This is a genomic window from Enterobacter cloacae complex sp. IR5441 (genome assembly GCF_049238215.1).
GTDB classification, from domain to species: domain Bacteria; phylum Pseudomonadota; class Gammaproteobacteria; order Enterobacterales; family Enterobacteriaceae; genus Enterobacter; species Enterobacter hormaechei_C.
Map to the genome: position 1 here is coordinate 115344 of NZ_JBMKIA010000003.1, position 56151 is coordinate 171494.

General features: G+C 53.1%; 60 protein-coding genes (2 of these 60 running past the window's edge). 25 read left to right on the forward strand and 35 right to left on the reverse strand.

Features of this window, described 5'->3' with window-relative positions; translation table 11 throughout:
• The 15 genes from ACOTX5_RS05075 to pspA form a co-directional block, all read right to left on the reverse strand.
• Positions 1-82, reverse strand: partial view of an OmpG family monomeric porin gene (locus tag ACOTX5_RS05075; protein ID WP_023303821.1) — the 5' portion only. The gene continues 833 nt to the left of window position 1, outside the view; 82 of the gene's 915 nt are visible here — the first part of the coding sequence; the start codon lies at positions 80-82; its stop codon lies off the left edge, out of view.
• A 65-nt stretch (positions 83-147) separates the two neighbouring features.
• Entirely contained in the window at positions 148-1230 is a 1083-nt protein-coding gene (locus ACOTX5_RS05080; protein WP_045911807.1) for an ABC transporter ATP-binding protein, read from the reverse strand.
• A gap of 13 nt (positions 1231-1243) precedes the next feature.
• Complete coding sequence (pgmB, locus tag ACOTX5_RS05085; RefSeq protein ID WP_022648295.1) at positions 1244-1909, reverse strand: beta-phosphoglucomutase; 666 nt, start codon at positions 1907-1909, stop codon at positions 1244-1246.
• Positions 1899-4178, reverse strand: a complete 2280-nt coding sequence (locus ACOTX5_RS05090; protein WP_045911808.1) for a glycoside hydrolase family 65 protein — start codon at positions 4176-4178, stop codon at positions 1899-1901. Before ACOTX5_RS05090 ends, pgmB begins: the two co-directional genes overlap by 11 nt.
• A complete protein-coding gene (locus ACOTX5_RS05095) occupies positions 4172-5230 on the reverse strand; it encodes a Gfo/Idh/MocA family protein (RefSeq protein ID WP_087924357.1) in 1059 nt (352 codons plus the stop codon). The genes ACOTX5_RS05090 and ACOTX5_RS05095 overlap by 7 nt, the downstream gene beginning before the upstream one ends.
• Before the next feature lie 11 nt (positions 5231-5241).
• Positions 5242-6030 carry a sugar phosphate isomerase/epimerase family protein gene (locus ACOTX5_RS05100; protein ID WP_047727496.1) on the reverse strand — a complete coding sequence of 263 codons (789 nt, stop codon included), beginning with the start codon at positions 6028-6030 and terminating at the stop codon, positions 5242-5244.
• 17 nt (positions 6031-6047) lie between these two features.
• A complete protein-coding gene (locus tag ACOTX5_RS05105; protein ID WP_023314244.1) occupies positions 6048-7100 on the reverse strand; it encodes a zinc-dependent alcohol dehydrogenase in 1053 nt (350 codons plus the stop codon).
• A 28-nt stretch (positions 7101-7128) separates the two neighbouring features.
• Entirely contained in the window at positions 7129-7971 is an 843-nt protein-coding gene (locus ACOTX5_RS05110; protein ID WP_015570402.1) for a carbohydrate ABC transporter permease, read from the reverse strand.
• Positions 7958-8839, reverse strand: coding sequence for a carbohydrate ABC transporter permease (locus ACOTX5_RS05115; RefSeq protein WP_003856862.1), 882 nt, complete (start codon positions 8837-8839; stop codon positions 7958-7960). The genes ACOTX5_RS05110 and ACOTX5_RS05115 overlap by 14 nt, the downstream gene beginning before the upstream one ends.
• Positions 8840-8860: 21 nt before the next feature.
• Positions 8861-10153, reverse strand: a complete 1293-nt coding sequence (locus ACOTX5_RS05120) for an ABC transporter substrate-binding protein (protein WP_045911810.1) — start codon at positions 10151-10153, stop codon at positions 8861-8863.
• A gap of 13 nt (positions 10154-10166) precedes the next feature.
• Positions 10167-11864, reverse strand: a complete 1698-nt coding sequence (locus ACOTX5_RS05125; protein ID WP_234101216.1) for a sugar phosphorylase — start codon at positions 11862-11864, stop codon at positions 10167-10169.
• 211 nt (positions 11865-12075) lie between these two features.
• A complete protein-coding gene (gene pspD / locus ACOTX5_RS05130) occupies positions 12076-12300 on the reverse strand; it encodes a phage shock protein PspD (protein ID WP_033486864.1) in 225 nt (74 codons plus the stop codon).
• A gap of 12 nt (positions 12301-12312) precedes the next feature.
• On the reverse strand, positions 12313-12672 hold the full coding sequence (pspC, locus tag ACOTX5_RS05135) for an envelope stress response membrane protein PspC (protein ID WP_006810819.1): 360 nt from the start codon (positions 12670-12672) through the stop codon (positions 12313-12315).
• Complete coding sequence (gene pspB / locus ACOTX5_RS05140) at positions 12672-12896, reverse strand: envelope stress response membrane protein PspB (RefSeq protein ID WP_003856853.1); 225 nt, start codon at positions 12894-12896, stop codon at positions 12672-12674. Before pspB ends, pspC begins: the two co-directional genes overlap by 1 nt.
• Positions 12897-12945: 49 nt before the next feature.
• Entirely contained in the window at positions 12946-13614 is a 669-nt protein-coding gene (pspA, locus tag ACOTX5_RS05145) for a phage shock protein PspA (protein WP_033486862.1), read from the reverse strand.
• A gap of 151 nt (positions 13615-13765) precedes the next feature.
• On the opposite strand from pspA, the gene pspF reads away from it, so the two are divergent.
• The 6 genes from pspF (at position 13766) to sapF (ending at position 20126) form a co-directional block, all read left to right on the forward strand.
• On the forward strand, positions 13766-14758 hold the full coding sequence (pspF, locus tag ACOTX5_RS05150; protein WP_164714432.1) for a phage shock protein operon transcriptional activator: 993 nt from the start codon (positions 13766-13768) through the stop codon (positions 14756-14758).
• Positions 14759-14846: 88 nt separating this feature from the next.
• A complete protein-coding gene (gene sapA, locus ACOTX5_RS05155; protein WP_017383082.1) occupies positions 14847-16487 on the forward strand; it encodes an ABC transporter substrate-binding protein SapA in 1641 nt (546 codons plus the stop codon).
• A complete protein-coding gene (gene sapB, locus ACOTX5_RS05160; protein ID WP_017383081.1) occupies positions 16484-17449 on the forward strand; it encodes a putrescine export ABC transporter permease SapB in 966 nt (321 codons plus the stop codon). The genes sapA and sapB overlap by 4 nt, the downstream gene beginning before the upstream one ends.
• Entirely contained in the window at positions 17436-18326 is an 891-nt protein-coding gene (gene sapC, locus ACOTX5_RS05165; RefSeq protein WP_003856843.1) for a putrescine export ABC transporter permease SapC, read from the forward strand. Before sapB ends, sapC begins: the two co-directional genes overlap by 14 nt.
• Complete coding sequence (sapD, locus tag ACOTX5_RS05170; RefSeq protein WP_003856840.1) at positions 18326-19318, forward strand: putrescine export ABC transporter ATP-binding protein SapD; 993 nt, start codon at positions 18326-18328, stop codon at positions 19316-19318. The genes sapC and sapD overlap by 1 nt, the downstream gene beginning before the upstream one ends.
• 1 nt (position 19319) lies before the next feature.
• Positions 19320-20126 carry a putrescine export ABC transporter ATP-binding protein SapF gene (gene sapF / locus ACOTX5_RS05175; protein ID WP_003856838.1) on the forward strand — a complete coding sequence of 269 codons (807 nt, stop codon included), beginning with the start codon at positions 19320-19322 and terminating at the stop codon, positions 20124-20126.
• Here sapF and ACOTX5_RS05180 read toward each other — a convergent pair.
• On the reverse strand, positions 20123-20713 hold the full coding sequence (locus tag ACOTX5_RS05180) for a TetR/AcrR family transcriptional regulator (RefSeq protein ID WP_023296707.1): 591 nt from the start codon (positions 20711-20713) through the stop codon (positions 20123-20125). The two genes, sapF and ACOTX5_RS05180, sit on opposite strands and share 4 nt — an antisense overlap.
• Before the next feature lie 132 nt (positions 20714-20845).
• Between ACOTX5_RS05180 and ACOTX5_RS05185 the strand changes: the two genes are divergently transcribed.
• The 5 genes from ACOTX5_RS05185 to pdeR all read left to right on the forward strand — a co-directional run bounded on the left by ACOTX5_RS05185 (position 20846) and on the right by pdeR (position 27669).
• The gene (locus tag ACOTX5_RS05185) at positions 20846-21247 is read left to right on the forward strand and encodes a RidA family protein (RefSeq protein ID WP_045911814.1); all 402 of its coding nucleotides are present in this window, start codon (positions 20846-20848) and stop codon (positions 21245-21247) included.
• A gap of 280 nt (positions 21248-21527) precedes the next feature.
• Positions 21528-22316 (forward strand): enoyl-ACP reductase FabI, encoded by a 789-nt coding sequence (gene fabI / locus ACOTX5_RS05190; RefSeq protein ID WP_003856831.1) that lies wholly within the window; start codon positions 21528-21530, stop codon positions 22314-22316.
• A gap of 147 nt (positions 22317-22463) precedes the next feature.
• Entirely contained in the window at positions 22464-23450 is a 987-nt protein-coding gene (locus ACOTX5_RS05195) for a CMD domain-containing protein (protein WP_045911815.1), read from the forward strand.
• 88 nt (positions 23451-23538) lie between these two features.
• A complete protein-coding gene (locus tag ACOTX5_RS05200; RefSeq protein ID WP_045911816.1) occupies positions 23539-25473 on the forward strand; it encodes an exoribonuclease II in 1935 nt (644 codons plus the stop codon).
• Between the two features lie 204 nt (positions 25474-25677).
• The gene (pdeR, locus tag ACOTX5_RS05205) at positions 25678-27669 is read left to right on the forward strand and encodes a cyclic di-GMP phosphodiesterase (RefSeq protein WP_045911836.1); all 1992 of its coding nucleotides are present in this window, start codon (positions 25678-25680) and stop codon (positions 27667-27669) included.
• Here pdeR and ACOTX5_RS05210 read toward each other — a convergent pair.
• Positions 27666-28535 carry a crotonase/enoyl-CoA hydratase family protein gene (locus ACOTX5_RS05210; RefSeq protein ID WP_017384209.1) on the reverse strand — a complete coding sequence of 290 codons (870 nt, stop codon included), beginning with the start codon at positions 28533-28535 and terminating at the stop codon, positions 27666-27668. The two genes, pdeR and ACOTX5_RS05210, sit on opposite strands and share 4 nt — an antisense overlap.
• Before the next feature lie 191 nt (positions 28536-28726).
• Here ACOTX5_RS05210 and ACOTX5_RS05215 point away from each other — a divergent pair, with 191 nt between their 5' ends.
• The 3 genes from ACOTX5_RS05215 (at position 28727) to osmB (ending at position 30180) form a co-directional block, all read left to right on the forward strand.
• Positions 28727-28909 (forward strand): hypothetical protein, encoded by a 183-nt coding sequence (locus ACOTX5_RS05215; protein ID WP_023303834.1) that lies wholly within the window; start codon positions 28727-28729, stop codon positions 28907-28909.
• Between the two features lie 37 nt (positions 28910-28946).
• Positions 28947-29699 (forward strand): DNA-binding transcriptional regulator YciT, encoded by a 753-nt coding sequence (locus ACOTX5_RS05220; protein ID WP_063945147.1) that lies wholly within the window; start codon positions 28947-28949, stop codon positions 29697-29699.
• A 262-nt stretch (positions 29700-29961) separates the two neighbouring features.
• Positions 29962-30180 (forward strand): osmotically-inducible lipoprotein OsmB, encoded by a 219-nt coding sequence (gene osmB / locus ACOTX5_RS05225; RefSeq protein ID WP_017384212.1) that lies wholly within the window; start codon positions 29962-29964, stop codon positions 30178-30180.
• Between the two features lie 104 nt (positions 30181-30284).
• On the opposite strand, the gene yciH is transcribed toward osmB, so the two are convergent.
• From yciH to pgpB, 5 genes are all read right to left on the reverse strand, one after another.
• Positions 30285-30611 (reverse strand): stress response translation initiation inhibitor YciH, encoded by a 327-nt coding sequence (gene yciH, locus ACOTX5_RS05230; protein ID WP_003856822.1) that lies wholly within the window; start codon positions 30609-30611, stop codon positions 30285-30287.
• Positions 30611-31348 carry an orotidine-5'-phosphate decarboxylase gene (gene pyrF, locus ACOTX5_RS05235; RefSeq protein WP_063945148.1) on the reverse strand — a complete coding sequence of 246 codons (738 nt, stop codon included), beginning with the start codon at positions 31346-31348 and terminating at the stop codon, positions 30611-30613. Before pyrF ends, yciH begins: the two co-directional genes overlap by 1 nt.
• A gap of 184 nt (positions 31349-31532) precedes the next feature.
• Complete coding sequence (gene lapB, locus ACOTX5_RS05240; RefSeq protein WP_003856819.1) at positions 31533-32702, reverse strand: lipopolysaccharide assembly protein LapB; 1170 nt, start codon at positions 32700-32702, stop codon at positions 31533-31535.
• Positions 32703-32708: 6 nt separating this feature from the next.
• Positions 32709-33017: a LapA family protein gene (locus tag ACOTX5_RS05245; protein ID WP_003856817.1), complete on the reverse strand. Its 309-nt coding sequence runs from the start codon at positions 33015-33017 to the stop codon at positions 32709-32711.
• A 148-nt stretch (positions 33018-33165) separates the two neighbouring features.
• Positions 33166-33933 carry a phosphatidylglycerophosphatase B gene (gene pgpB, locus ACOTX5_RS05250; protein ID WP_003856815.1) on the reverse strand — a complete coding sequence of 256 codons (768 nt, stop codon included), beginning with the start codon at positions 33931-33933 and terminating at the stop codon, positions 33166-33168.
• A gap of 197 nt (positions 33934-34130) precedes the next feature.
• Here pgpB and ribA point away from each other — a divergent pair, with 197 nt between their 5' ends.
• Positions 34131-34721, forward strand: coding sequence for a GTP cyclohydrolase II (gene ribA, locus ACOTX5_RS05255; RefSeq protein WP_003856813.1), 591 nt, complete (start codon positions 34131-34133; stop codon positions 34719-34721).
• A 37-nt stretch (positions 34722-34758) separates the two neighbouring features.
• Here ribA and acnA read toward each other — a convergent pair whose 3' ends face one another.
• The 6 genes from acnA to topA all read right to left on the reverse strand — a co-directional run bounded on the left by acnA (position 34759) and on the right by topA (position 42243).
• Positions 34759-37434 carry an aconitate hydratase AcnA gene (gene acnA, locus ACOTX5_RS05260; RefSeq protein ID WP_045911818.1) on the reverse strand — a complete coding sequence of 892 codons (2676 nt, stop codon included), beginning with the start codon at positions 37432-37434 and terminating at the stop codon, positions 34759-34761.
• Positions 37435-37598: 164 nt separating this feature from the next.
• The gene (gene ymiC, locus ACOTX5_RS05265; protein ID WP_032103392.1) at positions 37599-37697 is read right to left on the reverse strand and encodes a small membrane protein YmiC; all 99 of its coding nucleotides are present in this window, start codon (positions 37695-37697) and stop codon (positions 37599-37601) included.
• A gap of 137 nt (positions 37698-37834) precedes the next feature.
• Positions 37835-37999 carry a hypothetical protein gene (locus ACOTX5_RS05270; RefSeq protein WP_162184032.1) on the reverse strand — a complete coding sequence of 55 codons (165 nt, stop codon included), beginning with the start codon at positions 37997-37999 and terminating at the stop codon, positions 37835-37837.
• A gap of 8 nt (positions 38000-38007) precedes the next feature.
• On the reverse strand, positions 38008-38148 hold the full coding sequence (locus tag ACOTX5_RS05275) for a YmiA family putative membrane protein (RefSeq protein WP_213083754.1): 141 nt from the start codon (positions 38146-38148) through the stop codon (positions 38008-38010).
• A gap of 336 nt (positions 38149-38484) precedes the next feature.
• The gene (gene cysB, locus ACOTX5_RS05280; RefSeq protein ID WP_006810844.1) at positions 38485-39459 is read right to left on the reverse strand and encodes an HTH-type transcriptional regulator CysB; all 975 of its coding nucleotides are present in this window, start codon (positions 39457-39459) and stop codon (positions 38485-38487) included.
• A 186-nt stretch (positions 39460-39645) separates the two neighbouring features.
• Positions 39646-42243 (reverse strand): type I DNA topoisomerase, encoded by a 2598-nt coding sequence (topA, locus tag ACOTX5_RS05285; protein WP_003856806.1) that lies wholly within the window; start codon positions 42241-42243, stop codon positions 39646-39648.
• 398 nt (positions 42244-42641) lie between these two features.
• Here topA and ACOTX5_RS05290 point away from each other — a divergent pair, with 398 nt between their 5' ends.
• Entirely contained in the window at positions 42642-42893 is a 252-nt protein-coding gene (locus tag ACOTX5_RS05290; protein ID WP_040117736.1) for a YciN family protein, read from the forward strand.
• Between the two features lie 35 nt (positions 42894-42928).
• Here the strand turns inward: ACOTX5_RS05290 and sohB are convergent, their stop codons facing one another.
• Positions 42929-43975: a protease SohB gene (gene sohB / locus ACOTX5_RS05295; protein WP_023296716.1), complete on the reverse strand. Its 1047-nt coding sequence runs from the start codon at positions 43973-43975 to the stop codon at positions 42929-42931.
• Between the two features lie 252 nt (positions 43976-44227).
• Between sohB and ACOTX5_RS05300 the strand changes: the two genes are divergently transcribed.
• Entirely contained in the window at positions 44228-44989 is a 762-nt protein-coding gene (locus tag ACOTX5_RS05300) for a YciK family oxidoreductase (RefSeq protein ID WP_045911819.1), read from the forward strand.
• Complete coding sequence (cobO, locus tag ACOTX5_RS05305; protein ID WP_045911820.1) at positions 44986-45576, forward strand: cob(I)yrinic acid a,c-diamide adenosyltransferase; 591 nt, start codon at positions 44986-44988, stop codon at positions 45574-45576. Before ACOTX5_RS05300 ends, cobO begins: the two co-directional genes overlap by 4 nt.
• Before the next feature lie 36 nt (positions 45577-45612).
• Here cobO and rluB read toward each other — a convergent pair whose 3' ends face one another.
• On the reverse strand, positions 45613-46488 hold the full coding sequence (gene rluB, locus ACOTX5_RS05310) for a 23S rRNA pseudouridine(2605) synthase RluB (protein ID WP_003856794.1): 876 nt from the start codon (positions 46486-46488) through the stop codon (positions 45613-45615).
• Positions 46489-47047: 559 nt separating this feature from the next.
• Positions 47048-47173: a hypothetical protein gene (locus ACOTX5_RS05315; RefSeq protein ID WP_006810850.1), complete on the reverse strand. Its 126-nt coding sequence runs from the start codon at positions 47171-47173 to the stop codon at positions 47048-47050.
• A 1060-nt stretch (positions 47174-48233) separates the two neighbouring features.
• On the opposite strand from ACOTX5_RS05315, the gene ACOTX5_RS05320 reads away from it, so the two are divergent.
• The 6 genes from ACOTX5_RS05320 (at position 48234) to ACOTX5_RS05345 (ending at position 52133) form a co-directional block, all read left to right on the forward strand.
• Positions 48234-48701, forward strand: a complete 468-nt coding sequence (locus ACOTX5_RS05320) for a hypothetical protein (protein WP_047353326.1) — start codon at positions 48234-48236, stop codon at positions 48699-48701.
• Positions 48694-49128, forward strand: a complete 435-nt coding sequence (locus ACOTX5_RS05325; RefSeq protein WP_006810853.1) for a hypothetical protein — start codon at positions 48694-48696, stop codon at positions 49126-49128. The genes ACOTX5_RS05320 and ACOTX5_RS05325 overlap by 8 nt, the downstream gene beginning before the upstream one ends.
• A 181-nt stretch (positions 49129-49309) precedes the next feature.
• Positions 49310-49465 (forward strand): hypothetical protein, encoded by a 156-nt coding sequence (locus tag ACOTX5_RS05330; protein ID WP_154591465.1) that lies wholly within the window; start codon positions 49310-49312, stop codon positions 49463-49465.
• Complete coding sequence (locus ACOTX5_RS05335) at positions 49431-50660, forward strand: primase-helicase family protein (protein ID WP_006810855.1); 1230 nt, start codon at positions 49431-49433, stop codon at positions 50658-50660. The genes ACOTX5_RS05330 and ACOTX5_RS05335 overlap by 35 nt, the downstream gene beginning before the upstream one ends.
• 362 nt (positions 50661-51022) lie before the next feature.
• Entirely contained in the window at positions 51023-51439 is a 417-nt protein-coding gene (locus ACOTX5_RS05340) for a hypothetical protein (protein ID WP_006810857.1), read from the forward strand.
• 136 nt (positions 51440-51575) lie between these two features.
• The gene (locus tag ACOTX5_RS05345) at positions 51576-52133 is read left to right on the forward strand and encodes a recombinase family protein (RefSeq protein ID WP_001273865.1); all 558 of its coding nucleotides are present in this window, start codon (positions 51576-51578) and stop codon (positions 52131-52133) included.
• Between the two features lie 167 nt (positions 52134-52300).
• On the opposite strand, the gene arsC is transcribed toward ACOTX5_RS05345, so the two are convergent.
• The 3 genes from arsC to ACOTX5_RS05360 are packed head-to-tail and all read right to left on the reverse strand — an operon-like array spanning position 52301 to position 54398.
• Positions 52301-52726: a glutaredoxin-dependent arsenate reductase gene (arsC, locus tag ACOTX5_RS05350; protein ID WP_006810858.1), complete on the reverse strand. Its 426-nt coding sequence runs from the start codon at positions 52724-52726 to the stop codon at positions 52301-52303.
• Positions 52727-52741: 15 nt separating this feature from the next.
• Complete coding sequence (locus ACOTX5_RS05355) at positions 52742-54031, reverse strand: arsenic transporter (RefSeq protein ID WP_006810859.1); 1290 nt, start codon at positions 54029-54031, stop codon at positions 52742-52744.
• Between the two features lie 46 nt (positions 54032-54077).
• Positions 54078-54398, reverse strand: coding sequence for a metalloregulator ArsR/SmtB family transcription factor (locus tag ACOTX5_RS05360; protein ID WP_006810860.1), 321 nt, complete (start codon positions 54396-54398; stop codon positions 54078-54080).
• A gap of 89 nt (positions 54399-54487) precedes the next feature.
• Here ACOTX5_RS05360 and arsH point away from each other — a divergent pair, with 89 nt between their 5' ends.
• Positions 54488-55189 (forward strand): arsenical resistance protein ArsH, encoded by a 702-nt coding sequence (arsH, locus tag ACOTX5_RS05365; protein WP_000847113.1) that lies wholly within the window; start codon positions 54488-54490, stop codon positions 55187-55189.
• A 56-nt stretch (positions 55190-55245) separates the two neighbouring features.
• Here the strand turns inward: arsH and ACOTX5_RS05370 are convergent, their stop codons facing one another.
• Positions 55246-56151 carry the 3' portion of a tyrosine-type recombinase/integrase gene (locus tag ACOTX5_RS05370; RefSeq protein WP_223832631.1) on the reverse strand. Its footprint extends 735 nt past the window's final position, so only the last 906 of its 1641 coding nucleotides appear in the window; its start codon lies beyond the right edge, outside the window — the gene reads right to left on this strand; it ends in the stop codon at positions 55246-55248.

Here is a 56151-nt window from a genome sequence, read left to right on the forward strand (position 1 = left end):
ACTGTTTGGCTGATTCTGTTGCTTGCGCGCAGCTCACCCCTGCGCACAGAACGAGCGCAGCACTTCTTAGTAGAGTACTCATTAAAATATTCCTTTATAATTAACACACAAAAAACCGGAAACTTTCATTTCCGGCGAACACCTTTCTTATCTAATAGCTGTTTCAGTATCAGCATCGAAGAAATGGCACTTATTCATATCGAACTGGATGCCGATATTATCTCCGGCGACGTAATCATCCGCCGCTCCCGCACGGACGACCAGTTCATGCCCACCCACGGTGGCATAAAGCATAAATTCAGCCCCGGTCAGCTCAGCAACGCTGATCTTCGCCGTGATGTTTTCACCGCTTCGCTGTGCGGTGAGAATGTCTTCCGGACGGATCCCAAAGACAACCGCTTTACGCTGGTAACCTTGCGCATTCAGTACGGCCAGCTTGTCCTCCGGGATCTCCAGGCGCAGCGTTTCCGTCACAAAGTAGCGATCGTCGATCGCGCCACGAATGAAGTTCATCGCAGGCGAACCAATAAACCCTGCAACGAACATATTCGCTGGCTCGTTGTAGACCTGCTTCGGCGCACCCACCTGCTGAATGATGCCGTCCTTTAAAATCACGATGCGGGTCGCCATCGTCATGGCTTCCGTCTGATCGTGCGTCACGTAAATCATGGTGGTGTTAAGCTTCTGGTGCAGCTTGCTGATTTCAGCGCGCATCTGCACACGAAGTTTGGCATCGAGGTTGGATAAAGGCTCATCCATCAGGAAGACCCCCGCTTCGCGCACTATCGCCCTGCCTAACGCCACGCGCTGGCGCTGACCGCCGGACAACGCGCCAGGTTTACGCTGGAGATAATCGCGCAAGCCCAGGATCTGTGCCGCCCAGCTAACGCGTTCTTCAACGACGGAGGGCGCAATTTTTTGCATTTTCAGGCCAAACGCCATGTTGTCGTAGACCGTCATATGCGGATAGAGCGCATAGTTCTGGAAGACCATCGCGATATCACGGGACTTGGCGGGAACATCATTCATGCAAACCCCGTCAATAATCAGTTCACCCGCGCTGATCTCCTCAAGGCCGGCAATCATTCGCAGCGTCGTGGATTTCCCACAGCCCGATGGACCGACGAAGACAATAAATTCTTTGTCTTCGATTTCGAGGTTGAAATCCTTCACCACGTGGACCTGGTTATCATAGATTTTCTGAATGTGTTTCAGAGACAGTTGAGCCATTATTAATTCCTTATCAATACGCCCGGGATGCCCAGAACGCCGTGAGGCGTTCCCAGGTCAGTTCCTGCGTTGAATGAAGTTGTAATCCCGCATGGTTCAGGCCAGGCCCAATCCCGACCGACAGCATGCCTGCGGCGTTGATCGCATCTACCCCTGCGGCGGCATCTTCGATACCAATGGCCTCTTCAGGACGCACGTTCAGTCCTTTACAGGCCGCAAGGAAGATTTCCGGGTCCGGCTTTGAGCGGCAAATGCGCGACGCATCGGCGCAAAAATCGAAAGCCTGATGAATACCCAACGCGTGCAAAATTCCAGGGGCATTAAGCGATACGGATGCCAGGCCAATTTTGACCTTCGCGGCGCGAATATCCGCCAGCACGTCGCGAATACCCGGGAGCAGCGAGTCCTGCGTCAGTGATGCCAGCGACTGGACGTAAAGCGCGTTTTTTTTCGTCGCCAGCGCCAGGCGCTGCTCGTCACTGAACATCCCCTCTTTCCCGCCATGTTTCAGAATGCGCTGGAGGGAGTCCATACGGCTTATTCCCTTCAGCTGTTCGTTAAATACTTCGTCGAAGGTGATACCAATCTCCTCCGCCACGGCGCGCCAGGCCAGAAAGTGAAGATGCGCGGTATCGGTGATCACTCCGTCCAGATCGAATACAACAGCGTTAAGCGTCATGGCGCCCCTCCGTGGTAGCGGTCCCATTAACAGATGCAAGAAAGTCCTTACGCGCACAGACCTTTCGCCCTGATACGTGCAGCGTTTTACCCCACAGCGTCAACGTGACAGGTGCGGTGGTTTCAATGGTTAACTGGTCATCTTCACAGGTAATGTGCATCGTTGCGTCCCGCCACCGCAGTGGAAAGGCGAGTTTCTGCCAGTGAGCAGGCAGCTTCGGCGCAAGATGCAGCTCCCCTTCGCTAATGTGCAGGCCAGCAAAACCCTGAATGGCGCCCAACCAGATCGCACCGGTGGCGGCGGCATGAATACCGTCATCACTGCTGTGCGGGTCGTCCCCCAGGTCGATGGCAATCCCATCACGCCAGAAGGCATACGCCCCGTCGGTGTCACCGCAGCGTGCGAGCACAATGCCGTGAATGGCTTTACTCAGGGATGAATCATGGATCGTGCGTGGCTCGTAGAACGCCAGATTGGCGGCACATTGCTGCGGCGTAAACCGTTCCGGCAGCAGGTAGTTAAGCATCACCACGTCGGCCTGCTTCAGGATCTGCATCTCGTTCACTTCCGCGCGAGAGTAATCAAGCAGAATGGTTTGCTTACCCGCTTTGGCTTTATAGCGGCTCAGATCGATGGCAGGTTTTGCCATGAAGGTATCATCCTGCGGGATCACACCCTCTGCGTCGGCCTCTGGCAGCCACAGGCGCGCCAGAAACGTCCCGGCATTCTCCGTAAAACGCGCATCTTCACGCCCAAACATCGCCATAAACTGACGCGCGCAGGCAACGTTGTGCCAGGCCAGATAGTTGGTGTAGGCATTGTTGTTGACATGCTCGGTGTATTCATCCGGTCCGATCACGTCATGGATCTCAAGACGACCATTAATTTCCGTCGCGCGTCCCATCCAGAACGAAGCGGTTTCCAACAGCAGCGTCAGGCCCTCATTGCGCATAAAGGCATCGTCGTGTGTTGCCTGCCAGTAAGCGACTACGGCCCTGGCAATATCTGCCACGATGTGATGTTCAGCGAGTGCGGAAGCAACCTTCTGGCGAACCCCGGTGCGGATGTTAATGGCCGCGAATTCTGGCGTCTCTTCCTGTCCGCTGGCGGCGCTTTCCCACGGGAACAACGCGCCCGGCCAACCGTTACGCCGTGCTTTTTCGCGCGCACCCGAAAGATTCAACCAGCGATAGCGCAGCAGGCTGCGGGCAATCTGTGGACGGGTAAACAGATGGAACGGCAGCAGGAAAATTTCGGTATCCCAGAAGACGTGCCCCTTGTACCCTTCCCCCGTCAGCCCTTTCGCGGCGATGCTGCTTCTTTCGCTATGGGCTGGCGTCATTGTCGTCAGGTGCCAGACGGCATAATCCAGCGCCAGCTGATCCTGCTGTTCTGCACACGTCACTTCCACCCGAACGTCACGCCATACCGCTTTCCAGGCGTACGCTGAGCTTTCAAGCAACGCATCGTAGCCTCTTGCGGCGCAGACTTTGAGATCGGCCAGCGCGTTGCGGGCGAAAGACTCCTGCGAGAGCGCTTTATCGCTGCGATGCGTCAGCCAGACAATCTTCTCAAGTGTGACAGTGTCACCTTGCGTAATGGTCAGAGAATGATGAACGCTAAGGCGACGATTTTTGGCGGTGAAACAGCTGTCGCTCTTAGCGGAGAGCTGACAAAACGCCGAAACAACAACTTCAGACGCCCGGTCCTGCGTTTCATACACACTCTGCATGTAGTGCTGGTCAAAGACCCTGACCGAGATTTCATCCAGATGCTGCCTGCCGCTGTTCGTTTGTGTCGCATCTATGCCGGTTTTCAGCACGGCCTGAGCGGCGCCGTCAAGCGGTGTGATCGAGAGTTGCATTGCCACTAAGGGCAACTGGTCCAGCGAAACAAAACGACGGCTCTCGAGGCGATAGCGTTTTCCGTCCGGCGAACGCCAGACAACGTTACGATGCAGTTCGCCGTTAGCAAAGGCCAGCTCGCGTTGCCACTCAAGAATTTCGCCTGAAAGGAGCGTGAAATTGACGCCGTCCAGCTCAACTTCAACCCCGGTGACATCCGGCAGATTGATCAGCTCAGTGGTTTCATTGCGTCCCGCGCGATGATACAGCCCGGCGAGATACATGCCTCTGCTCTGCTGGGTGTAATCTTCTTCATGCGTGGCGCGAATGCCCATGTAGCCATTGCCGCAGGCCATAATGGACGCGTACTTATTCAGGCTATGCGGGCAAAAGCCCGGATCGGTTAATACAGACTGGTTCAGCATAACGTCACGCTTTCCCCTGTTTCCGCGGCTTCATATAACGCCGCGACTAATTGCTGGATCACCAGCCCCTGCTCCGCATCGGCAATCATGACCGGCTCGCCCAATACGTGGCGAACAAACGCGTCCATACTGCGCAGATGTCTCCGATCGTCAGCCTCTTCACGCTGGGACAGCGTCTGTAAAACACCGGCTTCGTCGTTATAAATATGTGCCGGGAACAGCGTTGCACCCGCCTTCTCACCGCAGAAAGAGACGTTCATGATCGACTGCTCGCGGATATTAAGCGCAAAAGAGGTGTCCAGACGCAGAATGCCACCGTTGCAGAACTCAATCGTGCCAAACAGGGCATCCTCCACGGTAAACTGCGCAGGATCCCATTCGCCAAACTGGCCGGTGTGTTTCCGGTTCCCCAGTCTCTGGAAGCTGTGCGCGGTTACCCGTTTCACGGTCGGGAAGCCGAGCACATACATCGCGGCATCCAGCATGTGAATGCCGATATCAATCAGCGGCCCGCCGCCCTGGAGCGATTTATTGGTGAACACGCCCCACCCCGGCACACCGCAGCGACGCAGCGCCTGCGCGGAGGTGAAGTAAATTTCACCGAGCGTTCCGTTCATTACCGCATCGCGCAGGAGCTGGGTATCCAGCGCAAAGCGATGGTGAAAATCGTACGCGAGGACTTTTCCGGCCTTGCGCGCCGCGAGACGCATCTCATCTGCCTGGTGCGGCGTCATCGCCGGCGGCTTTTCACACATCACATGACAGCCTGCTTCGAGAGCCGCCATCACATGTTCAAAATGGAACCGGTTAGGCGAACAGACGCTCACCACATCCGGTTTTACTTCCTGCAACATCTCGTGAGCGTCCTGCCATGCCGATGGAATAGCATAACGTTCCGCGAACGCCTGTGCCTGCTCAAGGCGGCTGTCCATGACAGCCACCATTTGAACATCACTGCGCGTGGCGTAATACGAGGCATGCACTTTGTCTGCAACCTGCCCGGCGCCAATGATGGCGACGCGCAGAGGCAAAGGTGTAGAAGCACTCATCACGCTCGTCATCCTTAGCATTCACGCAAGTAAGTGAGAGAGTCCTTATAGGCCTGAGCCGGATCGTCGGCACGCACCCGGCACTCGTACACGACGTAACCCTGATAGTTATCGGCACGCAGCTGATCGAACAGGCTGGCGAAATCGAGGCTGCCGCTGCCCGGCTGATAGCGGTGGTTATCAGCAATGTGCACATGACCCAGCAGGTCGCGGTTGTGATGCAGCGCTTCCGTCAGGGAGTCTTCTTCAATATTCATGTGGTAGAAATCACCGATGATCTGCACGTGCTTCAGGCCGTTCTCTTCGATATAACGACGCGCGTCGGCCAGGGTGTTGATCATATGATCCTGATAGCGGTTCAGCGGCTCCAGGTAGACGGTAGTACCGGTGCGCGCTGCCACCTCATCCAGCCAGCGCAGGGAAGCGCTGACCGCTTTGCGATCGCCGTCCAGGCTACGTGGCGAAGTCATTGGCGGCAGACGGAAGGTAAACATCCCCCACGCAGCCGGAACGATAATCCCCTTGCCGCCCACTTCTGCCAGCGCTTCAAGAATGCGTTCAATCTGCTGTAGACCGTTCAGGCGGCGTTCTTCGATAAAATCCCCGATCCAGCCATCGTATCCGCCACAGGCCGTCGTGACCGGCAGGCCGGTGGCTTTGATAGCCGCTTTTACTTCGTCGAGGTTTTCCACCAGCAGCCGGCCATCAATTTCGTAGCCAACAAATCCCATCGCTTTGATGTATTCGAATTTTTCCATGATAGCGGTCGGGAAAAAGGCCTGGTTTTGTGTTGCGATTTTCATGATTTGCTGTCCTTAGCTTAAAAAGTGACGCCCATTTTGATACTGAGTTCCGGGTGCTGATCGACATACTTCATATAGCTTTCCGGGCTGGTGGTGAAGGTGACGACCGGGTCGATCAGATCTTCACAATTGAGATAACCGTTCATCAGCAATTCCCAGCAGGTCTCTTCAATACGCTTGCGGCTCCAGCGCGGATAATCCGGGTTGGGTTCACTGCATGCGCGGGAGAAGACAATTTTGGCGTTGTTGAAGTGTGCTTCGCGACCAAGGTTGAAGCCCGCCGCGAACGGCTTGGCGAAGGCCACGTAGGAGATCGTTCCGCCGTAGGCGAGACCGCGCAGCGCAGATTGCAGCGCATCTGCAAATCCGCTGGTTTCGATGATCACATCCGCGCCCTGCTTGCCGGTCAGTTTCTTAATTTCCAGACCAACATCGGTACCGATTGGGTTCAGGCAGTGGTCTGCACCGTGACGGCGGGCGATCTCACAGCGATGTTCGATAGGATCGACACCTATAACCACTGACGCGCCGGCTTTTTTCGCCAGCTGAACCGCAATCTGGCCAATCGCGCCCAGCCCCACAACCACGACGAAATCCCCTACGCGGACGTTAGCATCACGCACGCCGCTCATGGCGAACTGCGCCGGATCGTAGCAAACGGCGTTTTTCCAGGATGCGCCCTGCGGCATTTTGCGCAGCTTATAGTTGTTCACCGCGTTAACGATGACCGTTTCCTGCAACGGGCCGTAGCAGCAGACGCTGTCGCCGATCTGGTATTCGGTCACGTCCGCACCACATTCGATGATGTCGCCGACGATCATGTTCCCCAGCTGGAATTTACCAAATTCGATGCCGCGCGCTGCACCTTCTTCACGCGGGGTAAACATCTGCCACTCCGCGTTGAACTCTTCATCGATGAACGGGCTTGCCGCGCGGAAATCCACGACTTCGGTGCCGTGTTTCGGGGCGCCATAACGGGCACGAATCTTCACCTCATGTGCTGCAACAGGACGATCTTCGTATTCCACCAGCGCCGCTACACGAGGCGCTGTCGCAACTAATTTTTTCATGACTGACTCCTTGTTAAAATCGGCCGCCTCAGCCCTTCACGCCGCCGGCGGTCAAACCACTTTTAATGAAACGTTCAGACAGGGCATACATAATGACGACCGGAAGTGCCGTTACCAGCGATGCAGCCATCATGCGACCCCAGATGTAATCTGGCGTACTGAAGAGCGTGTTCAGCCCGACCGGCAACGTGAAGTTGCTGGCGCTGGACAGGAAAATGGAGGCGAACAGATAGTCATTCCACGCCACCATGAAGCAGTAGACAAAGACCGACACCAGACCCGAGATCGCCAGCGGCACGGTGATGCGGAAGATGATTTGCAGGCGGTTCAGGCCGTCCATCATCGCGGCTTCTTCGATTTCGTCCGGGATGGTGTCGAAATAGCTGCGCAGCATAAAGACCGCGGTAGGCAACGTCTGCGTCACCATGGTGATGATCAGCGCCAGTTCGGTGTCATAAATGCCGAGCGCGGTGATGATTTTGAACAGCGGCACCACCAGCAGGATCCCGGAGAACATATAGACGGTGTAGAAGCTCGCATTGATCGTAGTGCGCCCTTTAAAGCGCAGTTTGGATAACGCATACGCGCCCAGCGTGCCGAGAAACACCGCAATGACCGAGGAGGTCAGCGACACCACCATGCTGTTACGGAAGTAATCCACAAACGGGAAAATCAGCGGGTTAAAGATGTCGATGTAGTGCTGTAGCGTCCACTCCTGCGGCAGAATGGTCGGGTGCAGCGAGATCGCCTCTTTCGCGCTTTTGAACGACGTCATCAACATCACAAAAAACGGAAACAGCGTGATAATCAGAAATAGCGCCAGTCCCAGATAAAAACCGATACGGCCCAGAACGCGTTTATTTGTTGCCATTGAGGTTTACCCTTTTTCTGGTCAGCAGAATGACCGCGAAGATGATCACAAACAGCACAACGGAAATGGCGGCTGCTTTACCCAGGTCATTGAACGCAAAGGCGGTTTTGTAGAGATATACGCCCAGAATGTCGACCTTGGTGGTGAGCAGATACACATCCGCAAACATGTAGAACATCCAGATGGTTCGCAGCGTGACCACCGTGGCCAGCACCGGCATGATGGCGGGCAACGTCACGATACGAAAACGCTGCCAGGCATTTGCTCCGTCCATCTCTGCCGCTTCGTACAATGATTTATCAATGGTCTGCAAAATCGCGAGGAACGAGATAAAGGCGTACGGGAAGTAACGCCAGATGGCGAACAGCACAACCAGGACAAAACTGCTGCCAGGATTATCGAACCACAGCGGCGCCTGATCGTAGAGATGCAGCAGATCAACGCCCAGGTAGTTCACAATCCCGTAGCCGTTGTTGAACATATATTTCCAGGCAAATACCAGTGAAATAGACGGCGTCACGTAGGACAGAATCACCAGTGAACGTGCCGTTTTCCGCATGCGGAATTCACGGTTAAAGAAGATCGCTACGGCCAGCCCCAGCCCGGTGCTGCCGAGCACGACCAGCGCCGTGTACCAGAACGTCATCCACAGGGAGTGCCAGAACGCAGCATCGCCCAGAATGCGAATGTAGTTATCCAGGCCGACAAACACCGCATCAATACGCGGGTTCAGCGGTAAACGTAAAAAACTGATTTCAATGTTGGAAATCATTGGCCAGGCCACCAGGCCCCCCAGCAAAATCAGGCTGGGGGCCAACAGCAGCATGGCGAAAGGCATATCTGAACGACCAGAAAACAACGTCTTCATAATTCCCTTCGCAAAGCGCTCCTATCGTTGTGATATCAGGTCAGTCAGTTTCTTCTGGCTGTTGCTTAACGTCGCACTGAGATCTTTTTGTCCCACCGTCACGTTATGCACCATGGAACTGATAATGCCGGAGCCGGTAACGTCTCCCATGCGGGTAAAGTTTTTGTCGCCCACGGCGCCAAATACCTGGACGTTCGGGAACTGCGCAATCAGCTCGTAAGGCAGCTGACCAAAGGCTTTGATCACGTCGTTGTTTTTCCAGCTCTCAGTGCCCACCACGTGTTTGTTCACCGGCAGCGCCGCGCCAGGGGACATCATCACCCAGTCAGACGCGTTTTGAGCCTGCTCCATCCAGGTCACAAATTTTTCTGCCGCCTGCGTTTCCTCTTCGGTCTGGCCGGTCGTGATCGTCAACGAGGTGATCATGCCGTACACGGCTGATGATTTTTCCGTCGGGACCACGAACCCCAGGTTGGCCGGATTGCCATCTTTGTAGACCGCGGGCAGGATATAGGTGGAGTAAACGGCCATCGGCGCAGAGCCGTTCATGAAGGCGTCTTTGATCTCCATGACATCATTGGAGCCCGGCATGGTGTTCGCGGCCAGTGCCCGATAAAACGCCAGCGCTTTCGACATTTCAGGGGTATCGATTTTCACGTTGCCGTTTGCATCAAAGACGTTGGCTCCGCCTGACAACGCAAACTGCGAGAAGGCCTGCTCCGTCATGACGCTTTCTGCGGTTGGAAGCGCGATACCGTAATGTTTTTTCGCCGGTTCGTTGAGCGCCTGACTGGCTTTCAGCAGTTGCTCCCAGTTGTGCGGTTCTTCGATTCCCGCTGCCGCGAGCGCATCTTTGTGATACCAGACGCCGGACAGCCACGCGCTAACCGGCACCCCCGTCCATGCCTTGCCGTCTTCGGTGCGAACAACGCGTAAAATACCGTCGTAAAAGGTATCTTCACCGACGGCTTTAATCGCGTTGCCGATCGCGTCACGGTCCAGCAGTTGCTCTTTATCCATGACTTTGGCGTAGTCATGGCTGACTTCAATCACTTCCGGCAGCGCGCCGGTACGGGCCAACGTAATGACCTTGGTGTTATAGGCATCTTCCTCAACGGGGACCTGTTTCACCGTAATAGTCGGGTTTTCTTTCTCGAATTTTTCGATCAGTTTCGTAATAACTGCCTGACGCTCCTGTTCTACCGACGAGTGCATAAACTCAATGGTGACCTGAGATGTTTTATCGTCCTTACAGCCTGATAACAGGGCGCACGAAACCAGTGCTGATAACAGCACAATTTTGGGCATTTTCATTTTAGGGTCCTTTTTAGTTTTCTTTAATCCACATTACCTGCCATGGATTGAGGGTCAGTTCCGTACCGCTAATATCTTGTCCTGAGAGTAATTCCCTACCAAAGAGCGTTTGTCCATAAACGGTCTGCATTTTATTGCTAAAATTAAATAATGCTGTCATTCGCTCGCCATTTTCAGCAACACGAACAATTTTAAGAATATGTTCACCGATTGCGTCAAAAATAGCCTGACTATCCGGATGGAACGCACGCTCGCCGCGACGAATAGCAATAAGCTCACTCAAACGAGAATAAATCTGATAACGTATACTCTTATTATTATTAAGCTCCCGATCAACCTGACCTGCGGTGTATTTCTTCCTGTTTATCGCGCGATTATATCCGAGACGTTCGACACCTTCATAATCGTTACGCGAACCAAGAATGCTTTGAATATATACAGCCGGTACGCCAGGAAAACTTAACAACACAGCATGCGCCAGGATGAACCGCGCAATGCGCTCATCATCTGAGCTGTCTCGCAAACTCAACGCATCAAGATAGGTGACATTAATTTCATAGGGGCTTCGCGTTCCGTCAGGATTATTTTTCCAGTTGACCAGCGCGCCTTCCTGCTGAAGCTTTTCGACCAGCGAGAGGATCTCTGATTCCGGAAGGATGCCGCGTAACGGGTTCAATCCGATACCATCATGTGAAGCCAGGAAATTAAACCAGGTGGTGTGAGCTGAAGGCAGCGCCAGCGAGCCCGCCCACCGGCACAGGGCTTTAACATCCTGACGATGAACGGCGTGCAGCACCAGCGGCGGTAAGGAAAACTGATAGACCATCTGGGCTTCATTTTCACCATCACCGAAGTAAGAGATATTGTCTTTGTGGGGAACATTTGTCTCAGTGATGATCACCGTTCCAGGCGCCACGGCGTCCGTAATGGCGCGGAACAGCTGGATAAGGCAATGGGTTTGTTCCAGATGGATACAGGTGGTTCCCGGGATCTTCCACATAAACCCGACCGCATCCAGACGGATATAACGCGCCCCTTCCATAAGGTAATGGAGCAGAACGTCAACCATGGCAATCAGCACCTGCGGCGAGGCGAAATTGAGATCGATCTGGTCATCGCTGAATGTGGTCCACAGATGACGAACGTTGCCATCATGAAGCGTGAACGGCGTCAGTAGCGGTAATGCGCGTGGACGCGTCACCGCGGATAAATCGGTTTCAGGGTCGACAGAAATAAAGAAATCTTCGTAGCCCGGCTTCTGCGCCAGATAATTAGCAAACCATTCGCTTTTCGCTGACATATGGTTGCAAACAAAGTCAAACATTAAGCTGGCAGACTGTTTTAATTCCCCGACATCTCGCCAGGTTCCGGTTTCAGGTGCAACCTCGTGATAATCAATAACGGAAAATCCATCATCCGAAGACCACGGATAAAACGGTAACAGATGGACATGGGAAAACGTGCGAGAAAGCCATTCATTATAGAACCGGGTAAATACCGGCAACGCTTTCTCCCCTTTCGAGGAGAACTGATCGGCATAGGTAATCAGCGCAACGTCTTTTTCATCCCAGCCTGACTTACGCTTTTCCGTAATATTAAACGCCACCTTTTCAAGCTTAGTTAATAACACGTTAAGGTGTGCTTCTGAAAATGATTCACCGTAAATATGATTGATAAGTTTTTTAATTTTTGCGCTCACATTATTTTCCATGGTAGCGGTCCCACGGAGTGGCAATCTACTCCCATGAAAAATATCTGTCAACGGACCCGGGAGCAGAAAGCAGCAATCTCAGCGCAGCGCAACGCATTATTGTGAGCTGCCGCAAAAAAAGCAGAAAAGCAGAAAAGCAGAAAAGCAGAAGAAACGCAGGAGGGAAAGTCATGCCCCTTCTCTGGGTGAGAAAGGGCGTATGCGGGAGGAACTAGCGTGACAGGTAGCGCCGGGAAACGCGTTTTGCCAGCTTCTGTAACAGCGGCTCCAGAGCGACCGCCAGCAGCATTCTGACCGGCTTGCGGGCAACAGACTTGATCGCCCAACCCGCCACACCGGCCGGGCCATAACGTAACGCCGTCATCAGAACCAGTTTACCTGCGATTTTCAGGCCGGGTTTTACCTTCTGACCGGCCTGTTGCCAGTTTTGTTTCATGTAAGTTCTCTCTTAAAGCTGACGAAAACGACTTCTCAGCGTAAAGGTATCGGAGGTGACATAACGTTCCATCTCGCGCAATCGCTTCTCCCCTGCGCTCAGTTGTTCATCCACCGCGTTCAGGAGATCGCTGCTGGTTGGCGTGTTCTCCGCATCCAGCTCACCTTCCGGCATAGGATCGAGTACAAACGACAGGATGATGTATGCCACCAGTGTAATAAAGGCCAGGCCGAAGAAAATCGACAATACGGTGACCACACGCACCAGTTTTACCGGAACATCCAGATAGTGCGCCAGCCCGGCGCAAACACCCCGAACCATGCCCTGCTGTGGGATCCGCCACAGTTTTTTATTCAGATTCAGTCCAGCCATTACCGTTCCCTCCAGTTCGGGTGTTCCGCGTCCAGGATCGCTTCCAGCGCCTGAATACGTTCGCGCATTTTATTTGCCTCGGCAGAGAGCTGCGCCAGCCGCTGTTGTTCACTCTGCGACAGCTCACCGCGTGAAGAGCGGTTGCTGTAGTGCAGCCATAACCAGATGGGCAGAACAAACAGCACGAAAATGGTCAGGGGTATAGCCAGAAAAAGCGCGCTCATGTGTACTCCTTGTCTTACGATGCGGCACGCTCAGGTGCCGCAGGAATTATTATTGGTTGTCTTGTTTCATTTTGGCTTTCAGCGCAGCCAGTTGCTCGCTAATTTCATCATCGGCTTTCAGGTCAGCAAACTGCTGATCGAGGGTTTTCTGTTTACCGATGCTGTGGCTCTCGGCTTCAGCTTCCATGTGGTCGATACGACGTTCAAACGATTCGAAACGGGCCATCGCTTCATCCAGCTTGCCGCTGTCCAGCTGGCGACGCACGTCGCGGGACGAGCTTGCAGCCTGGTGGCGCAGCGCCAGCGCCTGTTGACGTGCACGGGTTTCGCTGAGTTTGTTTTCAAGCTCACCAATCTCTTTCTTCATACGCCCCAGAGTATCATCCACCAGCGTCACTTCGTGTTCCAGCGTGGCAACCATGTCGGTCAGCTTCTGCTTCTCAATCAGCGCAGCGCGAGCCAGATCTTCTTTATCTTTACGCAGCGCCAGTTCCGCTTTTTCCTGCCATTCGTTAAGCTGGGCAGTTGCCTGCTCGATACGACGCGTTAACTGCTTTTTCTCTGCCAGCGCGCGGGCGGAGGTGGAGCGTACTTCAACCAGCGTGTCTTCCATCTCCTGAATCATCAGGCGCACCAGCTTCTGCGGATCTTCCGCTTTCTCCAGCAGCGAGTTGATGTTGGCGTTCACGATGTCGGCAAAACGAGAAAAAATACCCATAATTCAATCCTCATAGTTCTGTTATCGGGCGATGCCCTGCTGAGTAGTTAATACAAATCCCATGCCAACTTTTTATCTTATTGATTTTACTGAGTGTGATTGATATTTATCCAGCCAGCGGCTATTCTCACCTGGTGAATATCACTAAGGAGTGGTTAATTTCATCATGGCTGAATATAAAGATAATTTGCTTGGCGAGGCCAACAGCTTCCTGGAAGTGCTTGAACAGGTATCGCGCCTCGCGCCACTGAATAAACCGGTGCTGATTATCGGTGAGCGCGGAACAGGTAAAGAACTTATCGCTAACCGCCTGCACTTTCTTTCTGGCCGCTGGGACGGCCCTTTTATTTCGCTTAACTGCGCGGCGCTGAATGAAAACCTGCTCGACACCGAGCTGTTTGGTCATGAAGCTGGCGCCTTCACCGGCGCACAAAAACGCCATCCCGGACGCTTTGAGCGCGCCGATGGCGGAACGCTCTTTCTCGACGAGCTGGCGACCGCGCCGATGCTGGTGCAGGAAAAGCTGCTGCGCGTCATTGAGTACGGTGAACTGGAACGCGTTGGCGGCAGTCAGCCCCTCCAGGTCAACGTTCGCCTGGTATGCGCCACCAACGCCGACCTGCCCGCGATGGTGGCTGAGGACAAATTCCGCGCCGACCTGCTGGACAGGCTGGCTTTCGATGTTGTACAGCTGCCGCCGCTGCGGGAGCGGCGCAGCGATATCATGCTAATGGCCGATCAATTTGCCATTCAGATGTGCCGGGAACTGGGTCTGCCTCTCTTTCCGGGCTTCAGCGAACGGGCCACCGGGACCCTGCTCGGTTACGACTGGCCGGGCAATATTCGTGAACTGAAAAACGTGGTGGAACGGTCCGTTTACCGGCATGGCAGCAGCGAGACCGAACTGGACAACATTATTCTCGATCCGTTTCGGCGTGAGGATAAACAGCCCCCGGCTCCGGCGACGCGCCAGCAGGCTCCGGCGTTGCCGCTCGATTTACGCCAGTTCCAGCATCAGCAGGAGCAACAGCTGCTTGAGCAGAGCCTGAAAGAGGCGAAATATAATCAGAAACGGGCGGCTGAACTGCTGGGCCTGACCTACCATCAGTTAAGGGCATTGCTCAAAAAACATCAAATGCGCTGACATTATCAGCACTTACCCCCAGACATTTTTACGAAGCAGGCGTAAGTGCGATACACTTTGCAGATCGAATCTAAAAACCTTAAAAACTATGCGCCTGGTTTTATCGTCCCTGTTTGCACTCGGTTTGTTCAGCAATCTGGCCTTTGCTGCGCCCGATCGCGCTGTGCCTCCTGATATCCGTGATAGTGGTTTCGTCTACTGCGTCAGCGGTCAAGTTGATATTTTTAATCCGCAAAAAGCGGGGAGCGGCCTGATTGTCGATACGCTGGCCGCACAGCTCTACGATCGCCTGCTCGACGTCGATCCTTATACCTATCGGCTGGTTCCGGAGCTTGCTGAAAGTTGGGAAGTGCTTGATAACGGCGCCACATACCGCTTTCGTCTACGCGATGATGTCGCATTTCAGCACACCCCGTGGTTTACCCCAACCCGTAAGCTCAACGCGGATGACGTGGTTTTCACCTTCCAGCGCATATTCAACCGCAATCATCCGTGGCATAACGTTAATGGCGGGAACTTCCCCTATTTCGACAGTCTGCAATTCGCGGACTCGGTCAAAAGCGTTCGCAAACTGGATAACCGTACGGTTGAGTTTCGTCTGAATCGCCCGGATGCCTCCTTCCTCTGGCATCTGGCGACGCACTACGCCTCGGTCATGTCAGCCGAATACGCGGATCAGCTGACGAAAAAGGATCGTCAGGAACGTCTCGATCGTGAGCCTGTAGGCACCGGTCCGTTCCAGTTAGCAGAGTACCGCGCCGGACAATACATTCGCCTGCAACGCCACGATCGTTTCTGGCGCGGCAAGCCGCTGATGCCGCAGGTTATTGTTGATCTGGGTTCAGGTGGAACAGGCCGACTCTCCAAACTGCTGACCGGCGAGTGCGATGTGCTTGCCTGGCCTGCGGCCAGCCAGTTGACCATTTTGCGCGACGACCCACGCCTGCGCCTGACCCTGCGCCCGGGCATGAACATCGCTTATCTGGCGTTTAACACCGATAAGCCGCCGCTGAATAATCCGGCCGTGCGCCATGCGCTGGCGTTAGCGATCAACAACCAGCGTCTGATGCAGTCGATTTACTACGGTACCGCGGAAACCGCCGCCTCTATTCTTCCGCGCGCCTCCTGGGCCTATGACGGCGAGGCGAAGATTACGGAATATAATCCGGCGAAAGCGCGAGAACAGCTTAAAGCGCTGGGGGCAGAAAACCTGACGCTACAGCTGTGGGTGCCCACCAGCTCTCAGGCGTGGAACCCCAGCCCGCTGAAAACGGCTGAGCTGTTGCAGGCTGATATGGCGCAGGTGGGCGTTAAGGTGATCATCGTGCCTGTCGAAGGCCGTTTCCAGGAGGCGCGTCTGATGGACATGAATCACGACTTAACGCTGGCTGGCTGGTCCACCGACAGTAACGACCCGGACAGCTTCTTCCGTCCGCTGCTGAGCTGTGCGGCAATCAACTCCCAGACCAACTACGCCCACTGGTGTAACCGGGAATTTGATGCCGTGCTGCAAAAAGCGCTGGCGTCTCAACAGCTTGCCTCACGCATTGAGGCCTACGATGAAGCGCAAAATATTCTGGCCAGAGAACTTCCCGTGTTGCCACTTGCCTCTTCCCTGCGCCTCCAGGCCTACCGTTACGATATTAAAGGGCTGGTACTCAGCCCGTTTGGTAACGCCTCCTTCGCGGGCGTGACCCGTGAGAAAGAACAAGAGGTGAAGAAACCATGATTATATTTACCTTGCGTCGGCTGCTGTTACTGCTGGTGACCCTGTTCTTCCTGACCTTTGTCGGCTTTAGCCTGAGCTACTTTACGCCGCACGCCCCGCTTCAGGGCTCATCTCTCTGGGACGCCTGGCTGTTCTGGTTTAATGGCCTGCTGCACTGGGATTTTGGCGTGTCCAGCATCAACGGACAGCTCATCTCCGAACAGCTGAAAGTGGTTTTCCCGGCCACCATGGAGCTGTGTATACTCGCCTTTGGCTTTGCCCTCATGGTGGGGATCCCGGTGGGAATGCTGGCGGGAATTTATCGTAATAAATGGCAGGATAAATTTATTAGCGCGCTTGCCTTAATTGGCTTTTCCATCCCTGTTTTCTGGCTGGCGCTGCTGCTTACCCTCTTCTTCTCACTGACGTTAGGCTGGCTGCCGGTATCTGGCCGTTTTGACCTGCTGTATAACGTGCAAACGGTGAGCGGCTTCGCGATCGTTGACGCCTGGCTTTCTGATTCAGTCTGGCGCGACGAAATGATCGTGAGTGCGCTGCGCCACATGGTGCTGCCGGTGCTTACGCTGGCCGTCGCGCCGACGACCGAGGTGATCCGCCTGATGCGCATCAGCACTATCGACGTCTTCGATCAAAACTATGTGAAAGCCGCCGCCACGCGCGGACTGTCTCGCCTGACGATTTTACGTCGCCATGTGCTGCACAATGCGTTGCCCCCCGTAATCCCACGTCTTGGGCTGCAATTCTCAACCATGCTGACGCTGGCAATGATCACCGAGATGGTTTTCAGCTGGCCGGGCCTTGGGCGCTGGATGATCAACGCCATTCGCCAGCAGGATTACGCGGCGATCTCCGCCGGCGTGATGGTGATTGGCTCCCTGGTCATTATTGTTAACGTTATTTCCGATATTTTGGGTGCCATGGCCAACCCATTGAAGCATAAGGAATGGTATGCCTTACGATAACGTCTACAGCGAAAAGCGCACGCCCGGTGCGCTACGCACCGTGTGGCGTAATTTTTACGGCGACACCACGGCGATGATCGGCTTTTACGGCTGCATTGGCCTCGTGTTGCTGTGCGTTTTGGGTTCGTGGTTTGCACCGTATGGCATCGATCAGCAGTTCCTGGGTTATCAGCTTTTACCGCCGTCGTGGTCGCGCTACGGGGAGGTTTCGTTCTTCCTGGGGACTGACGATCTCGGACGCGACGTGTTAAGTCGTTTGCTGAGCGGCGCCGCACCGACGGTAGGCGGCGCGTTCGTGGTCACCCTGGCTGCCGCAATCTGCGGCCTGGCGCTGGGCATTTTTGCCGGCTCAACCCACGGGCTGCGGTCGGCTGTGCTTAACCATATTCTTGATACCCTGCTCTCTATTCCTTCGCTGTTGCTGGCGATTATCGTCGTGGCCTTCGCGGGGCCGCACCTCACCCATGCGATGTTCGCCGTCTGGCTGGCCATTCTGCCGCGCATGGTGCGCTCGGTTTACAGCCTGGTTCACGACGAACTGGAGAAAGAGTATGTCGTCGCCGCCCGTCTGGATGGCGCCACCACGTTTAATATTTTGTGGTTTGCCGTGCTGCCTAACATTGCCGCCGGGCTGGTGACGGAGATCACCCGCGCCCTGTCGATGGCGATTCTGGATATCGCAGCGCTGGGCTTCCTGGACCTTGGCGCGCAGCTCCCCTCCCCGGAATGGGGCGCCATGCTTGGCGATGCGCTGGAGCTGATTTACGTTGCGCCGTGGACGGTCATGCTGCCGGGCGCGGCCATCATGGTGAGCGTGCTGCTCGTTAACCTGCTGGGCGACGGGATCCGCCGCGCAATCAATGCGGGGGTGCAATAATGCCGTTACTCGATATCCGCAACCTCACGATCGAAATTAAAACGGGCGAAGGCTGGGTCAAGGCCGTGGATCGCATCAGTATTACGCTCGCAGAGGGCGAAATCCGCGGACTGGTGGGCGAATCGGGTTCAGGGAAAAGTCTGATCGCCAAGGCCATTTGCGGCGTGGCGAAGGACAACTGGCGGGTGACCGCCGATCGTATGCGCTTCGACGACATCGATTTGTTGCGTCTCTCCCCGCGCGAACGCCGTAAACTGGTGGGCCATAACGTCTCGATGATTTTCCAGGAGCCGCAATCTTGTCTCGATCCGTCCGAGCGCGTCGGGAAACAGCTGATGCAGAACATCCCCGGGTGGACCTATAAAGGCCGCTGGTGGCAGCGTTTCGGCTGGCGTAAACGCCGTGCCATTGAGCTGTTGCACCGTGTCGGGATCAAAGACCATAAAGACGCGATGCGCAGTTTCCCCTACGAACTGACCGACGGTGAATGCCAGAAAGTGATGATTGCCATCGCCCTGGCGAATCAGCCGCGTCTGCTGATTGCGGACGAACCAACGAACGCGATGGAGCCAACCACCCAGGCCCAGATTTTCCGCCTGCTCACGCGTCTGAACCAGAATAACAACACCACCATTTTGTTGATCAGCCACGACCTGCAAATGCTGAGCAAGTGGGCGGATAAAATTGACGTAATGTATTGCGGCCAGACGGTAGAAACCGCGCCAAGCGAAGACCTGGTGACGACGCCGCATCATCCCTACACGCAGGCGCTGATCAGGGCGATCCCGGACTTTGGCAGCGCGATGCCGCACAAAAGCCGTCTGAATACGCTGCCTGGCGCGATACCGCTGCTGGAATCGCTGCCCATTGGCTGCCGTCTGGGTCCGCGTTGCCCGTATGCTCAGCGCAAATGCATCGAAACACCGCGCCTGACAGGGCCGAAAAATCATCTGTTTGCCTGTCATTTCCCGCTGAACATGGAGAGAGAGTGAAATGGTCGAAACCTTACTGGAAGTACGTAACCTGAGTAAGACCTTTCGCTATCGCACCGGCCTGTTTCACCGTCAGACCGTCGAGGCTGTTAAACCGCTGAGCTTTACGCTGCGCGAAAAGCAGACGCTGGCGATTATCGGTGAAAACGGCTCGGGCAAATCGACCCTGGCAAAAATGCTCGCGGGTATGGTCGAGCCGAGCGGCGGTGAAATACTGATTGACGATCATCCTCTGGAATTTGGGGACTACTCTTTTCGCAGTCAGCGCATCCGGATGATTTTTCAGGATCCGTCGACGTCCCTGAACCCGCGTCAGCGTATTTCCCAGATCCTGGATTTCCCGCTGCGGTTGAATACCGACCTGGAGCCGGAAGCGCGTCGCAAACGGATTGTCGAAACCCTGCGTCTGGTAGGCCTCCTGCCCGACCATGTCAGCTATTACCCGCACATGCTGGCCCCGGGCCAAAAACAGCGTCTCGGTCTGGCCCGCGCGCTGATCCTGCGCCCGAAGGTCATCATCGCCGACGAAGCGCTGGCGTCGCTGGATATGTCGATGCGTTCGCAGCTCATTAACCTGATGCTGGAGTTACAGGAAAAACAGGGGATCTCGTATATCTACGTGACTCAGCACCTGGGCATGATGAAGCACATCAGCGATCAGGTGCTGGTAATGCACCAGGGAGAAGTTGTTGAGCGCGGCAGTACCGCTGACGTGCTGGCCTCCCCGCTCCACGATCTGACAAAACGCCTGATTGCCGGCCACTTTGGTGAAGCGTTGACGGCGGACGCGTGGCGTAAAGATCGTTAGCCGCTGCGTAACCCGCTTGCCAGCAGAGTAAACACCTCTATGGCATGCGGGAGGGTCTTCTGCGGTTCTTCACTCGCGGCAATCAGCAGAGCCGCATTCAGAGCAGCGCCATTCAGCAGATGGGCTGCGACTCTGGCATCCATCTTTTTGATTACGTTGCACTCCATCATTTTTTCGATGGTCTGACGGGTCGACTCAAGGCAGCTGTTCTGGCTGGGCCATTGCGCCGGGTCGCCCAGAACAGCCGGGCCGTCAAGGAGGACGATACGCTGAACTTCCGGAACGAGCGCCATTTTGATATAGGCGATGCCCTCCGCCAGCAGTCGCTCCCAGTCATCTTCGGCGGCGGCGGCAATCGCTTTTGCGTTTGCTGCCATTTCGCTGTCTATCTGCGCGACCACCGCCGCCAGTAATCCCTTCTTGTCGTTGAAATTATGATATAGCGCGCCGCGTGTTAACCCCACGCTTGCCGTGAGTTCATCCATTGACGCTGCGGCATAGCCTTTTTCAGCAAATGCCTTTCGCGCCGCCTGAATCATTTTCTCGCGATTTTCCTGGGCCGTTTCAGCGCGACGTTTTGTAGCCATGGGACTTCCTTAATTAAGCGATAACTATAATTTGACATACGCGACGTATGTGAATTACATTTTTCACATACGTCGCGTATGTTACTTCTACCGCGTAAGCACAACAATACCTCTGACAGAAAAGGAAAAGCCATGCCTTCACGTGATCCCGTCTTCCCGGCTAACCGACATGCCCTCTATGAAGAGCATGGCTATTCAGCTGCAATCCGCTCTGGCGATCTGTTATTTGTTTCCGGTCAGGTTGGCAGCCGCAGCGATGGCACACCTGAACCCGACTTCCCCGCTCAGGTGCAGTTGGCGTTCGATAATTTACGGGCGACTCTGGCAGCCGCAGGATGTACTTTTGACGATCTGATCGATGTCACGACGTTTCATACCGATCCTGAAAACCAGTTTCCCGTCATCATGGCGGCGAAAAAACTGGCATTTCCGCACGCTCCTTACCCAAACTGGACAGCAATAGGCGTTAACTGGCTTGCGGGTTTTGATTTCGAAATTAAGGTTATCGCCAGGATCCCCTCGTCAGCGAATTAAGATCCGGCTGTATAAGCGTGAAGCTCCGGGCAGTCTCTGGTTGGATGAGGCGAACCCTGCGTGCGGTGATATACTGCTGGGATACACACGAAACAGCCTGATGAAGAGTCAGTTCAACCTCTTCCGTGAGCCCATTCACGGCGCAGGAGCGAGAAATATCGTGACACAAGGGGCTGTGAGTGGGCTATAATTTCGAGCTAATTTCGAATGATTTTGAAATACTGCCTGTAACGCTATGAATTACAAGGCAAAATAAGCAATGAATATAAGGATTAAAGCTATGGGTTTTCTTTCCGGTAAGCGCATTCTGGTGACTGGCGTTGCCAGCAAACTGTCCATCGCATACGGCATCGCACAGGCAATGCATCGCGAAGGCGCTGAGCTGGCGTTCACCTACCAGAACGACAAGCTGAAAGGCCGTGTTGAAGAATTTGCCGCGCAGCTGGGTTCCAGCATTGTTCTGGAATGTGACGTTGCACAAGACGAAAGCATTGATGGCATGTTTGCTGAACTGGCAAAAGCATGGCCGAAATTCGACGGTTTTGTTCACTCCATCGGCTTCGCTCCTGGCGACCAGCTGGACGGCGACTACGTGAACGCGGTTACCCGTGATGGCTTCAAAATCGCCCACGACATCAGCTCCTACAGCTTCGTTGCAATGGCAAAATCCTGCCGCGCGATGCTGAACCCGGGCGCAGCCCTGCTGACTCTGTCCTACCTCGGCGCAGAACGTGCTATCCCTAACTACAACGTTATGGGTCTGGCGAAAGCATCTCTGGAAGCCAACGTGCGCTACATGGCGAACGCGATGGGTCCTGAAGGCGTGCGTGTTAACGCTATTTCTGCGGGTCCAATCCGTACCCTGGCCGCTTCCGGTATCAAAGATTTCCGTAAAATGCTGGCACACTGCGAAGCGGTTACCCCGATTCGTCGTACCGTTACCATCGAAGATGTGGGTAACTCTGCGGCATTCCTGTGCTCTGACCTTTCCGCAGGTATCTCCGGCGAAGTGGTTCACGTTGACGGCGGCTTCAACATCGCTGCAATGAACGAGCTGGAAATCAAATAAGCTTGTCACTCTCTTCCCGCCAGGGAAGAGAGTTTCCTCCCGCCCCTCGTTATTCCGTTCTGCTATTTGTTATCACCTAACAATATTTTTCCCCTCATCCGCCTTACGCCAGGATATTGATCGCCATTTTGAGATCAAGGAACGCCCATGGAACAACGCCGTTTTTCCGGCAAAGGCCACTGGTATCATGAAACCCAGTCGAATCATTCGCAGACGGACGTTCTGCCGCTGGTGCCCGAAGCCGCTAACGTCGACGACCGTTTTTTGCTCGATCTAGCCCTGCCCGATGACATTCTCGCAAGCTGTGCTGGTTGGCTTACGCCTGCCCGAACCCTCTGTCATCTTTTGTTCCCACTTGATACTCCCGTGAACCGTCTGCATACGCTCAGCGCCTACGACAGGCTGAGCACGGCATTAACGGTTGCCCAGGCGTGTGGCGTTCAGCGGCTCTGTAACCACTACGCTGCTCTGCTCGCCCCTCTTCCGGGGCCGGACTCCTCCCGGGAAAGCAATCGACGCCTTGCAGAAATTACCCAGTATGCCCGCCAGTTAGCCAGCTCACCCGATGTCATTGATGATAAGGCCCAAAACCAGCTTGATGAGGTTGGACTCACAACGTATGACATTGTGCTCATCAACCAGATCATCGGCTTTGTCGGTTTTCAGGCGCGAGTGGTCGCGGTATTTCAGGCATTGCTTGGCTATCCGGTACGCTGGCTGCCCGGGCACCACATTCAGCCCCATACGTTGCCGGTCAGCTTCAGCAGATGGACCGCCACGCTACCCGCAGTTGAGCTAAAATATGCCAGTGCGCTTCAGCTTGAGGCGCTCTCACGCTGGCAGGCGGAACCGGCGCTTGAAGCGCTTACTCCTGTGCTGTGTCATGAGCCGATGCTGCTTGATCTGACGGGCGAAATTCTGCTTAACCATCCGCGAAGTGAAGGTCCCGCGTCTTCGATGCTCTCAGCCGCTCGTGCGCTGCTTGTCGCCTCTCCGGATCGCTTTAGCGCCGCCCAGTTAACGCCCCTGACCGGGTCAGGTCTCTCGCCAGAGAAGGCCATCAACCTGCTTACCCGAGATGCATTTTATGGCTGGCTGGACCGTCTGCGCGTGGCGCTCGGCAAAGAGGAATAACCATACTCTTTACCTAAAGAGCGCTTGCTGTAGCAGTGAGATTCGCGTAAAACTGTCAGCCGCTCAATGGCTACGAAAATAGAACATTATGTTTCAGGACAACCCGCTGCTAGCGCAGCTTAAACAGCAACTGCATTCCCAGACGCCGCGTGCAGAAGGGGTCGTAAAAGCCACGGAAAAGGGCTTTGGCTTTCTTGAAGTTGACGGGCAGAAGAGCTACTTCATTCCGCCTCCTCAGATGAAGAAAGTGATGCATGGCGACCGCATTTCGGCCGTTATTCATACCGAAAAGGAACGAGAGTCTGCCGAGCCGGAAGCACTGATCGAACCTTTCCTGACCCGCTTTGTCGGGAAAGTGCATAAAAAAGACGATCGTCTTTCTGTCGTGCCGGACCATCCTCTCCTGAAAGATGCTATTCCGTGCCGCGCCGCGCGTGGCGTTGAGCATGATTTTGTTGAGGGTGACTGGGCAGTTGCTGAGATGCGCCGTCATCCTTTAAAAGGCGATCGCGGTTTTTACGCCGAGCTTACCCAATACATTACCTTCGGCGACGACCATTTCGTCCCATGGTGGGTGACGCTGGCGCGCCACAACCTCGAAAAAGAAGCGCCTGAGGGCGTGGCGACTGAAATGCAGGACGAAGGTCTGGAACGTCGCGATCTGACGGCGCTGGACTTTGTCACCATCGACAGCGCCAGCACCGAGGATATGGACGATGCGTTGTATGCCGAAGAGACAGCCGATGGCAAACTGCATCTGACCGTCGCTATTGCCGACCCTACCGCATGGATTGTCGAAGGCAGCAAGCTGGACGAGATGGCCAAAGTGCGCTCGTTCACCAACTACCTGCCGGGCTTTAACATTCCGATGCTGCCGCGTGAACTCTCCGACGATCTTTGCTCGCTGCGTGCGCACGAAGTACGTCCGGTGCTGGCCTGTCGGATGACCATTGCGGCTGATGGTACCATTGAAGAAGATATTGAATTCTTCGCCGCCACCATCGAATCCAAAGCCAAGCTGGCCTATGACGACGTGTCCAACTGGCTGGAGAACACGGGCAGCTGGAAACCCGAGTCCGACAACATTGCCGCACAAATTCGTCTGCTGCACCGCGTCTGCCTGAGCCGCAGCGAATGGCGTCAAACTCACGCGCTGGTCTTCAAAGATCGTCCGGACTACCGTTTTGTGCTGGGTGAAAAAGGTGAAGTGCTGAATATTGTCGCTGAGCCGCGCCGTATTGCCAACCGCATCGTTGAAGAAGCGATGATATCCGCCAACATTTGTGCCGCCCGCGTGCTGCGCGACAAATTAGGCTTTGGCATTTACAACGTGCACACCGGGTTTGATCCGGCGAACACCGAAGCGCTGGCTGCCCTGCTGAAAACCCATGACGTACACGTCGATCCTGAGGAAGTGCTGACCCTGCAAGGTTTCTGCAAACTGCGCCGCGAGCTGGACGCGCAGCCTTCAGGGTTCCTTGACAGCCGTATTCGCCGCTTCCAGTCCTTTGCGGAAATCAGCACCGAGCCAGGCCCGCACTTCGGCCTTGGCCTTGAGGCTTACGCGACCTGGACCTCCCCGATCCGTAAGTACGGCGATATGGTTAACCATCGTCTGCTGAAAGCGATCATCAAAGGGGAATCTGTTGCCCGCCCACAGGATGATACGACATTGCAGATGGCAGAACGTCGCCGTCTCAACCGTATGGCGGAGCGTGATGTCGGCGACTGGTTATACGCGCGCTTCCTGAATGATAAGGCAGGGACTGACACCCGTTTCCCGGCTGAAATCATTGACATCAGCCGCGGCGGTATGCGCGTTCGTCTGGTGGATAATGGCGCCGTTGCCTTTATTCCTGCCCCGTTCCTGCATGCCGTTCGCGACGAACTGGTTTGTAGCCAGGAAAACGGGACCGTGCAAATTAAAGGCGAAACGGTTTACAAGGTCACTGACGTGATTGATGTCACCATCGCTGAAGTGCGCATGGAAACCCGCAGTATTATCGCGCGCCCTGTCGCCTGATAACCGCGTAAACTTCCGGCCGTTCCGTTAAGGGGTGGCCGGGAGTTCTCTTCTGTATTATCTCCCGCAAAATCATCGTTTTTTCTCACACTTTTCTGTTTCCCATCGCCACATTTCGCCAGAATTATCTACAGTAAAAGAGAGCCGTCATTGTCGACTGCAAATGAATAATTTGTGCGCTACTCAGCAGCCGCGGGAGAAAACGTGATGGACGATCTGGAGCAGAATTTGCTGTTTCGTTACATGGGTACGCATAGCCCCTGGTGGCGACTGACAGCAGACAGCAATGCTCTGCATCTTGCTGCCAGTGAAAGCGCTGACATCATTCAGGTGGTGGCGCTGGATGATGAGCAGGCTGCGCTGATCCGCCAGCTCACCGTGATAACCTCCAGCATTGCCATGACCCTGCCCTTGTACGGTGTGGACGTTCCCGTTCATCTTGTCGGCCGTAAAATTAACAAAAATGAGTGGGCAGGAACGGCATCAGCCTGGAACGATACTCCTTCCGTGGCGCGGGACCTGGCGCAGGGGCTCTCCTTCGCCGAACAGGTAGTGTCCGAGGCTAACTCCGTGATTGTGATCCTCGACCAGAACGGGAATATTCAGCGCTTCAACCGTTTAAGTGAAGAATATACGGGCCTGAAGGAACAGGAAGTTATCGGGCAAAACGTGTTCAAACTGTTTATGAGCCGTAGCGAAGCCGCGGCCTCCAAACGCAACATCACCGGTTTTTTTCGTAACGGCAGCTCGTACGAAGTTGAACGCTGGATCAAGACCCGCAAAGGGCAGCGCCTGTTTCTCTTCAGAAATAAATTTGTTCACAGCGGCAGCGGGAAAAATGAAATCTTCCTCATCTGTTCAGGTACCGATATAACCGAAGAGCGTCGGGCCCAGGAGCGCCTGCGCGTACTCGCCAATACGGATACGATTACCGGTTTGCCTAACCGAAACGCCATCCATGAGCTGATCTCTGATGCCATCACCGCTCGGGGTGACACCCAGGTAGGCGTGGTTTATCTCGATCTGGATAACTTTAAAAAAGTGAACGATGCCTATGGGCATATGTTTGGCGACCAGCTGCTACAGGCCGTTGCGCTGGCGATCCTGAGCTGCCTGGATGAAGGACAAACCCTGGCGCGCCTGGGTGGGGATGAGTTTATCGTGCTGGCCACCGATACCTCGCAGGGCGCGCTGGAAGCCATGACATCGCGCATACTGACCCGACTTCGTCAGCCTTTCCGCATCGGGCTGATAGAGGTTTACACCGGCTGCTCGCTGGGCATCGCGCTTGCGCCCCAGCACGGTAACGATCGCGAAAGCGTCATTCGTAATGCCGACACCGCCATGTACACCGCCAAAGAAAATGGCCGGGGCAAATTCTGCGTCTTCTCGCCAGAGATGAACCAGCGCGTATTTGAATACCTGTGGCTGGATACCAACCTGCGTAAAGCGCTGGATAACGATCAGCTGTTAATCCACTACCAGCCCAAAATAACCTGGCGCGGCGAAGTCAGAAGTCTGGAGGCGCTGGTGCGCTGGCAGTCGCCAGAGCGTGGCCTGATCCCGCCGATGGAGTTTATCTCCTATGCTGAGGAGTCAGGGCTGATTGTGCCCCTGGGCCGCTGGGTTATGCTTGATGTGGTGCGCCAGGTGGCAAAATGGCGCGACAAGGGGATCAACCTTCGCGTCGCGGTCAACGTCTCCGCCCGTCAGCTGGCGGACCAGACCATCTTCAGCGACCTGAAGCAGGCGCTGAAAGACCTGAGTTTTGAATACTGCCCGATTGACGTGGAATTGACCGAAAGCTGTCTCATTGAAAATGAAGAGCTGGCCCTGTCAGTGATCCAGCAATTTAGCCGCCTGGGAGCGCAAATTCACCTGGATGACTTTGGTACGGGGTACTCTTCCCTGTCGCAGCTGGCGCGCTTCCCTATCGATGCCATTAAGCTTGACCAGGCTTTCGTGCGGGACATCCATAAGCAGTCCATTTCACAGTCGCTGGTGCGTGCGATAGTCGCCGTGGCGCAGGCGTTAAATTTGCAGGTCATTGCTGAAGGGGTGGAAAGTGCAAAAGAAGACGCCTTTCTGACGAAGAATGGCGTCAACGAACGGCAGGGTTATCTTTTTGCTAAGCCCATGCCCGCTGCCGCATTCGAGCGATGGCTAAAGCGCTATCAGGCCAGAAATGTCCGTTAGCTGGCTTTGCGTAAGCCCGTCGCCTGATGGCGATTTTGCAGCATAACCAGCCGCTCCATGTAGGCGATATCCTTCGGTTCAAGGCAGAAGGCGGCATCAACCCAATCCTCGGTAATGTCCATCAGCTCGCTTCGCGGAAGTGGCAGCACGCGCGTACGTGCACGCAGCATGGCCCTTACGCCGTTGAGCTTCGGCTGTAGCGTGTCGATAAACGTCCGCACCGAAACATAGCTCTGTAACGGCTCGAATAAGAGATCCACAAGACCATACTGCTCATACCATTCCGCCGTATGCGTCTCACCTTTGTAGATCAGCGCCTCCGCCATTTTCATGCCGGCGCGACGCGCCACCAGTGAATAGCCGCCCATGCCCGGGAACAGATTGAACGCGATTTCCGGAAAGCCTAATCGGGCATCGCGCTGGGCCAGAATGAAATGATGCGCCAGCGCGGCTTCAAACCCGCCCCCTAACGCGCTTCCTTCCACCATAGCCAGCGTGACAGCTCCGGTATCAAACCCTCGCGAGGCGGCATGAACGCAGTCCACACAGGCCCGGGCATAGGCGCGTAACGCTTCGCGTCGGTTGTTTTTGATGCACTCAACGAAGAACTGTAAATCACCGCCGGTATTGTAGATGTCAGGGACCAGCGATCCGGTGACCCAAAAATCAACGACAAATCCGGACTGTCGAACCAGCCAGGAGAGATTCATGATCTCCTCGATCAGCGCATGATTGAAGCAAGGCCGTGGCGTGGCACGTAACATCATCCACACCGTACGCCGTTCGGCCTCATAATAAGCCGCCAGTTGAGTGAATCGTTCAGCATCAGTAAACAATGTGCAGGTTGTCTGGTTGATAACTGTCATAGTCGAATTCCTCTTATAAAAAAGCGCGTTGCGCGCAGTTTTAGACTAATCCACCCCTACAACCCGCAGCATACGGGGGTTAAATTTATCACTTTCATTTATGAACTTTGGTTATTGCATTTTTTACCTTCTCTTTTGAATCAATTTTCTGCATCATTGATAATATTAACTTTTCGCTTCAGGGTGAGCTTATGTCTAACATTGATGCAAAAGCCGTGGCACAGCGTATTGATACTGTGCTGGATATTCTTGTCGCAGGCGATTATCACTCTGCTATCCGTAACCTTGAAATCCTCAAGTCTGAACTGCTGGCTGAGAACGGCGCTGATAACGCTCCAGAATCCACTCAACCTAAAGCCCCGTGGGAAGTGTAGCCACGTCGTTTCCGCCCTTTCCTTTTAAATGGATGCTATGAATTCCCGACAACAAATCATTTTGCAGATGGTGATCGATCAGGGACGCGTAAGCGTGGTCGATCTCGCTAAAGCCACCGGCGTTTCTGAAGTCACCATTCGTCAGGATCTGAATCTGCTGGAAAAACAGAGCTACCTGCGGCGTGCGCACGGATATGCCGTTCCACTGGACAGCGACGACGTCGAAACCCGCATGATGAACAATTATGCGCTCAAGCGGGAGTTGGCGGAGTTTGCTGCATCCTTAGTGAATAACGGTGAGACCGTCTTTATTGAAAATGGCAGCAGTAACGCCCTTCTGGCGCGCACGCTCGCCGATCAAAAAGACGTTACCATCATCACCGTAAGCAGCTATATCGCCCATCTGTTGAAGGAAACTCAGTGCGAGGTGATACTGCTGGGCGGCATTTACCAGAAGAAAAGCGAAAGCATGGTGGGGCCATTAACGCGTCAATATGTTCAGCAGGTTCACTTCAGTAAAGCATTCATTGGTATTGACGGCTGGCAGCCCGACACCGGCTTTACTGGTCGCGACATGATGCGTTCAGACGTGGTTAACGCCGTACTCACCAAAGAGTGTGAAGCGATTGTGCTGACCGACAGCTCTAAGTTTGGCGCCGTACACCCTTATACGATGGGTCCGGCTTCACGCTTCAGCCGTGTGATTACGGATGAGCGTTTGCGCGATGAATATCGCCAGCAATTAGAACAAGACGGCCTGACTGTCGATATTGTGAAAAAAACGGCCTGATTATCCTGCTGCGCCCGAATAATGGGCGCACTTAAACCTTTCTCTGAGAGTATTCCGACCCTGCCTTTAAGAGTTTTTACCTGTTGAAACCGTTCTAAACACGTAAAATTAATATTAGCGATATAACAGGAAGTGACTATCACCTGCGTGATGATGAAACGCCTGCGCGACCAGCTTTCACGGGAACAGAATTTAAGTATGGATATTGTCTATACTTAAAGTGCATTCCTTTCCGTGAATCGATAATTCAGGAGAAAGTATTATGACCTTTACCAGCAAAAAATTAGCCGCCGCTGTTCTGGCAATCACTGTAGCAATGTCCCTGAGCGCTTGCTCTAACTGGTCTAAACGTGACCGTAACACCGCGATTGGTGCCGGTGCTGGTGCGCTTGGTGGTGCAGTATTAACGGATGGTAGTACGCTGGGTACATTAGGTGGTGCTGCCGTAGGTGGTGTTATCGGTCACCAGGTGGGCAAATAATCACCATAACGGCTCTCACCGGTATAATAATATATTTTGTATTTTCAGGTCTGACTTACGCACTTAAAAAAAAGAGCCACGGCAATGTCCGTGGCTCATTTATTTTAGCCGCCCGCCAGTTTAACTTTCATTCCTTTGGCTTCCAGCAGCGTTTTAATTAAATCCCGTTTATCACCCTGAATCTCAATAATGCCGTCTTTTACTGCCCCACCGCATCCGCACTTCTTTTTAAGTTCAGCGGCGAGCTTTACCAGGTCTGCATCATCCAGATCAATGCCAGTGACAAGGCAAACCCCTTTACCTTTCCTGCCGCTGGTCTGCCGCTGAATTCGCACGATACCATCGCCTTTCGGACGTTCAGCTTTCTCTTTTGGCTCTTCAATGCGCCCGGTATCCGTTGAATAGACCAGACGACTGTTGGCGTCACGCATTATGCCCCCTTTTTCAGTGATGCATTAATCGCTTTCAGGGTCTCTGCCGGATGAGCGGATTGCGTCACCGGGCGACCAATCACCATATAGTCTACACCCGCGCTCAGCGCCTTCTCTGGCGTCATGATGCGTCGCTGATCCCCAGACTCGCTGCCTGCCGGACGGATACCTGGCGTTACCAGTTTAAAGTCGCGGCCTAGCACAGATTTGAAGCGAACCGCCTCCTGAGCCGAACAGACCACGCCATCGAGACCACACTGTTGCGTGAGGCGCGCCAGACGCTCCGCGTGTTCGGCAGGTGACAACGTCACACCCAGGTCGCGCAGGTCGGATTCATCCATACTGGTCAGCACGGTGACGGCGATCAGAAGCGGAGCGTCATTGCCAAACGGCACCAGCGCTTCGCGCGCAGCCGTCATCATGCGTGCCCCGCCGGATGCATGAACGTTAACCATCCACACGCCCAGTTCAGCCGCCGCAGCTACGGCGTGCGCAGTGGTATTTGGAATATCATGGAATTTCAGGTCGAGGAAAACGTCGAAGCCACGCTGGTGCAGATCGCGGACGATTGACGGGCCGAACAGCGTAAACATCTCTTTGCCTACTTTCAGACGGCAATCGCGGGGATCAATGCCATCAACAAAGGCCAGTGCGGCGTCACGGTTATTGTAATCCAGAGCAACAACTACGGGAGAATCGGTAACTACGCGGGAAGTGGAGGATGTAACAGACGTCATGACCAGCCCTTTTCGTCTATGGGCGCGCAGCGGCGCGGAACAGATAAACGGCGTGCATTCTACCTGCCCTCGGGGTAAATGAACAGAATCGAATGATTTTCCTGCCGAACCCCAGACCGCACGGTGCTGAAGAAATCACTGCAACCATTAGTATGTTGTAACTAAAATGCGGAGTTTTAAAAAATCACTGCCCGTCCAGACCTCGGATTGGCTTAATGGTGGACCACGCCCGGCAGGAAGGGCAATGCCAGTAAAGCGAATAGGCGGTGAAGCCGCATTTCTGGCAGCGATAGCGCGGTTTGCTGCGCACCTGTTCACCCACCATGTCTCGCAGCACCATCAGGCTCTCTTTAGCGCGCCCTTCTTCTGCGTCATTAAGGTGGTAATCCATCAGCTTATGGAATACCCGCATGGTAGGATGACGCTGCAACTGACGGGTAATGTATACCTGGGCGGTATCACTCCCTTCGTGCTCTTCAACGACGTCGGACAGCATCAGCTCGGCTGTGGCACCGGTGTTTTCTTCAACGCAGCGACGCAGAAACGCAACCCACTCGTCCTGCTTACCTAACTGCTGATAGCAGGTTTGCAGCATTTCCAGCGTTTCGCTGACCAGCTCTTTGTCCTGATCGATAACGCGAAGCAGGCTCTCCACGGCTTTGGCGTAATCACCGTTAGCCATAAAGACCCGCCCCATCATGATCGAGATGCGCGCGCTGTTGCGATCGGCCGCAGCGCCTTTCTTTAACAATGCCATGGCTTTATCCATGTCATCGCTACCCATCTGCTGGAGAGCCAGCTCGCAATAGAAGTGGGCAATTTCGACGCGTTGTTTGTCTTTACCGAGTTTGACCAGCCGTTCGGCGGTATCAATCGCTTTTTGCCAGTCGCTGGTGGCCTGGTAGATTTGCAGAAGCTGCTGAAGCGCACCGATACGGAAGTCCGTCTCATCCACCAGCTGAGAGAACATATCCTCGGCGCGATCGTAAAGCCCCGCGGCCATGTAATCCCGCCCAAGTTGCTGCACGGCCAGCAACCGTTGCTCATAGGTCAACGAAGCGCTTTCCATCAGGGTCTGGTGGATACGAATGGCACGGTCAACCTCTCCGCGCGAGCGGAACAGGTTTCCCAGGGTGAGATGCGCCTCTACGGTGCCGGTATCCTCTTTGAGCATGTCGAGGAACAGATCCACCGCTTTATCCTGCTGATTGCTCAGCAGGAAGTTCACCCCCGCTACGTAGTCACGGGAGAGTCGGTTTGCTTCATCCTGTTTTGTTTGTTGCGCGCTTCTGCGGCCCATATACCAGCCATAGGCTGCGGCGACAGGCAAAAGCAGAAACAACAACTCCAGCATATTCGATTATTCCTTGACTACCGGCACACCAGAGCTCGCCGGAATGTCAGACGCAGGCGTAAGTTGATGTTCAAGTCGTTTAATTTTACGTTCAGCGCGAACAAGAGAAACACGAACCTTAAGCCAGAACAGGCCGCATACAAGCCAGCCGATGACAAAACCCGCCGCGAATAACACCGCCAGCAGGCTCGACACCCGGTACTCGCCCTGCGCCAGCAGATAGTTAAAACTTACCTGTTGATCGTTTTGCGCGCCCAATGTGACTGAAATGACAAAAATCGCCAACACCAGTAAGAAAATGAGTAAATATTTCACATGACTTCCCGTTATGTGGTTCGAGCGTATAAAGCGTGTTCAACTCACTGCAATCAGCCTTATAAGCTACCATTTTAGTGGCGGGCGCGAAATGGAAAAAGTAACGCGCCCTACATGGATTTATGGTCAAAATGCGGAATATCAACCTTCAGGTTCCGCCAGACTCCCTTTCGGCTATTTCTTCCTTCTCTTCCGGCGGCGGCGTCAATGGTCCACAAAAACGTTGTGCAAGCCAGGTCGCCAGCGTCACCAGTACCCACGAGATCAGCGTTGCTACCACCAAATCACGCGGCCAGTGCATCCCCAGCAGCATCCGGCTGCCCATTACGCCTGTCGCCCAGACCAGCAAAATCGCAATCGTGAGGGTACGCCGACGCGGCCACAGCAGTCCCACGCCAAGTAGCGCCCAGCTGGCAGCAAACATCGTATGCCCGGAAGGAAACGCAAAGCCGGTCTCTTTTTGCCAGTGTTTGCGTAAAAAGGTCGGGATATCCTGCTGTTCTGCAAGCTGCTCCTTTACCAACGCACCGCGATCTTTACGCTTTAAATTGTAGAACTCATCCACCGGAACATGATGCGTTTTTTCCAGCCAGACGACGAAAGGACGGGGTTCCTGCACGCGATCCTTGACCCACGACTTCACCCCTTGCCCGATAAGTATGGCGCCGCCGAGAATAGCGAACAGTACCAGCGCCGCGCGAAGGCGAAAGCGCAGGCACCACAGGAACCAGCCACAGAGCAGCACGTGCGTAATAATCCCCCACGGCTGGGTGACCGTCTCGGTTATCCAGTATAAGGCTTTCAGCCACGTCTCGTTTTGTCCGGGCTGCCACATCCAGCCGGAGAACCAAACGACCAGGGGTATAACGAGCAATACGGCGGCGCCTGCGGCCGTTCGTCTGGCAATTGAAAGCATGTCCTCTCCTTTTTCACTAAGCACCACAATCATAACTGAATTTCATCATTCAGGTGGATATGTCGGATTGTGCGTTTAACGTTTGTAAAGCGTGGTGGTGATTAGGTGAAGTTGCCGGGCTTGTGGCAAAATAGTCCAATACAGAAAGCATAATGGGGCAAAGGCACGAAACGTGTCAGCCTGGTCTGGAGAATCACATGCAGCTTAAACGTGTGGCAGAAGCCAAACTGCCAACCCCATGGGGCGATTTCCTGATGGTGGGTTTTGAAGAACTGGCAACCGGGCAAGATCACGTCGCCCTGGTATTCGGCGACATTTCGGGGCAAACGCCGGTGCTGTCCCGCGTTCATTCAGAGTGTCTGACCGGTGACGCGCTGTTCAGCCTGCGCTGCGACTGCGGTTTCCAGCTTGAAGCCGCCCTTTCTCATATCGCAGAGGAAGGACGTGGCGTTCTGCTGTATCACCGTCAGGAAGGACGCAATATCGGCCTGCTGAATAAAATCCGCGCCTACGCGTTGCAGGATCAGGGCTACGATACCGTCGAAGCGAACCATCAGCTCGGCTTTGCTGCTGACGAGCGCGATTTCACCTTGTGCGCGGATATGTTCAAGCTGCTGGGCGTGGACGAAGTGCGTCTGTTGACCAATAACCCGAAAAAAGTGGAAATCCTCACTGAAGCGGGCATCAATATCGTGGAACGCGTGCCGCTGATTGTCGGCCGCAACCCGAAAAACGCGCACTACCTCGACACTAAAGCCGCCAAAATGGGGCACCTGCTGAGCGAATAAACGCAAAACGCCCGGCATATGTGCCGGGCGAGTTTTATCAGTCCAGCATCTTACGAATCACATAATGTAAAATGCCGTCGTTCTGGTAATAGGTCAGCTCTGTTGCCGTATCAATACGACACCGGCAATCCAGCACTTCTGTCGTTCCATCTGCGCGCGTTAACTTCACCGGAACGGTTTTACCCGGTTGCAGATTTTGCAGACCGCTGATATCAATCTGCTCTTCCCCGGTCAAACCTAGCGTTTTACGCGTTACGCCCTGCGGGAACTCCAGCGGCAGGATCCCCATCCCGATCAGGTTTGAGCGGTGGATACGTTCAAAGGATTCGGCAATCACCACGCGAACCCCGAGCAGACGCGGACCTTTTGCCGCCCAGTCGCGACTGGAACCGGAGCCGTACTCTTTACCGGCAATAACGGCCAGCGGCGTCCCCTCCTGCTGATACTTCATGGCTGCGTCATAAATTGAAATGACCTCTGTATCCGGCAGGTGGCGCGTCATACCCCCTTCCACGCCTGGGACCATTTCATTGCGAATGCGGATGTTGGCAAAGGTCCCGCGCATCATCACTTCGTGGTTACCGCGGCGCGAACCGTAGGAGTTGAAATCGCGACGTTCCACGCCACGACTTTGCAGATACCGACCTGCCGGACTGTCCGCCTTGATGCTACCCGCAGGGGAGATATGGTCGGTGGTGACGGAATCGCCCAGCATCGCCAGAATGCGCGCGCCGTGAATATCTTTCAGCGGTGCAGGCTCCGCCAGCATTTCGTCGAAGAATGGCGACAGGCGAATATAGGTGGAATCATCCTGCCAGTCATAGGTATCGGAACCCACCACGTCGATCGCTTTCCATTCCGCTGTGCCTTCGAACACTTCCGCATACTCTTTGCGGAACATCTCGGTGGAAACTTTCTCTACCGCGCGCGCAATTTCGCGCGATGATGGCCAGATGTCTTTCAGATAGACCGGTTCATTTTTGCGATCGTGACCAATCGGATCGGTCGCCAGGTTAATGTTCATGTTTCCGGCCAGCGCATAGGCTACAACCAGCGGCGGCGAGGCCAGCCAGTTGGTTTTCACTAGCGGATGAATACGCCCTTCAAAGTTTCGGTTACCGGAAAGTACCGCGCCAACGGTCAAATCCCCCTGCTTGATCGCCATTTCAATAGGTTCAGGCAGTGGACCAGAGTTACCGATGCAGGTCGTACAGCCGTAGCCCACCAGGTTAAAGCCCAGCTCGTCGAGGTAAGGCGTGAGTCTGGCCTGTGCCAGGTAATCGGATACCACTTTCGAACCAGGCGCCAGGGAGGCTTTAACCCAAGGCTGTGGCTTGAGCCCCAGCTCTACCGCTTTTTTTGCCAGCAGCCCGGCAGCCATTAACACACTCGGGTTGGACGTGTTGGTACAGGAAGTGATAGCGGCGATCACCACGGCGCCGTCAGGGAGCTGATACTGATGCCCGTTCAGAACATAGTCCACCGGACGGTGATCTTTTTGTGCGGCGTTAACTTCCAGCTCATTGCTGGCGGCAAAGGCTTTCGGAACGTTGCTCAGGGCGACGCGGTCCTGCGGACGTTTTGGCCCTGCGAGGCTTGCCTCAACTGTGCCCATATCCAGCTCCAGCGTACTGGTAAATACCGGCTCGTCACCCGGGTTACGCCACATGCCCTGCGCTTTGGTGTAGGCCTCAACGAGAGCCACCTGCTCCTCGCTGCGACCACTGAGGCGCATATACTCCAGCGTAACGCTATCAATCGGGAAAAAGCCGCAGGTCGCGCCATATTCCGGCGCCATGTTGGCGATGGTGGCCCGGTCCGCCAGCGGCAGTGAATCCAGACCATCGCCATAAAATTCAACGAATTTGCCCACCACGCCATGCTTACGCAGCATCTGGGTGACCGTCAGAACCAGATCCGTGGCGGTAATGCCTTCGGATAACTTACCGGTCAGCTTAAAGCCCACCACATCGGGAATGAGCATTGATACCGGCTGGCCGAGCATGGCCGCTTCCGCTTCAATACCACCGACGCCCCAGCCCAGAACGCCAAGGCCGTTAATCATGGTGGTGTGTGAATCGGTGCCCACCAGCGTATCAGGGTAAGCCACCCACTCTTTATCCTGCAATTCACTCCAGACGGCTTTGCCAAGATATTCCAGGTTGACCTGGTGACAAATGCCAGTGCCCGGTGGAACAACGCTGAAGCGGCTGAACGCCTGCTGACCCCATTTCAGAAATACGTAGCGTTCATGGTTACGTTCCATCTCCAGACGGACGTTTTCGCCGAAAGCATCGTCGTCACCAAAGTGATCGACGGTGACGGAGTGGTCAATGACGAGGTCTACCGGGGACAAGGGGTTAACCTTAGCTGTATCGCCCCCGAGACGCTTAACGGCTTCACGCATAGCTGCCAAATCCACCACCGCTGGCACGCCAGTGAAATCCTGCATCAGCACCCTGGCCGGGCGATAGGCAATTTCTCTGTCTGCATGAGCATTTTTCAGCCACCCTGCCAGAGCCTGGATATCCTCCTCGGTAACCGAGTCGCCATCCTGCCAGCGCAAGAGGTTTTCCAGTAAGACTTTCAACGACTTGGGTAACCGCGAAATGTCCCCAAGCGTTCTGGCAGCCAGCGGTAAGCTGTAGTAGCGCCAGGTTTTATTTTCCGCCTGTAATGTGTCCTTACTGGCTTCGCGTAGGGTTAACGACATAAGCTCCTCCTTAAAAACAGGGATGTCCTGACAATCATCAGGGCTGTAATTAAAGATAACACAAAGATGTCGTAACGTTTTGATAACAACCCAAATTGATAAATTTAGGAATGGTCCAACGCGAGGGATAAAACAAAAACCCCGCCGTGGCGAGGTTTTACGATTTAGTGCAAGGCCAGCCAGAGGAGCTGACACCAGAAGAGGATCGACGCTGAGAATACGCCGAGCCATGACCAGTATTTTACGGTTGTCATGTTATTCATCATAGGGACACCAGACTTTAATTATTTAAGGTTGCGAGGTCTGCCCTCGTTCTATATTGCTGATGTGTATTTATTAAGGAGTACAAAAGTGCATAGTCTTTATTCAGACTATTTGCATTATTACGCAAAAATCAAAATTATTGTTTTTTGGGTTCGTCTTCCGCGAACACATCAATAAAGGCCTGCTGTTGTGGCGTCAGTTTCCAGGAAGCTGGCACGCTGGTTGCTGGCGCCTTACGGGCTTTGTGAACATTGTCACGAAGCTGACACATCTCTTTTCTCGCTTCTGTACGCACCGTCATGACCATAATCAACCCCAGTAATTCCAGACAAGAAGAGCAACCACCACCCAGAACAGGGCAGAGCCAAGAAAGACCGCCAGCCAGGCTTTACGCTTAAGCGCGGGATCCCTTTGCGGTTCTTCACTTCCTGACGGCATTGCTAACCTCATACAATCGACATCGCTTATCATTTAGAGACCAAACAATTGGCACAAGTAATCATCCGATGAGATAAATCCTAAAGAAACTTTAGCCGAAAAGCCAGTGAATTTACGTATCTGGGCCTGGGAAAATTCAATCTTTTGACCCGAAATAAATAATTGAAAAGAATAATTTGCACAGCTGTAAATTAGTTTCTACTTTTGTCGCAAATTTGCGACAGTAAAACCATAGTCATTAAATGGGTTATGACGATATATGACAGTGGGCGTAGATGATGATAATTCTAATTCAGGTTTAAAGGGGAATGACGGTATCTTTCCGTATCAGAAAGATACCGGGTGTGATTATTTGGCGGGAAGTTTAATGTCTTTAAACATCTCTTCGATGTCTTCATTGGAGCGTAACGCCACAGCTGTATCCACCACGTCGCGCGTTAAATGTGGCGCGAAGCGTTGAATAAAATCATACATATAGCTGCGCAGGAACGTGCTGCGACGAAAACCTATCTTGGTGGTGCTGTGGCTGAAAATATCATGCGCATCCAGACGCACCAGATCCGGGTCTGAGACAGGATCCACCGCCATGCTGGCAATAACTCCAACGCCCAGGCCCAGACGCACATACGTTTTTATGACGTCCGCATCCGTCGCCGTAAAGACAATCCGTGGCGTTAATCCGGCGCGGTTAAACGCGGTGTCCAGTTCAGAACGGCCCGTAAAGCCGAACGTATAGGTCACCAGCGGGTATTGCGCCAGTTCTTCGATTGTCACTTCGCCCTTCCCCGCCAGCGGGTGATCCGGGGTCACGACAATAGAGCGGTTCCAGTGGTAGCACGGGAGCATGACCAGATCATCGTACAGATGGAGGGCTTCCGTCGCGATAGCGAAGTCTGCATTGCCTTTAGACACGGCCTCTGCGATTTGCGTCGGCGAGCCCTGATGCATATGCAGGGAAACGCGTGGATAGCGTTCGATGAAGCCTTTGATCACCCCAGGAAGCGCATAACGCGCCTGTGTATGCGTGGTGGCAATATACAGAGAGCCTTTATCCGGCCAGGTATGCTCCCCGGCGACGGATTTAATGGCGTCGACTTTGGAGAGCACTTCCCGTGCGATGCGTATGATTTCCTGTCCTGCCGGCGTGACCTGAGTCAGGTGCTTACCGCTGCGGGCAAATATCTGAATACCTAACTCATCCTCCAGCATTCGCACCTGCTTACTGATGCCGGGCTGAGAGGTATAAAGACCTTCTGCGGTGGAAGAGACATTGAGGTTATGATTGACGACCTCAACGATATAGCGAAGCTGCTGTAATTTCATGCCAGACCATCCGATTTAGCGCATGCGTCAATCGCTTAAGACGATTTGATAATAAGAAACGGGTTAACTATAACCACTATATCATTTATAGCCAGGCTGTATAGTACGGAACAAAAAATAATAACTACGTAATAAAAAAGGGCCGCAAGTCCGGCCCTTTTACAGGTAAGTTACGGTAAGGGAAGATTATTTCTTGCCTTCAACCCATTTCCCGTCGACGAAGAAGGCTGACCATCCGGTCGCTTTGCCCTCTTTCTCTGCCGCCACGTACTGCTGCTTCGTTTTACGGCTGAAGCGCACCACGGTTTTGTTGCCTTCCGGATCCTGCTGTGGCGCATCGGCCAGGTAACGCAGTTTCTCCGGCAGACGGTCGCGGAAGCGGTACAGCTCTTCTACCAGCGGCGCACGGGTTTCGCGCGATTTCGGGAAGGTGTTGGCCGCCAGGAATACCCCGGCAGCGCCGTCACGCAGCACGAAATACGCGTCTGACTTCTCGCACGGCAGCTCAGGAAGCGGAACCGGATCTTCCTTCGGCGGCGCAACTTCACCGTTACGCAGGATCTTACGCGTGTTTTTACAGTCGTCGTTGGTGCATGCCATGTACTTACCGAAGCGTCCCATTTTCAGATGCATTTCGGAACCACATTTCTCACACTCAACGATTGGACCGTCATAGCCCTTAATACGGAACTCACCTTCTTCGATCTCATAACCATCGCAGGTCGGGTTATTGCCACAAACGTGCAGTTTGCGTTTTGGATCGATCAGGTAGCTGTCCATCGCCGTGCCGCATTTCTTACAGCGGCGTTTGGCGCGCAGTGCGTTGGTCTCCGCATCGTCACCTTCCAGCACGTTGAGAACTTCGTTCTCCGGCACGAGGTTGATGGTGGTTTTGCAACGCTCTTTCGGCGACAGCGCATAGCCAGAGCAACCGAGGAACACGCCCGTGGTCGCGGTACGGATCCCCATTTTACGGCCGCAGGTTGGGCAGTCGATGCTCGTCAGTACCATCTGGTTAGGCAGCATGCCGCCCTCTTCAGGATCTTTCTCGGCTTTCTCAAGCTGATTGGTAAAATCGCTGAAGAAGCTGTCGAGAACTTTCTTCCATTCTGCCTTATGGCTGGCAACCTCATCGAGGCTGTCTTCCATCTGCGCGGTGAAGTCATAGTTCATCAACTCACGGAAGTTCGCTTCCAGACGGTCGGTGACAATCTCACCCATTTTTTCAGCATAGAAACGACGGTTCTCGACGCGAACGTATCCACGATCCTGAATGGTCGAAATGATTGACGCATAGGTGGACGGGCGACCGATGCCGCGTTTTTCCAGCTCTTTCACCAGCGATGCTTCGCTGAAGCGCGCAGGTGGCTTGGTGAAGTGCTGAGCCGGGACCAGATCAACCAGCGACAGCTCGTCACCTTTGTTGACTGAAGGCAGCGTTCTGTCTTCATCACCTTTACGCAGCGCTGGCATCACTTTTGTCCAGCCGTCGAAGCGCAGAATGCGGCCGCGCGCTTTCAGGCGGAAATCACCCGCGCCGACGGTCAGCGTGGTGGAGTCGTATTTTGCTGGCGTCATCTGGCAGGCGACGAACTGTCGCCAGATCAGCTGATACAGCTTCTGGGCGTCCGCTTCCATATCTTTCAGCGATTCAGCCAGAACGGAAACGTCAGAAGGACGAATCGCTTCGTGCGCTTCCTGAGAATTCTCTTTGCTGGCGTACTGATTAGGGCTGTCCGGCAGGTATTTCTTACCGAAGTTGTCCTCGATATAGCCGCGCACCATGTTGACAGCGTCCTGGCTCAGGTTGGTGGAGTCAGTACGCATGTAGGTGATGTAACCCGCTTCATACAAACGCTGGGCCATCATCATGGTTTTCTTCACGCCGTAACCCAGACGCGTACTCGCCGCCTGCTGGAGAGTTGACGTGATAAACGGTGCGCCAGGCTTGCTGCTGGTCGGTTTGTCTTCACGATCCAGAACCTGATAACGCGCTTTTTCCAGCAGCGCCACGGCGGCCATGGTTTGATCGCGATTTTCAGGACGGAACGGTTTGTCGTTGTGGTGGCTCACCTGCAACGGCAGCGCATCGCCGCCCGGCGTGGTGACATTCGCATCCACTTCCCAGAACTCTTCCGGGACGAACGCTTTGATCTCGCGTTCACGCTCTACAACAAGACGAACAGCCACAGACTGCACACGCCCCGCAGACAGGCCGCGAGCGACCTTTTTCCACAGCAACGGCGAGACCATGTAGCCTACAACGCGGTCCATAAAGCGACGCGCCTGCTGAGCGTTAACACGGTCGATATTCAGTTCACCCGGCTTTTCAAACGCCTGACGAATCGCATTCTTTGTAATTTCGTTGAACACTACACGGCTGTAGCGTTTGTCATCACCCCCGATCACTTCCCGCAGGTGCCATGCGATGGCCTCCCCTTCGCGGTCAAGGTCGGTTGCGAGATAAATGTGGTCTGCTTTTTCAGCAAGCTGTTTCAGCTCGTTAACGACTTTTTCTTTGCCTGGCAGCACTTCGTAATGTGCATCCCAGTTGTGCCATGGGTTAACACCCATGCGGTTGACAAGCGCGCTACGTTCATCCTTTTTAGGCTTTTTAGCCCCTTTGGTGGAGGTAGAGTCTGCGCTCTTTTTGCTGGCTGAGCCACTGGTCGGCAAATCGCGAATGTGACCAACGCTGGACTTAACCACGTAGTCATTGCCCAGATATTTATTGATCGTTTTGGCTTTTGCCGGGGACTCAACGATGACGAGAGCTTTACCCATATTCACCTTTACCTAATTTAATTCTTCCAGGAATACGCCGCACGTTGATTTCCCTTCCGCTGACGACGAGCCATTGATATTGCGACGTCGTCAGGGGATATCAACCCCTATGTGTTACCGAACGTCAGAATGGCGACATCCAGGTCATTGAGTTTTCGGGTATTTTTCTCACATCAAAGTTCATTCGTGACGAATTCCCGGTCGAATGTCAAGCAATTCTGTTGCCAGAATGACGAAAGCGCACACTGTACCTGATAAAATTCGTTACGCAACTTTATTAGCATGCAAAAGCAAATCCCGCCAGCCAGCCCCTGTTCCTTATCCCCTCGGATAACAGGGAAAATTTGCCCCCGAAGCGACCCAGGCGTAGACTATTGTCACTGTTTAAGGAGTGGAATATGCAGAATACGACCCAACCCATTGACCGAGCTTCATTGCTTATCGAAGCAAACAAACTCATTCGCGACCATGAAGACACCCTGACGGGAATTGAAGCGACTGGCGTGGAACAACGTAATGGCGTGCTGGTGTTCAGCGGTGAATACTTCCTTGATGAACAAGGGCTACCCACCCCGAAAAGCACCGCCGTGTTTAACATGTTTAAATACCTGGCGCATACCCTCTCAGAGAAGTACCACCTGGTCGATTAAAACGAAAACGCGAGGCATCTGCCTCGCGTTTTTCTTTACAGCAGCGGCTTTTGGCCGCGCTGCAACCAGCGTAGCAGCAGGCGATCCGCGCTTTCTGCCGCGCTATTGGTAAAACGGTCGAGCAGGCGCTTACGTCGGGTGAAGCGCACCCCCACCAGCTCACGGCCTTCCATCAGGTTGAGCAGGAGGTCATCGCTGGTACCCACTTCATCCACCAGCCCTTTCTCCTGCGCCTGCGTGCCGTACCAGTGTTCGCCCGTAGCCACCTGCTCAATGTCCAGCGTTGGGCGCATGCGGTGCACGAAATCTTTGAACAGATGGTGGGTTTCGTTCAGATCTTCCCGGAATTTCTGCCGTCCCTCTTCGGTATTTTCGCCGAGCAGCGTCAGCGTACGTTTGTACTGACCCGCCGTATGCAGTTCGATGTCGATCTCTTTATTTTTCAGGAAACGATTGAAGTTAGGGATCTGCGCGACCACCCCAATCGAGCCGATAATGGAGAACGGTGCCGCGACGATTTTATCCGCCACGCACGCCATCATATAGCCGCCACTCGCCGCGACCTTATCTACCGCAACGGTGAGCGGGATCTGTTTGTCCCGCAGACGTTGTAACTGCGAAGCCGCCAGTCCATACCCATGCACTACGCCGCCCGGGCTTTCAAGGCGTACCACCACCTGATCCTGGGCTGTCGCCACGGCCAGCACCGCCGTCACTTCTTCACGCAGAGAGGAGACTTCATGCGCATCCATGCTACCTTTAAAATCGAGCACATAGACGCGCGGTTTTGCGTCAGCCTGTGGCGTGGCGAGCTTAGCTTTCGCCTTCGCGGCTTTGGCGTCCTGCTTATGTTTTTTCTTCTGGGCTTTTAGCCACAGCTTCTGTTGATGATCGTCAAGCAGCGCCAGAGACATCTCCTCCTGCATCTCTTTATACTGCTCGCTCAGGCGGGTAATGCGTAACTCACCACGCTGACGCTTACGCTGCGTCAGGTTGACAATCAGGACGGCAATCACCGCGACAGCAATAACCACCGTCGCGATTTTGGCCAAAAACAACCCATACTGAGAAAGTAATTCCACGCGTTCCACCTTGATTTAACCACGAATCTTTCACGCCAGTGTACAACAGCCCTGCGCAGGCGTCTCGTTCTGGACATTACCTCTGCGAGGCGGCTTCAGGAATCCCCCGTTTCTGGTTTAAATCTTTGCAAATTGTTAATTTCCCAGCGTTCTGTCCTGTAGACTGATTGAATTCTGACGCTGTTTCGGGCATAAAGCCGAAAAGTCATAAATAAAGGTGCAAGTCACGCCCAATGCGCCTGAGGAGCCACCGTGCATTATCAGCCACAAAAAAACCTTCTACAGAACCGCATCATTCTGGTTACCGGTGCCAGCGACGGGATTGGTCGCGAAGCGGCGCTGACCTATTCTGAATACGGTGCGAGCCTTATTCTGCTGGGACGTAATGAAGAAAAGCTCAAGGCCGTCGCCCGTGAAATCGAAAACGCCGGCGGTACCCCCACGCCCTGGTATACGCTCGATCTGCTGACCTGTACGTCAGCGTCATGTCAGGCCCTTGCCCAGCGTATCAGCACGCATTATCCGCGTCTGGACGGCGTACTGCACAACGCGGGGTTACTGGGCGAAGTGCGCCCGATGGATGAACAGGATCCGGAGATTTGGCAGCAGGTGATGCAGGTTAACGTCAACGGGACGTTTTTCCTGACCCAGGCCTTGCTTCCTTTATTACTCAACTCCGATTCCGGCTCGCTGGTATTTACCTCCTCCAGCGTGGGGCGTCAGGGGCGTGCGAACTGGGGGGCTTACGCCGTCTCAAAATTTGCCACCGAAGGAATGATGCAGGTGCTGGCCGAAGAGTACCAAAGCCGCCACCTGCGGGTTAACTGTATTAATCCAGGCGGTACGCGCACCAAAATGCGCGCCAGCGCCTTCCCGACAGAAGATCCGCAGAAGCTTAAAACCCCGGCCGATATCATGCCCCTTTACCTGTGGCTGATGGGTGACGACAGCCGTCGCAAAACCGGATTGACCTTCGATGCCCAGCCAGGCCGCAAACCGGGGATATCGCAATGAGTGATGATCGTCATCAGCAGCGCCAGCAGCGTCTGAAAGAACAGGTTGATGCACGCGTGGCGGCCGCTCAGGACGAGCGCGGTATCCTAATCGTGTTCACCGGCAACGGCAAAGGCAAAACCACCGCCGCATTTGGGACCGCCACCCGCGCAGTCGGGCATGGGCAGAAAGTGGGCGTGATCCAGTTTATCAAGGGTGAATGGCCCAACGGCGAGCGTAATCTGCTCGAGCCGCATGGCGTTGAGTTTCAGGTAATGGCAACCGGTTTTACCTGGGATACCCAGAACCGGGAAACCGATACCGCAGCCTGCCTCGCCGTCTGGGAGCATGCCAAAAGAATGCTTTCAGACCCGTCGCTGAACATGGTGTTGCTGGATGAGATCACCTATATGGTCGCCTACGACTACCTGCCGCTGGAGGCCGTGCTGGCTGCCCTGAAAAACCGCCCAGCGCATCAGACGGTTATCATCACGGGGCGCGGGTGTCATCGGGACATTCTGGAGCTGGCCGATACCGTCAGCGAGCTGCGTCCGGTTAAGCATGCGTTCGATGCGGGTATCAAAGCGCAAATGGGGATTGATTACTGAAGAAAAAAAGCCCGGTATATTCACCGGGCTTTTCGATTAACCGTTGTTATTACGGCTGCCAGAGCGGCGATTGCTGCTAACCTGGCTGTGACGCTTCACCGCACGGCGGATTTGATTCGCCTTCATGCGACGACGATCTTTCTCTACCGCCACTTTCGACGTGGTTTCTGGCGTCAGGCCAACCAGATCGCGCAGGTAGTTGGTTTGCGTCAGATCCAGTTCGGTATAGCCGCCACGTGGCAGGCCTTTCGGCAGCAGAATGTCGCCATAGCGGACGCGAATCAAACGGCTCACCTGGACACCGACCGCTTCCCACAGACGACGCACCTCGCGGTTACGTCCCTCTGTCAGGGTAACGTTGTACCACTGGTTAATGCCTTCACCACCGGTAAACTTGATGGTTTTGAACGCCGCAGGGCCGTCTTCCAGCTGAACGCCACGCGACAGGTCGCGCAGTTTGTTCTCATCAACCTGGCCGAAAACACGAACGGCGTATTCACGTTCCACTTCACGACTCGGGTGCATCAGACGGTTTGCCAGTTCACCATCGGTGGTGAACAGCAGCAGGCCGCAGGTATTCACGTCCAGACGCCCTACGGCAATCCAGCGAGCGCCACGCAGTTTTGGCAGACGGTCAAACACCGTCGGGCGGCCTTCCGGATCGTTGCGGGTACACAGTTCGCCTTCCGGCTTGTAGTAAGCCAGTACGCGGCAGATCTGTTCAGCAGACTCTTTCACGGAGATAAGATGGCCGTCAATGCGGATCTTCAGCCCCGGTACGATTTCAACGCGGTCACCGAGCGTGGCGATTTTACCGTCCACACTCACGCGGCCTGCTTCAATAATGGCTTCGATTTCACGGCGCGAACCGTGGCCGGCGCGCGCCAGCACTTTCTGTAACTTCTCGCTCATTGAGCTTCCTCAGGTGTCGCCTTCACAGGCGTCGAATAGACACTAACAAATCTATATAAATCAATGCGTTAGCATGTTTAGTTGAAGGTCATTATACGCGATGTTCACCACATTGTAACCTACTTTGTTGTACAGCCTGTTCACCACCTAAAACTTACCCTCTGATTAAGTTTTAAGCAAAAAAAAGTAAGTGTTGCGCATCTGTTCACAAGCGCGAGTATGAAAGATTTGAAATAAGTAGTAATTTTTAAGTTTTTATGGTAGCCGCGCCCTTGACAAGGCATGGGATGATGTGCTACCCTACACACGAAGTCCGCGAGCGAAGCGAGTGAGGTTTGTCTCTCGAAGAGAGAGAATTACCTTTGCACAATAGTGATCTTTCATGTTAGTCATGAAAGAGAGTGTATGTCTGTTCCTGTGTGTCAATCACTACTCAAGTGTACACTCTATCTCTGATCTGAATTAACCTAACCTTGATAATAATCCTTCTTGTTACTCTCTGATGTAGGCAGGAGTAATCCGAAGTCATACTCTGACCCAACTAACCTTTAACTTAACCTTAAACTTTATCCTGCATTATCTCTTCCCGTTGCTCACCGATGACCACCACCAGAGATTCATCATGATGAGATTCCAGATTAAGCTGGAGAATCGTCTCGATGATGGCAGTCTTCAACATCTTCATTTAACCACTTCCACCAGCCCCGGTGCGCATTACAGCCTATCTCCCTGATGTTTACCCACCCTTTGAGCGCAAGCAGCACAGGACGCAGTAGACGAAGCGTGAACAGCTATTCGGAACAATGCCAAAGCTGGACCACGGTAAGCCGTCGCCCTTCTCACTGGTGCAATGACGATACCAAGGAATCGCCCTGCAACATCCAGAAGATGATTCCCCGAGCCACCAGTGCCGCTATCTGACGTAGTGGACAGCGGAAGCCCCGATCAAATGCCTACGCTCTAACGAGTGCTACTGGCCATTCTCTCTGACAGCTTCGCTGTATTCCCACTATCCAATCCCCCTCATGCAGATCCAGACAATACAACTCGTAATGCACATTTAAATACAGAAGTCAACAAAAATCAATTGACAAAAAATGCTTTTTAGTGTATTATAAACATTAGGAAAGCAATGTTGTGAACAAACGCCTCTGAGCGATAGTTTTTGTTCTTAGAATCTACTTCTTACTATTCCCATAGTTAGTATCGTATAGCGCAGCTTGCGCACTCTCCGCAGAATAAAGCCTCCCGGAAGCTAAACGTTTTAAAGTCGATGATTCCCAGATCACCCGGTCTGATTATTTCGGTTGTGTTGGACGTTTGGGCAATCCTTCCGAGGAGGCTTTCCTATGCTCAAAGAAAAGGAAAACTCATACAGTTGAAAAGTCAAAATCTGAAAGAAATTAAAAAGTGGCTCCCTCGTTTCGAATACCACATCTATCGTGACAGGTTACGCCAGTATGGTATGCCAACCACTCCACACCGAGTTGCATTTATGTACTGGGCCGAAGAAATCATGAAACATTGCTTCACGTTCGAGGACTTCGTAGATGAATGGAGCAATGGCAATGAGCACCGAGAAATAAATCGATGGGTGGATAGTGGAGTTCTCAGCATGGAATACTTTGAAGGAAAATTCTATTACGTCACCTCGTACATTGTTGGAGGTGTAAGCCCATTTTATTGTCACACCTGCAACCGAATCAACATTAAGAAACTTCTATCTATAAAGGAGCAATGTCCTCATGACTAAGCTACCAGCAGCATTCACCAAAGAAATAAAAGCCGAGTTTAAAATACAGCGTGATCAATACGTAGCTGATTACATCGAATCCCATCTCACGGATGTTTTCAGTATCTCTGATTTTTATCCGGTAGTGCTCATTAAGCTACAGACCGCTATTCAAGATGGGTACGAAATCGCGGAGTTTGAGCGCCAGCCATTCTACAACATTGGTGATCCTGCAATGCGTATCGTGATGAACAAAAAGCAGCAGGAAATCGACACAGAGCGCCGTTCCCTCACAGAGGCAGCAGAAGCAGCTTTAATGGCCTCCCTTGAGGCTCAAGCGGAAGAGCTATACCAACAGATGGTTGCAGAGGAAGAACGCCGTAAACGTGCAGAAGCAGCCGCGCAAGCAGCAGCAGAAACCGAGGCTCTCACCTTCTCTGGTCGCCTACGTGCATCCTTTGTGAAAGGCTCCCATGTTTGAACCTTATGCGCAGAAGCGCAACCCGGCAAAACTCGCCCAGAGGAGCGCCAGCGACTACCGGAAAATGATGATCGCCGAGCAGGACGGGAGGGACTTCATAACAGGCTCACCACTGACAGATCCGGTTATTGACCATGACCACAGGACGGGACATTGCCGCCTGATCCTGAACCGTGTGACGAATGCCATAGAAGGCGACTTTAATCTCATCCTGTCTCGTGTTGCTTATCGTGAAGATTTTACTCCGCTTTTGTGGGAAGTTTATTTTGGCTTTCACGATACCTTGTACGATGAATTATACAATGCCGCGCTTGAGCGCCGGAATGGTTATTTAAAAGAACACCACTTCAGATTTATCTTAAAACAGTTTGCGGTGTATTACGCCGTGCGATTCGACCACCTCAACCATTTGGAGTATTACAGATGACTACAAAAGCAGAGAAATCATTATCATGGCTTAGAAGCTACTGGAACAACCAACCACCAGCAGAGATAGCCAAATCTGAGATTCAGCTATTCAGTAAGGAAGTGAATAAACTAACGATTGGGGAGTTCTACCAGTGGCTATTATCCGAAGGTTACATCTTTAAAAATAAGGATACTAAATAATGCTGCAACTTAAAATAGCTCGAGATCTGCTGACGTGGATTGATGCAAGCAAGGGTGATGACAGTCGCCCAACTTTTATTATCAAGACATTACGTAAGGTAATGACGAACGAGGAAACGAATGAATCCAAAGCTACAAATAGAAAAGCTGATTGACCATCTACAGAAACAGAAATACGCTTTTATCTCCGCTCAAGGTAAAATACTTCTCCACCACATCCCCACTAACACAAATCACGGTCTGGACATTCTCGAACGGGAATACTATTTATCGACTGGTGAGCAGTGGCGACGAAGTTATTTAAACCTACTCTGGGATCACATTCCTTTTATCAAGGTGAATGAATTCAACCCGACGCAGCCCTACGGTATCGACCAGAACGGCACACTGAACACATTCAGGCGCTGGCGCAGTGATAAGACACCAGCGGCAGATCTGACACTATGGCACTCCTACCTGGCCCGACTCTTCCCCGACCAGACAGACCGCGCCACAGTGAGCGCGTACATGGCGCACATGTTCCAGCACCCGGAACAGCGCCCAAGCTGGCACATCGTGATCCCAAGCGACACCGGAACGGGCAAGGGTTTTTTGTTCAATCAAATCTTGTCACCGCTCCTGATGCACCAGACAACGCTGTACAGCAATTACAGCACCCTAACCAGCGTCCATAACGATGCTATGGCCCGTACAATCCTGATCCTGTTTGATGACCCGCCGCCAGCCACGCGCAACATGGCAGACCGTCTAAAGAGCATTCAGACAGAACCGGTTATCGAAATTAACCGGAAGTACGAACAGCCCCGTAAAGTGCCAACATTTACAAGATTCTTCACCTTTTCAAACAGTGAAAGTCCGATTGAAGTGGAGGCGAATGACCGCCGCCATTATTGCACTCACTACATACGCCACAAGGTGAGCAGGGAGGAAACCGCCGAGTTTATCACCTGCCTTGCGGAGTGGCTCGCCGTTGGCGGTCTGGAAGCCGTACACGCCTGGCTAATGGCTTACCCCTTGTCCGAGTTCACCCCTTATCGCCCACCTTACAGCGTGGCGCTGGAACGCATGAAACAAGCCAGCATCACCGAAGAGCAGAACGAAGCGGAGATCTTCACTGGAGAGAATCCGGCGTTTGCATTCAAGGCATTCCATGATGCTTGTCCATCGTTCCCGCGACCACAGGATGCGAGTCAATGGTTACGTGACAACGGCTATGTCAGTGCCAGAGTGAACACCAGAGCAGGGTTAAAATCAGTTTGGTATCGAGCGCCGCAGGACGGCAGCGGGAAAATCCCGGAGAGCGCCCTTTCCTGGTTTGTCGATAAATACTATCCAACCCCGACGAAATGATCAGGGCTACAGGGCTACGATTTTAGCCCTGTATTTTGAAACCCGCGCCGCTACAGGCCTGATCAGGGCTACAGGGCTAACAGGGCTACTTATTAAGTATTCTTAGATCTGTTCTACAGCTTCACCATTTTCCAAATGGGAATAACAGGAGCACCAGCGTTTCCCGACTATCAATTTTTAAAAGTTTGATAGGCAAATGCCTAACAACTTCCTTAAAGCAAAATCTGAAATCACTCATACCGTGGATCGGTATCGCCGCCCGGATTTTCGGGCTTCGTTCCTTCCACATTCACGCCGCCTGACGCGCTCCAGCGTACAGCCAGCACATCAAAAAAGATCCAAATTTTACAGGAGGACATTACATGTCAGGACGTACCCACGCAGCATACGTAAATTATTTCCAGAACGGTCGCAAGGCCCACCGTTTAGCCGAGGTTGAGCGCCAGCTTGCCGCAGAGACAAGCCACCAGCAAGAGAAGCGCCAGCTCGAAGCGGAAGCACGGAGCGCTGAGAACATCGCAGACCATTTCCCAAGAGTGATCCCGGATACGCCTTTAATCGAAATGCACCCCGGCTACTACATTCACCGCCTTGAGTGGGAAGCTCACCGCGACGGCTTGAGCGTGGTCACGGTCACAGACGAACGAACCACCAGAGATCCCGAACTTGTTTCCTATCAGTGGAACCACTTTGTAATCACGCACCGCAGCCCCTGGGCACTTGAGGACTACCGAATCAGATACTACCCGTTTAGCCTCCCGGAACATGTAGCGAAATAGCACAGTATTTCGACACACCAAAATCCGGGTCTTTTCCCCTTCAAGATTGTATCGAAATAGTATTGATCAATTTAATCGACACACCTATAATCGATACACACTAAATCGCTACGCTCAACAGAACAGGGAAACTACAATGGCTAACATCGGTTACATTCGAGTAAGTACAGATAAACAATACACAGAGCGCCAGCTCGACGGCGTGACACTTGATGAAAAGTTTGAAGAGAAGGTAAGCGGCAAGAATACCAACCGTCCCAAACTCCAGGAGATGATTGCTTACGTTCGTAAAGGCGACGTGATCCACGTTCACAGCCTTGACCGCTTAGGGCGTAACCTCCGTGATGTTCTCGACATTATCGAGCACGTTAAAGCCAAAGGCGCAAGCGTCCAATTCCACAAGGAAGGGATAACAGCAGGAGCAGAAGCCAACGCCGCCAGCAACCTTATGCTAAACATCTTCGCGGCTATGTCACAGATGGAACGTGAAATGATGCTCGAACGCCAGGCAGAAGGCTACGCAGCAGCCAAAGCAGCGGGACGCAAAGGCGCTCGTGGTAATGGCGCAGCGGTTGACCGTGTAGGGATTGTGTCAGCACTTGCCGCTGGTCAGTCTATCCGAACCATAGCGAAAGATTTCAACGTGTCCACCAGCACCGTGCAGCGTATCAAGACCGAACAAGCCGCCGCCTAACAAGATTCCTTTTGAGGCCACAAGCCACTGATATTTAAGGAATTCTACCGCTGGAATTGGGTACGTCGCGGAAATCGTGTTAAACATCTCAAGTAATGGCGCAACACACATCACCTGGTAAACGTCTTGTTTATACACTGATACGGATGATGCGAAGTAGATTATTGTTAAATTAGTCGCTTGCCATCCTTCCCTACGACCTTTTCTCCATCTTCCTTAATGAACTCGCCTTTCTGAGGGTTTGGAAGAATGTCCAATACCACTTCTGATGGACGGCAAAGGCGTGTTCCAAGTGGCGTAACGACAATCGGACGGTTGATCAAAATGGGATGACTTAGCATTGCCTCTATCAATTCTTCATCGGTGAAACGGTCTTCTGTTAAACCAAGTTGCTCGTATGGTTCAACATTTTTTCGTAGCAACGCACGAACACTGATCCCCATCGCGCTAATCAATTCCTTGAGTTTATCCCTGTCTGGAGGTGTTTCCAGATAGAGAATCACAGTTGGCTCAACACCGCTATTTTGAATTAAAGCCAGCGTATTACGGGATGTTCCACATGCTGGATTGTGGTAAATGGTTATGTCAGTCATGATTATTCTCTTATCTTACAGGGAAAACGACAGGCGCAATGCCAGCGCACTAAGGGTAACGAACAGCACAGGCAGCGTCATAATCACGCCTACGCGGAAGTAGTACCCCCAACTTATTTTTATGCTTTTCTGTTCAAGGACATGCAACCAAAGCAGCGTTGCAAGACTTCCTATGGGTGTGATTTTTGGTCCCAGATCGCAGCCAATCACGTTGGCATAGATCATCGCTTCCTTGATAATCCCTGATGCCATACTTCCATCTATCGACAAAGCACCAATCAAAACAGTGGGCATGTTGTTCATGATGGATGACAAGAACGCAGCTAAGAAGCCAGTTCCCAGCGTAGCGGCCCAGATACCTCTATCAGCAAGCTGGTTTAGAACACCCGAAAGATGTTCGGTTAGTCCTGCATTACGCAGACCATAAACAACCAGGTACATACCGAGCGAGAACACTACAATCTGCCAGGGCGCACCACGCAACACCTTGCCCGTATTAATCGAATGCCCTCGTTTGGCAACAAGAAAAAGTATTAAAGCCCCTGCTGCTGCAATCGCACTTACAGGTATTCCGAGAGGTTCGAGTACAAAAAAACCTATTAAGAGAAGCAATAGCACTATCCAACCAGTTCTGAACGTTGCCAGATCTTTGATAGCTTCTGCTGGCGCTTTTAACCGGGACAATTCATAAACGGCTGGAATGTCTTTACGGAAGAAGAGATGAAGTACCGCAAGCGTGGCAGCAATCGCCGCAAGGTCTACCGGAACCATCACGGAAGCGTAATCACTGAACCCAAGTTTGAAGAAGTCAGCGGAAACAATGTTCACAAGATTAGATACGATCAGCGGTAAACTTGCAGTATCAGCTATAAACCCGGCTGCCATAACGAAAGCCAGCGTTGTTTCTTTACTGAATCCCAACGCCAGTAGCATAGCAATAACAATCGGTGTAAGAATCAGCGCGGCTCCATCGTTAGCAAACAGAGCAGCAACAGCGGCCCCCAGCAACACTATGTAGGTAAATAGCAGCCGCCCACGTCCATTACCCCATCGGGCAACATGTAAAGCGCACCATTCAAAGAAGCCAGACTCATCAAGCAGTAAGCTGATGATGATAACCGCGATAAAGGCTGCGGTAGCATTCCATACAATGTGCCATACAACCGGGATGTCACTTATTTGTATAACCCCCGTAACCAAAGCCAGCACCGCACCAATTGAGGCAGTCCAGCCAATACTAAGCCCGCGAGGTTGCCAAATCACAAAGAAGATGGTTAGTGCGAAGATTGCTCCTGCCAATAACATTCCGAACCCCTTAAACACATTCGATTTAGTGAATGTATTTTTGTTATCATCCGCAAACAGCGGTATTTACGTTATTCAAAGATTGTCGTACTTCATCGCGCTGGCTACTCCAGGCAGTATCGATGATTGAAGCTGCCCATGCAGCCATGTGTGGTGAAAGACGATAATAGATCCATTTACCTTCTCGGCGATCCAGCACCAATCCGGCATCCCTTAGCAAAGCAATGTGGCGTGAAACCTTTGGCTGAGATTGGTTAGTGACCGAACATAGCTCGCAAACACACAACTCCCCAGCCTCACGCAGTAATAGAATAATCGTCGTGCGTGTCTCGTCTGCAAGTAGCTTGAAAAGTTGAACAGGTAACATCTGTAAGCAGCCTCAGATAAAAACGAATACATATGTTAATCCGCATGTGTTAAAAGTAAAGCATAGTGTACAAACTCTGGAGTAAAGCCATGAAGACATTCCCCGCTCTTAATACTGATTGCTTTGATGCAACCATAGCTGAAAAGGTCGGAGGTACAGCCATCCCTCCTCGCTTTCTTCTCCTTTACGGCTCAGTACGTCAGCGATCTTTTAGTCGATTTAGTGCCGAAGAAGCCGGGCGATTGCTTACGGAAATGGGTGCTGAAGTGAAAATTTTTAATCCTTCTGGTTTACCACTTCCTGACGATGCTCCTGAAACACATCCAAAGGTGCAAGAGCTACGGAGTTTGGTTCGGTGGTGTGATGGCATGGTGTGGAGTTCGCCAGAGCGACATGGCGCGATGAGTAGCATTCTGAAAGCCCAAATAGACTGGATTCCTTTAACAGAAGGAGCGATTCGCCCTTCCCAGGGAAAAACTTTGGCAGTGATGCAAGTTTGCGGTGGTTCCCAATCGTTTAACGCAGTTAACCAAATGCGTGTCCTTGGACGCTGGATGAGGATGTTTACTATCCCTAACCAATCATCGGTAGCAAAAGCATGGCAAGAGTTTGATGATGATGGACGAATGAAACCATCTTCTTATTACGACCGCATTGTTGATGTGATGGAGGAACTATTCAAAATCACACTGATTTTGAAAAACCATACTGAATACCTTGCTGACCGCTACAGCGAAAGAAAAGAAAATCACGAACAACTCTCTATCCGGGTGAATCAGCGGAAAATTTAAAAAATTGGTAAAGATAGCTGGTAATTGAAACCATAAAACCCGTTGGTGGGACAGCTTTACCAGTTTATGCCATCAACCACTGGAAGTAAGTCCCTCAGCGGTGGCCTATGTGTATACCGTGCTGTGATACCTAACGATTGAGTTCGGGAGTGTCCGACGCAAAACTGCACCATCACGGGCATCGCTTTTGTCATTGCCTCTGAAATAAAAGTATGACGAAGGGCATGGATCACCCTCTTTTGTCCAAATTCATTAAATTTTTGTATGTTGCAATCGGCCATGATGCTGTTCCACTCAAGCCCGATCTGCTCATACGTCGGTAAATCACCGAAAACAGGATCAGTGGGTTTGAGCGATTTAACACGCGCCAAAAGTAACTTTTCTGAGGTCTTGTTTAACGGTATCTGCCGCACAGCCTGTTCAGTTTTCCCGCCGTCAATGAAGACATACCAACGCCGTGTTTCTTCATCTTCGCGAATGTGCTCTTTACGGATAGCAGCAATTTCGCCCCGGCGTGCTCCGGTATAAATCAGAGTCAGGAAATAATCACGTCGCCAATCTTTGCAAGTATTCAAATACGTTACAAGGCGTTGCATCTCAGGTTTTGAGTAAGAGCCGCCCTTGTTCTCCGTTACCTCGTATTTGATCCCTTCTGTGGGGGCTTTCTCTAAAATGTCCTTTTCATCTTTCAGGAAGACTTTGAAGAACGAGGAATAAATCTTGAGATGCTTTTGGACGTTAGCGCTGCTCATCAAATCCTCTTCCGGTACATCAAAATCAATACACTCCGTAAGCGTCATTTCGGAATAAGGTTTTTTATTTCGACGGGGAAGATTTTCAATAATGGTTATAGTTTGCCGTATGTGCTGCTTCGTGATCACTCCGACAGGAAGATCACCGATAACATGCAACAACACATTATAGAAGCGCTGGTTTTCGTTGGCGACAGCCGCCACCCAGTC

Bases quoted from the DNA above. Each gene is read 5' to 3' on its own strand.
- sapF (WP_003856838.1), top strand. From the start codon at position 19,320: ATGGTCGAAACCTTACTGGAAGTACGTAACCTGAGTAAGACCTTTCGC.
- ACOTX5_RS05325 (WP_006810853.1), top strand. From the start codon at position 48,694: ATGTTTGAACCTTATGCGCAGAAGCGCAACCCGGCAAAACTCGCCCAG.
- arsH (WP_000847113.1), top strand. From the start codon at position 54,488: ATGAAGACATTCCCCGCTCTTAATACTGATTGCTTTGATGCAACCATA.
- cobO (WP_045911820.1), top strand. From the start codon at position 44,986: ATGAGTGATGATCGTCATCAGCAGCGCCAGCAGCGTCTGAAAGAACAG.
- ACOTX5_RS05315 (WP_006810850.1), bottom strand. From the start codon at position 47,173: ATGAAGATGTTGAAGACTGCCATCATCGAGACGATTCTCCAGCTTAAT.
- pgmB (WP_022648295.1), bottom strand. From the start codon at position 1,909: ATGACGCTTAACGCTGTTGTATTCGATCTGGACGGAGTGATCACCGAT.
- sapD (WP_003856840.1), top strand. From the start codon at position 18,326: ATGCCGTTACTCGATATCCGCAACCTCACGATCGAAATTAAAACGGGC.
- ACOTX5_RS05100 (WP_047727496.1), bottom strand. From the start codon at position 6,030: ATGAAAATCGCAACACAAAACCAGGCCTTTTTCCCGACCGCTATCATG.
- ACOTX5_RS05105 (WP_023314244.1), bottom strand. From the start codon at position 7,100: ATGAAAAAATTAGTTGCGACAGCGCCTCGTGTAGCGGCGCTGGTGGAA.
- ACOTX5_RS05215 (WP_023303834.1), top strand. From the start codon at position 28,727: ATGTCTAACATTGATGCAAAAGCCGTGGCACAGCGTATTGATACTGTG.
- ACOTX5_RS05340 (WP_006810857.1), top strand. From the start codon at position 51,023: ATGTCAGGACGTACCCACGCAGCATACGTAAATTATTTCCAGAACGGT.
- sapC (WP_003856843.1), top strand. From the start codon at position 17,436: ATGCCTTACGATAACGTCTACAGCGAAAAGCGCACGCCCGGTGCGCTA.
- pspD (WP_033486864.1), bottom strand. From the start codon at position 12,300: ATGAAACAAAACTGGCAACAGGCCGGTCAGAAGGTAAAACCCGGCCTG.
- ACOTX5_RS05125 (WP_234101216.1), bottom strand. From the start codon at position 11,864: ATGGAAAATAATGTGAGCGCAAAAATTAAAAAACTTATCAATCATATT.
- fabI (WP_003856831.1), top strand. From the start codon at position 21,528: ATGGGTTTTCTTTCCGGTAAGCGCATTCTGGTGACTGGCGTTGCCAGC.
- ACOTX5_RS05120 (WP_045911810.1), bottom strand. From the start codon at position 10,153: ATGAAAATGCCCAAAATTGTGCTGTTATCAGCACTGGTTTCGTGCGCC.
- ACOTX5_RS05220 (WP_063945147.1), top strand. From the start codon at position 28,947: ATGAATTCCCGACAACAAATCATTTTGCAGATGGTGATCGATCAGGGA.
- pgpB (WP_003856815.1), bottom strand. From the start codon at position 33,933: ATGCTTTCAATTGCCAGACGAACGGCCGCAGGCGCCGCCGTATTGCTC.
- ACOTX5_RS05290 (WP_040117736.1), top strand. From the start codon at position 42,642: ATGCAGAATACGACCCAACCCATTGACCGAGCTTCATTGCTTATCGAA.
- lapB (WP_003856819.1), bottom strand. From the start codon at position 32,702: ATGCTGGAGTTGTTGTTTCTGCTTTTGCCTGTCGCCGCAGCCTATGGC.
- topA (WP_003856806.1), bottom strand. From the start codon at position 42,243: ATGGGTAAAGCTCTCGTCATCGTTGAGTCCCCGGCAAAAGCCAAAACG.
- ACOTX5_RS05185 (WP_045911814.1), top strand. From the start codon at position 20,846: ATGCCTTCACGTGATCCCGTCTTCCCGGCTAACCGACATGCCCTCTAT.
- ribA (WP_003856813.1), top strand. From the start codon at position 34,131: ATGCAGCTTAAACGTGTGGCAGAAGCCAAACTGCCAACCCCATGGGGC.
- yciH (WP_003856822.1), bottom strand. From the start codon at position 30,611: ATGCGTGACGCCAACAGTCGTCTGGTCTATTCAACGGATACCGGGCGC.
- ACOTX5_RS05090 (WP_045911808.1), bottom strand. From the start codon at position 4,178: ATGCTGAACCAGTCTGTATTAACCGATCCGGGCTTTTGCCCGCATAGC.
- ACOTX5_RS05115 (WP_003856862.1), bottom strand. From the start codon at position 8,839: ATGAAGACGTTGTTTTCTGGTCGTTCAGATATGCCTTTCGCCATGCTG.
- sapB (WP_017383081.1), top strand. From the start codon at position 16,484: ATGATTATATTTACCTTGCGTCGGCTGCTGTTACTGCTGGTGACCCTG.
- rluB (WP_003856794.1), bottom strand. From the start codon at position 46,488: ATGAGCGAGAAGTTACAGAAAGTGCTGGCGCGCGCCGGCCACGGTTCG.
- arsC (WP_006810858.1), bottom strand. From the start codon at position 52,726: ATGACTGACATAACCATTTACCACAATCCAGCATGTGGAACATCCCGT.
- ACOTX5_RS05110 (WP_015570402.1), bottom strand. From the start codon at position 7,971: ATGGCAACAAATAAACGCGTTCTGGGCCGTATCGGTTTTTATCTGGGA.
- ACOTX5_RS05080 (WP_045911807.1), bottom strand. From the start codon at position 1,230: ATGGCTCAACTGTCTCTGAAACACATTCAGAAAATCTATGATAACCAG.
- ACOTX5_RS05345 (WP_001273865.1), top strand. From the start codon at position 51,576: ATGGCTAACATCGGTTACATTCGAGTAAGTACAGATAAACAATACACA.
- acnA (WP_045911818.1), bottom strand. From the start codon at position 37,434: ATGTCGTTAACCCTACGCGAAGCCAGTAAGGACACATTACAGGCGGAA.
- pspB (WP_003856853.1), bottom strand. From the start codon at position 12,896: ATGAGCGCGCTTTTTCTGGCTATACCCCTGACCATTTTCGTGCTGTTT.
- sapA (WP_017383082.1), top strand. From the start codon at position 14,847: ATGCGCCTGGTTTTATCGTCCCTGTTTGCACTCGGTTTGTTCAGCAAT.
- ACOTX5_RS05360 (WP_006810860.1), bottom strand. From the start codon at position 54,398: ATGTTACCTGTTCAACTTTTCAAGCTACTTGCAGACGAGACACGCACG.
- osmB (WP_017384212.1), top strand. From the start codon at position 29,962: ATGACCTTTACCAGCAAAAAATTAGCCGCCGCTGTTCTGGCAATCACT.
- ACOTX5_RS05210 (WP_017384209.1), bottom strand. From the start codon at position 28,535: ATGACAGTTATCAACCAGACAACCTGCACATTGTTTACTGATGCTGAA.
- cysB (WP_006810844.1), bottom strand. From the start codon at position 39,459: ATGAAATTACAGCAGCTTCGCTATATCGTTGAGGTCGTCAATCATAAC.
- pyrF (WP_063945148.1), bottom strand. From the start codon at position 31,348: ATGACGTCTGTTACATCCTCCACTTCCCGCGTAGTTACCGATTCTCCC.
- ACOTX5_RS05335 (WP_006810855.1), top strand. From the start codon at position 49,431: ATGAATCCAAAGCTACAAATAGAAAAGCTGATTGACCATCTACAGAAA.
- pspC (WP_006810819.1), bottom strand. From the start codon at position 12,672: ATGGCTGGACTGAATCTGAATAAAAAACTGTGGCGGATCCCACAGCAG.
- ymiC (WP_032103392.1), bottom strand. From the start codon at position 37,697: ATGAATAACATGACAACCGTAAAATACTGGTCATGGCTCGGCGTATTC.
- ACOTX5_RS05180 (WP_023296707.1), bottom strand. From the start codon at position 20,713: ATGGCTACAAAACGTCGCGCTGAAACGGCCCAGGAAAATCGCGAGAAA.
- ACOTX5_RS05275 (WP_213083754.1), bottom strand. From the start codon at position 38,148: ATGAGGTTAGCAATGCCGTCAGGAAGTGAAGAACCGCAAAGGGATCCC.
- ACOTX5_RS05200 (WP_045911816.1), top strand. From the start codon at position 23,539: ATGTTTCAGGACAACCCGCTGCTAGCGCAGCTTAAACAGCAACTGCAT.
- ACOTX5_RS05270 (WP_162184032.1), bottom strand. From the start codon at position 37,999: ATGACGGTGCGTACAGAAGCGAGAAAAGAGATGTGTCAGCTTCGTGAC.
- pspA (WP_033486862.1), bottom strand. From the start codon at position 13,614: ATGGGTATTTTTTCTCGTTTTGCCGACATCGTGAACGCCAACATCAAC.
- ACOTX5_RS05355 (WP_006810859.1), bottom strand. From the start codon at position 54,031: ATGTTATTGGCAGGAGCAATCTTCGCACTAACCATCTTCTTTGTGATT.
- ACOTX5_RS05320 (WP_047353326.1), top strand. From the start codon at position 48,234: ATGACTAAGCTACCAGCAGCATTCACCAAAGAAATAAAAGCCGAGTTT.
- ACOTX5_RS05330 (WP_154591465.1), top strand. From the start codon at position 49,310: ATGCTGCAACTTAAAATAGCTCGAGATCTGCTGACGTGGATTGATGCA.
- ACOTX5_RS05195 (WP_045911815.1), top strand. From the start codon at position 22,464: ATGGAACAACGCCGTTTTTCCGGCAAAGGCCACTGGTATCATGAAACC.